Annotated in this window: 49 protein-coding genes, 1 tRNA gene, 2 pseudogenes, 2 riboswitches and 1 other annotated feature; of the genes and pseudogenes, 39 read left to right on the forward strand and 13 right to left on the reverse strand. The window is 31.6% G+C overall.

The genetic code is table 11. The annotated features are described in order from the left end of the window. The first annotated feature begins 93 nt into the window (after nt 1–93). The 3 genes from HMPREF2715_RS11180 to menC all read left to right on the forward strand — a co-directional run bounded on the left by HMPREF2715_RS11180 (nt 94) and on the right by menC (nt 3,375). A tRNA-Ser gene (locus HMPREF2715_RS11180) sits at nt 94–183 on the forward strand. 788 nt (nt 184–971) lie between these two features. Next, on the forward strand, nt 972–2,366 hold the full coding sequence (gene menE, locus HMPREF2715_RS11185) for an o-succinylbenzoate--CoA ligase (protein ID WP_053025188.1): 1,395 nt from the start codon (nt 972–974) through the stop codon (nt 2,364–2,366). A 1-nt stretch (nt 2,367) separates the two neighbouring features. Continuing rightward, nucleotides 2,368–3,375, forward strand: coding sequence for an o-succinylbenzoate synthase (menC, locus tag HMPREF2715_RS11190; RefSeq protein ID WP_070840131.1), 1,008 nt, complete (start codon nt 2,368–2,370; stop codon nt 3,373–3,375). On the opposite strand, the gene yidD is transcribed toward menC, so the two are convergent. Next, nucleotides 3,372–3,608, reverse strand: a complete 237-nt coding sequence (gene yidD / locus HMPREF2715_RS11195) for a membrane protein insertion efficiency factor YidD (protein ID WP_016931379.1) — start codon at nt 3,606–3,608, stop codon at nt 3,372–3,374. The two genes, menC and yidD, sit on opposite strands and share 4 nt — an antisense overlap. A gap of 66 nt (nt 3,609–3,674) precedes the next feature. Here yidD and ytkD point away from each other — a divergent pair, with 66 nt between their 5' ends. Both ytkD and HMPREF2715_RS11205 read left to right on the forward strand, forming a co-directional pair. Then, on the forward strand, nt 3,675–4,148 hold the full coding sequence (gene ytkD, locus HMPREF2715_RS11200; RefSeq protein ID WP_053025186.1) for an RNA deprotection pyrophosphohydrolase: 474 nt from the start codon (nt 3,675–3,677) through the stop codon (nt 4,146–4,148). After that, complete coding sequence (locus HMPREF2715_RS11205) at nt 4,129–4,899, forward strand: alpha/beta hydrolase family protein (protein ID WP_070581337.1); 771 nt, start codon at nt 4,129–4,131, stop codon at nt 4,897–4,899. Before ytkD ends, HMPREF2715_RS11205 begins: the two co-directional genes overlap by 20 nt. 64 nt (nt 4,900–4,963) lie before the next feature. On the opposite strand, the gene pckA is transcribed toward HMPREF2715_RS11205, so the two are convergent. Next, nucleotides 4,964–6,556, reverse strand: coding sequence for a phosphoenolpyruvate carboxykinase (ATP) (pckA, locus tag HMPREF2715_RS11210; protein WP_037558865.1), 1,593 nt, complete (start codon nt 6,554–6,556; stop codon nt 4,964–4,966). Between the two features lie 164 nt (nt 6,557–6,720). Beyond that, nucleotides 6,721–6,831: riboswitch (SAM riboswitch) on the forward strand. 115 nt (nt 6,832–6,946) lie between these two features. On the opposite strand from pckA, the gene metK reads away from it, so the two are divergent. From metK to HMPREF2715_RS11225, 3 genes are all read left to right on the forward strand, one after another. Further along, nucleotides 6,947–8,143: a methionine adenosyltransferase gene (gene metK, locus HMPREF2715_RS11215; protein ID WP_011275440.1), complete on the forward strand. Its 1,197-nt coding sequence runs from the start codon at nt 6,947–6,949 to the stop codon at nt 8,141–8,143. Between the two features lie 93 nt (nt 8,144–8,236). Continuing rightward, complete coding sequence (locus tag HMPREF2715_RS11220; RefSeq protein ID WP_016931383.1) at nt 8,237–9,145, forward strand: hypothetical protein; 909 nt, start codon at nt 8,237–8,239, stop codon at nt 9,143–9,145. 277 nt (nt 9,146–9,422) lie between these two features. After that, the gene (locus tag HMPREF2715_RS11225; RefSeq protein WP_070581338.1) at nt 9,423–10,259 is read left to right on the forward strand and encodes an aldo/keto reductase; all 837 of its coding nucleotides are present in this window, start codon (nt 9,423–9,425) and stop codon (nt 10,257–10,259) included. Nucleotides 10,260–10,323: 64 nt separating this feature from the next. On the opposite strand, the gene HMPREF2715_RS11230 is transcribed toward HMPREF2715_RS11225, so the two are convergent. From HMPREF2715_RS11230 to HMPREF2715_RS11240, 3 genes are all read right to left on the reverse strand, one after another. Beyond that, a complete protein-coding gene (locus tag HMPREF2715_RS11230) occupies nt 10,324–10,677 on the reverse strand; it encodes a fluoride efflux transporter FluC (RefSeq protein WP_053025183.1) in 354 nt (117 codons plus the stop codon). After that, nucleotides 10,674–11,039 carry a fluoride efflux transporter CrcB gene (gene crcB, locus HMPREF2715_RS11235; RefSeq protein ID WP_053025182.1) on the reverse strand — a complete coding sequence of 122 codons (366 nt, stop codon included), beginning with the start codon at nt 11,037–11,039 and terminating at the stop codon, nt 10,674–10,676. The genes HMPREF2715_RS11230 and crcB overlap by 4 nt, the downstream gene beginning before the upstream one ends. A gap of 91 nt (nt 11,040–11,130) precedes the next feature. Further along, nucleotides 11,131–11,436 carry a hypothetical protein gene (locus tag HMPREF2715_RS11240; protein ID WP_053025181.1) on the reverse strand — a complete coding sequence of 102 codons (306 nt, stop codon included), beginning with the start codon at nt 11,434–11,436 and terminating at the stop codon, nt 11,131–11,133. Nucleotides 11,437–11,699: 263 nt separating this feature from the next. On the opposite strand from HMPREF2715_RS11240, the gene HMPREF2715_RS11245 reads away from it, so the two are divergent. Together HMPREF2715_RS11245 and HMPREF2715_RS11250 are read left to right on the forward strand one after the other, a co-directional pair. Further along, nucleotides 11,700–12,413: a transaldolase gene (locus HMPREF2715_RS11245; protein WP_070840133.1), complete on the forward strand. Its 714-nt coding sequence runs from the start codon at nt 11,700–11,702 to the stop codon at nt 12,411–12,413. A 217-nt stretch (nt 12,414–12,630) separates the two neighbouring features. Then, entirely contained in the window at nt 12,631–13,101 is a 471-nt protein-coding gene (locus tag HMPREF2715_RS11250; protein ID WP_070679044.1) for a hypothetical protein, read from the forward strand. Here HMPREF2715_RS11250 and HMPREF2715_RS11255 read toward each other — a convergent pair. Both HMPREF2715_RS11255 and HMPREF2715_RS11260 read right to left on the reverse strand, forming a co-directional pair. Continuing rightward, entirely contained in the window at nt 13,085–13,531 is a 447-nt protein-coding gene (locus tag HMPREF2715_RS11255) for a competence protein ComK (protein ID WP_037552261.1), read from the reverse strand. The genes HMPREF2715_RS11250 and HMPREF2715_RS11255 overlap by 17 nt on opposite strands. A gap of 1 nt (nt 13,532) precedes the next feature. Then, nucleotides 13,533–14,009, reverse strand: coding sequence for a sigma-70 family RNA polymerase sigma factor (locus HMPREF2715_RS11260; protein WP_070581341.1), 477 nt, complete (start codon nt 14,007–14,009; stop codon nt 13,533–13,535). Nucleotides 14,010–14,265: 256 nt separating this feature from the next. Between HMPREF2715_RS11260 and HMPREF2715_RS11265 the strand changes: the two genes are divergently transcribed. The 7 genes from HMPREF2715_RS11265 to ribE all read left to right on the forward strand — a co-directional run bounded on the left by HMPREF2715_RS11265 (nt 14,266) and on the right by ribE (nt 21,125). Then, nucleotides 14,266–14,487: a hypothetical protein gene (locus HMPREF2715_RS11265; protein ID WP_011275450.1), complete on the forward strand. Its 222-nt coding sequence runs from the start codon at nt 14,266–14,268 to the stop codon at nt 14,485–14,487. 207 nt (nt 14,488–14,694) lie between these two features. After that, entirely contained in the window at nt 14,695–15,546 is an 852-nt protein-coding gene (locus HMPREF2715_RS11270) for a peptidoglycan release complex glucosaminidase SagB (RefSeq protein ID WP_037552266.1), read from the forward strand. Between the two features lie 336 nt (nt 15,547–15,882). Then, nucleotides 15,883–17,373, forward strand: coding sequence for an FAD/NAD(P)-binding protein (locus HMPREF2715_RS11275; protein ID WP_070581342.1), 1,491 nt, complete (start codon nt 15,883–15,885; stop codon nt 17,371–17,373). A gap of 120 nt (nt 17,374–17,493) precedes the next feature. After that, a riboswitch (FMN riboswitch) is annotated at nt 17,494–17,635 on the forward strand. Between the two features lie 140 nt (nt 17,636–17,775). Beyond that, nucleotides 17,776–18,819, forward strand: a complete 1,044-nt coding sequence (ribD, locus tag HMPREF2715_RS11280) for a bifunctional diaminohydroxyphosphoribosylaminopyrimidine deaminase/5-amino-6-(5-phosphoribosylamino)uracil reductase RibD (RefSeq protein WP_053025174.1) — start codon at nt 17,776–17,778, stop codon at nt 18,817–18,819. A gap of 6 nt (nt 18,820–18,825) precedes the next feature. Beyond that, nucleotides 18,826–19,458, forward strand: a complete 633-nt coding sequence (locus tag HMPREF2715_RS11285) for a riboflavin synthase (protein ID WP_070840135.1) — start codon at nt 18,826–18,828, stop codon at nt 19,456–19,458. Between the two features lie 15 nt (nt 19,459–19,473). Continuing rightward, nucleotides 19,474–20,655 (forward strand): bifunctional 3,4-dihydroxy-2-butanone-4-phosphate synthase/GTP cyclohydrolase II, encoded by a 1,182-nt coding sequence (locus HMPREF2715_RS11290; protein ID WP_053025172.1) that lies wholly within the window; start codon nt 19,474–19,476, stop codon nt 20,653–20,655. An 11-nt stretch (nt 20,656–20,666) separates the two neighbouring features. After that, on the forward strand, nt 20,667–21,125 hold the full coding sequence (gene ribE, locus HMPREF2715_RS11295) for a 6,7-dimethyl-8-ribityllumazine synthase (protein WP_053025171.1): 459 nt from the start codon (nt 20,667–20,669) through the stop codon (nt 21,123–21,125). Between the two features lie 52 nt (nt 21,126–21,177). Here ribE and HMPREF2715_RS11300 read toward each other — a convergent pair whose 3' ends face one another. Beyond that, a complete protein-coding gene (locus tag HMPREF2715_RS11300; RefSeq protein ID WP_070581345.1) occupies nt 21,178–22,179 on the reverse strand; it encodes a proline dehydrogenase family protein in 1,002 nt (333 codons plus the stop codon). Nucleotides 22,180–22,403: 224 nt separating this feature from the next. Here HMPREF2715_RS11300 and HMPREF2715_RS11305 point away from each other — a divergent pair, with 224 nt between their 5' ends. Both HMPREF2715_RS11305 and HMPREF2715_RS11310 read left to right on the forward strand, forming a co-directional pair. Next, the gene (locus HMPREF2715_RS11305; protein ID WP_070840137.1) at nt 22,404–23,231 is read left to right on the forward strand and encodes an alpha/beta fold hydrolase; all 828 of its coding nucleotides are present in this window, start codon (nt 22,404–22,406) and stop codon (nt 23,229–23,231) included. A gap of 468 nt (nt 23,232–23,699) precedes the next feature. After that, nucleotides 23,700–24,101 carry a transcriptional regulator, SarA/Rot family gene (locus tag HMPREF2715_RS11310; RefSeq protein WP_070581347.1) on the forward strand — a complete coding sequence of 134 codons (402 nt, stop codon included), beginning with the start codon at nt 23,700–23,702 and terminating at the stop codon, nt 24,099–24,101. Nucleotides 24,102–24,243: 142 nt separating this feature from the next. Here HMPREF2715_RS11310 and HMPREF2715_RS11315 read toward each other — a convergent pair whose 3' ends face one another. Beyond that, nucleotides 24,244–24,804 carry a tRNA 5-(aminomethyl)-2-thiouridylate-methyltransferase MnmM gene (locus HMPREF2715_RS11315; protein WP_053025167.1) on the reverse strand — a complete coding sequence of 187 codons (561 nt, stop codon included), beginning with the start codon at nt 24,802–24,804 and terminating at the stop codon, nt 24,244–24,246. Further along, a complete protein-coding gene (locus HMPREF2715_RS11320; RefSeq protein ID WP_037552288.1) occupies nt 24,801–25,760 on the reverse strand; it encodes a tRNA modification radical SAM protein MnmL/YtqA in 960 nt (319 codons plus the stop codon). Before HMPREF2715_RS11320 ends, HMPREF2715_RS11315 begins: the two co-directional genes overlap by 4 nt. Before the next feature lie 109 nt (nt 25,761–25,869). Between HMPREF2715_RS11320 and HMPREF2715_RS11325 the strand changes: the two genes are divergently transcribed. The 3 genes from HMPREF2715_RS11325 (at nt 25,870) to HMPREF2715_RS11335 (ending at nt 30,105) form a co-directional block, all read left to right on the forward strand. Next, nucleotides 25,870–27,057 carry an MDR family MFS transporter gene (locus tag HMPREF2715_RS11325; RefSeq protein WP_070840139.1) on the forward strand — a complete coding sequence of 396 codons (1,188 nt, stop codon included), beginning with the start codon at nt 25,870–25,872 and terminating at the stop codon, nt 27,055–27,057. Nucleotides 27,058–27,125: 68 nt separating this feature from the next. Next, nucleotides 27,126–27,311: a binding site (T-box leader), on the forward strand. 47 nt (nt 27,312–27,358) lie between these two features. Continuing rightward, complete coding sequence (gene leuS, locus HMPREF2715_RS11330; protein ID WP_053025164.1) at nt 27,359–29,773, forward strand: leucine--tRNA ligase; 2,415 nt, start codon at nt 27,359–27,361, stop codon at nt 29,771–29,773. A 20-nt stretch (nt 29,774–29,793) separates the two neighbouring features. Further along, a complete protein-coding gene (locus tag HMPREF2715_RS11335) occupies nt 29,794–30,105 on the forward strand; it encodes a rhodanese-like domain-containing protein (RefSeq protein WP_037552296.1) in 312 nt (103 codons plus the stop codon). Between the two features lie 95 nt (nt 30,106–30,200). Here HMPREF2715_RS11335 and HMPREF2715_RS11785 read toward each other — a convergent pair. Next, nucleotides 30,201–31,750, reverse strand: a pseudogene (locus tag HMPREF2715_RS11785) (IS3 family transposase); the annotation flags it as partial. A gap of 227 nt (nt 31,751–31,977) precedes the next feature. Between HMPREF2715_RS11785 and HMPREF2715_RS11350 the strand changes: the two are divergent. Beyond that, on the forward strand, nt 31,978–35,253 hold the full coding sequence (locus HMPREF2715_RS11350; protein WP_070840141.1) for a SasC/FmtB family protein: 3,276 nt from the start codon (nt 31,978–31,980) through the stop codon (nt 35,251–35,253). Between the two features lie 93 nt (nt 35,254–35,346). Here HMPREF2715_RS11350 and HMPREF2715_RS11355 read toward each other — a convergent pair whose 3' ends face one another. Then, nucleotides 35,347–36,606: a BaiN/RdsA family NAD(P)/FAD-dependent oxidoreductase gene (locus HMPREF2715_RS11355; protein ID WP_070840143.1), complete on the reverse strand. Its 1,260-nt coding sequence runs from the start codon at nt 36,604–36,606 to the stop codon at nt 35,347–35,349. Between the two features lie 273 nt (nt 36,607–36,879). On the opposite strand from HMPREF2715_RS11355, the gene HMPREF2715_RS11360 reads away from it, so the two are divergent. The 8 genes from HMPREF2715_RS11360 (at nt 36,880) to HMPREF2715_RS11395 (ending at nt 45,184) form a co-directional block, all read left to right on the forward strand. Next, the gene (locus HMPREF2715_RS11360) at nt 36,880–38,517 is read left to right on the forward strand and encodes a putative polysaccharide biosynthesis protein (protein ID WP_053025160.1); all 1,638 of its coding nucleotides are present in this window, start codon (nt 36,880–36,882) and stop codon (nt 38,515–38,517) included. Further along, a complete protein-coding gene (locus tag HMPREF2715_RS11365) occupies nt 38,514–39,206 on the forward strand; it encodes a pseudouridine synthase (protein WP_053025159.1) in 693 nt (230 codons plus the stop codon). The genes HMPREF2715_RS11360 and HMPREF2715_RS11365 overlap by 4 nt, the downstream gene beginning before the upstream one ends. Nucleotides 39,207–39,226: 20 nt before the next feature. Next, the gene (locus HMPREF2715_RS11370) at nt 39,227–39,652 is read left to right on the forward strand and encodes a YtxH domain-containing protein (RefSeq protein ID WP_037551086.1); all 426 of its coding nucleotides are present in this window, start codon (nt 39,227–39,229) and stop codon (nt 39,650–39,652) included. Between the two features lie 290 nt (nt 39,653–39,942). Further along, nucleotides 39,943–41,352, forward strand: coding sequence for a Cys-Gly-3M3SH dipeptidase (pepV, locus tag HMPREF2715_RS11375; protein WP_070840144.1), 1,410 nt, complete (start codon nt 39,943–39,945; stop codon nt 41,350–41,352). A gap of 3 nt (nt 41,353–41,355) precedes the next feature. Then, nucleotides 41,356–42,204 (forward strand): D-amino-acid transaminase, encoded by an 849-nt coding sequence (gene dat / locus HMPREF2715_RS11380; protein ID WP_053025157.1) that lies wholly within the window; start codon nt 41,356–41,358, stop codon nt 42,202–42,204. 455 nt (nt 42,205–42,659) lie between these two features. Then, entirely contained in the window at nt 42,660–43,451 is a 792-nt protein-coding gene (locus tag HMPREF2715_RS11385) for a phosphotransferase family protein (protein ID WP_053025156.1), read from the forward strand. 14 nt (nt 43,452–43,465) lie between these two features. Continuing rightward, nucleotides 43,466–44,116 (forward strand): tRNA (guanosine(46)-N7)-methyltransferase TrmB, encoded by a 651-nt coding sequence (gene trmB, locus HMPREF2715_RS11390; RefSeq protein ID WP_037551081.1) that lies wholly within the window; start codon nt 43,466–43,468, stop codon nt 44,114–44,116. A gap of 246 nt (nt 44,117–44,362) precedes the next feature. Further along, nucleotides 44,363–45,184, forward strand: coding sequence for a YtnP family quorum-quenching lactonase (locus tag HMPREF2715_RS11395; protein WP_070840146.1), 822 nt, complete (start codon nt 44,363–44,365; stop codon nt 45,182–45,184). 120 nt (nt 45,185–45,304) lie between these two features. Here HMPREF2715_RS11395 and HMPREF2715_RS11400 read toward each other — a convergent pair whose 3' ends face one another. Further along, entirely contained in the window at nt 45,305–45,622 is a 318-nt protein-coding gene (locus HMPREF2715_RS11400) for a hypothetical protein (RefSeq protein WP_053025155.1), read from the reverse strand. Nucleotides 45,623–45,708: 86 nt separating this feature from the next. On the opposite strand from HMPREF2715_RS11400, the gene HMPREF2715_RS11405 reads away from it, so the two are divergent. The 8 genes and pseudogenes from HMPREF2715_RS11405 to HMPREF2715_RS11440 form a co-directional block, all read left to right on the forward strand. Further along, nucleotides 45,709–46,788, forward strand: a complete 1,080-nt coding sequence (locus HMPREF2715_RS11405; RefSeq protein WP_070581860.1) for a M42 family metallopeptidase — start codon at nt 45,709–45,711, stop codon at nt 46,786–46,788. 5 nt (nt 46,789–46,793) lie between these two features. After that, nucleotides 46,794–47,105: a thioredoxin family protein gene (locus tag HMPREF2715_RS11410; RefSeq protein WP_070440099.1), complete on the forward strand. Its 312-nt coding sequence runs from the start codon at nt 46,794–46,796 to the stop codon at nt 47,103–47,105. 111 nt (nt 47,106–47,216) lie between these two features. Continuing rightward, the gene (locus tag HMPREF2715_RS11415; protein WP_070581862.1) at nt 47,217–48,074 is read left to right on the forward strand and encodes a DUF1444 domain-containing protein; all 858 of its coding nucleotides are present in this window, start codon (nt 47,217–47,219) and stop codon (nt 48,072–48,074) included. Between the two features lie 21 nt (nt 48,075–48,095). Next, nucleotides 48,096–48,692 (forward strand): YtpR family tRNA-binding protein, encoded by a 597-nt coding sequence (gene ytpR, locus HMPREF2715_RS11420; RefSeq protein ID WP_070581863.1) that lies wholly within the window; start codon nt 48,096–48,098, stop codon nt 48,690–48,692. Nucleotides 48,693–48,712: 20 nt separating this feature from the next. Next, complete coding sequence (locus tag HMPREF2715_RS11425; protein ID WP_070840149.1) at nt 48,713–52,603, forward strand: DNA translocase FtsK; 3,891 nt, start codon at nt 48,713–48,715, stop codon at nt 52,601–52,603. Nucleotides 52,604–52,623: 20 nt separating this feature from the next. Beyond that, nucleotides 52,624–53,937 (forward strand): UDP-N-acetylmuramate--L-alanine ligase, encoded by a 1,314-nt coding sequence (gene murC / locus HMPREF2715_RS11430; protein ID WP_070440104.1) that lies wholly within the window; start codon nt 52,624–52,626, stop codon nt 53,935–53,937. A gap of 81 nt (nt 53,938–54,018) precedes the next feature. After that, the gene (locus tag HMPREF2715_RS11435) at nt 54,019–54,525 is read left to right on the forward strand and encodes a DUF948 domain-containing protein (protein WP_053025148.1); all 507 of its coding nucleotides are present in this window, start codon (nt 54,019–54,021) and stop codon (nt 54,523–54,525) included. A gap of 71 nt (nt 54,526–54,596) precedes the next feature. Continuing rightward, a pseudogene (locus tag HMPREF2715_RS11440) lies at nt 54,597–55,218 on the forward strand (YtxH domain-containing protein); the annotation flags it as partial.

Raw genomic sequence — 55,218 nt, forward strand, 5'->3', positions numbered from 1 at the left:
GGCGGTAACACGGGTTCGAGTCCCGTAGGAGTCATACAAACAGAAGTGAAATATCGCTTCTGTTTTTTTATGTAATTTAGTTATTAATATTGAGGAGAACTGTCCGAGTCTGGCCGAAGGAGCACGCCTGGAAAGTGTGTAAGCGCTATATGCGCTTCAAGGGTTCGAATCCCTTGTTCTCCATAATAAAAGCTTATCACAATATGTTGTAGAGTGGGCAAGTGTCAAAGAAGTGCCTAGAAAGTAAAATTTCTGGCACGTTGATCTTGCTTTTTTATTATTGAAATTGTGATGAAAAGCAACTTTTTAATGAAGTGCGTGGGTAAAACTAAATTTTAGAATTAATAATAAAAAATATCTTTTAATATTATATTAAACTCAACATAATGCGTTGAGTTTATAAACGAAATACATTGAATTTCGAGGGTTTAAAATGAAAATTTCAAAACAAGCAGAAAAAGGAGCTAGAGTAGTGGATACGCTAGCTCTTTTGTCATATCATATTAATATTTAAGAGTATTAAAAACATAGATAAATGGAATAAACAAGTTCAGTTTTTAATCATGTTGGTGATATTCAACTATTAGATTATGGATCGAGATAAGAAAATTTAAGAATAATTAGATTTTAATATTTAAATTAATATATAAATATATTATGATATTTATATATCAACGACAATGCGTGGAACTTATAAAACGAAATACATTGAAATCAGTAGCCAGCCTGCTATGAGGCTAGGCAATAATTGAATATCATAGCTTATTTGAGTTTAAAGTGGTAATCATCACTTTAAACTCTTTTTTAATTTTAAAAATAAAGCTAATTCATTGTTTAATGATTGAAATTTTCCAAAATGTCAATTTGTAATAAGCTAATATAAATGAAATATGCGGCTTCTTAAACACAACCAATGCTAACTAACTAAATTATCGTTATAATTATAATGTATTTATATGGAGGAATGAACAGTGGATTTTTGGTTAAAAGAGCAAAGTATTAAAAATAGAGATAAGATAGCAGTTACAGATGGAAATCATTCTATAACTTTTAAGGAATTGTATGATAAAGCATTTTCAATATCAGAACAAATTCTTTCTTTAAATAATAATAGAGTAGGATTGTATATTAAAAACGATATTGCGTCTATCACACTGATTAACGCTTGTTGGTTAGCTAATGTTGAAATAGCAATGCTAAACACGCGATTAACAGAAACTGAAATGATAAATCAAATGAATTCCATCAATGTATCAACAATATTAACGACGCAACCATTTCACTTGTCGGATTTTAATGTAATACATATATCTGAAATAGAACAATATTCAAAACGTATCAATAATCAAACATGTAATTATGATCGAATTGCTTCAATTATGTTTACATCTGGAACGACAGGTCCTCAAAAAGCAGTACCACAAACCTTTAAAAATCATTATGCAAGTGCAATTGGGTGTAAAGAAAGTTTAGGATATGATGAAACCACTAAATGGTTATCTGTTTTACCGATATATCATATTTCAGGTCTTAGTGTTTTATTACGTTCTATAATTGAGGGCTTTACGGTACGTATATTGGAAAAATATAATACACAAACGATGTTATCGATCATTAAGGAAGAAGGACCTACCCATATATCACTAGTCCCACAAACGCTTAAATGGCTTATGGATGCAGGATTAAACCAACCGTTCTCAATTGAGAAAATATTACTTGGAGGTGCCAAATTATCAACTACATTAATTGATGAAGCCCTAAATTATCAGTTACCGATATACAATTCATTTGGAATGACAGAAACGTGTTCTCAATTTCTAACTGCTACACCCGAGATGCTTGCACAACGGTATGATACTGTCGGTAAACCAAGTGAAAACGTTAATGTACGTATTAAACATCCAAATAGTGAAGGTCATGGCGAACTTCTCATAAAAGGGAATAATGTAATGAACGGTTATTTATATCCAGCAGGGTTGAGCGATACTTTTGAGGATGGATACTTTAAGACTGGTGATATAGCAGAAATTGATGAGGAAGGATTTGTGATGGTTTATGATCGTCGCAAAGATTTGATCATAAGTGGTGGGGAAAATATTTATCCATATGAGATTGAATCAATTGCTAAAACACATTCAGATATTAATGACGCTGTATGTGTAGCGCAAGAGGATGAGACATGGGGTCAAATACCAGTACTATATTATGTTTCAGATGATACAATTCCAGAAATAGAATTAACTAAATATTTGAAAACGTATTTGGCAAAATATAAAGTACCCAAAGCCTTTCATCAGGTTGAAAGTTTACCGTACACTTCTACAGGTAAATTACAACGCAACAAAATGATTAATAAAGGACAATAATATGAGGATTAAAGCAGTAAATTTTTATCTTTACAATCATGAATTTAGAGATCCAATTGTAACTCCCAAAGTTAAATTGACATACCGAAAAGCACTTATTGTTGAAATTTTAAGTGAAGAGGATCAATCTTTTTTTGGAGAGTGCAATGCATTTGAAACAAATTGGTACAACGAAGAAACGATTGAAACTGTACAAGAAATACTTTCACAATGGTCAGAAAGGATTGTTAAAAAGTCTGTTCATAAATATGAAGATTGGAAACCATATTTAGATATACTTGACAATTATCCCACAGCGAGAAGTACTGTAGTTATGGCGATTTATCAGATGTATCATGATTTACCGAAGTTTAAAGTAGAGTATGGTGCAACGATAAGTGGCATAAGTGCACAACAACTTGATTATTTAAAACAAACTCAACCCAAACGTATAAAGTTGAAATGGACAGGTCAACTGAATGATGACATCTCACTTTTAGATGACATATTGCCTTATGATTTTGAATTAGCATTAGATGCTAATGAGTCACTAGATGTTTCTGATTTTCAAAAATTAGAATCTATAAATGACCAAAATATACTTTATATAGAAGAACCATTTAAATCGCTTTCTTCAACTTTACACATTGATCATACACAATACCCTGCAATTGCACTCGATGAAAAAGCTACTGATATCAATAGTATTATTTCAATTGTTAACCAATTCCCGGTTAAAGTAGTGATTGTTAAACCATTTAGAATGGGTGGTCTTGATAGAGTACAATCATTGATTCGTGAATTGAAATCAATTGATATTAAAGTGGTTATAGGTGGAATGTACGAATATGGACTAAGTCGTTACTTTACTGCATTATTAGCTCGAGAAGGTGATTATCCTGGGGATGTAACTCCAGATGGTTATTATTTTACTGACGATTTCACGCAAGGTGTCGGTAAATTAAAAGAGGGGATGATTTCATTTCACCCCCCTCAAATCGATAAATCAAAATTACTTAAATTAAATTAGTGTCTATGTTTATCCTTTTTTAAAGGAACTGGATCAAATCCACCTTTATGTAGTGGATGACATTTAAGAATGCGACGTATTCCCATGTAGCCGCCTTTGAGTGGGCCGTAAACTTCAATCGCTTCTCGTGTATATTCTGAACACGTAGGATAAAATCGGCATGTGGGTGGTGTCATAGGTGAAATATAGCGTTGATATATATGGATTATTCCAAGAAATAATTTTTTTAACATTATAGGCCTCCAACAAGTAATACGATTATAAATAAGTTTAACATATTGAAGGGAGTAGTATGGAACATGGAGTTTCTAGATAAAGATAATAGACGTGTCACAATGTGTTACAAAACGAACAACGACCATCCAGATGGTAATCATGTTTTAGCTATTCCGTTATATCAGAGTCAGTTACTATTTACCCATCATAAATTACGTGGCATCGAGTTCCCGGGTGGTAAGGTTGAAAAAGGAGAAGAAAGCTTACAAGCTATCAAGAGAGAGCTTTTTGAAGAAACAGGAGGCATACCTGAAACGATAGATTATATTGCTCAATATCAGGTTCATACATTCGATAACTCAATTTTCAAAAAAGATGTATATATCGTGAAGGTTAAATCATTTAAAGAGAAAAGTGATTATTTAGAAACGAGAGGGCCATTATTATTTGATAATATTAATTCTATTCCATTAGATAAACAAAGTTATTTAATACAAGATAATGCAATTCTTAAATGTGTTGAGAGGATGATAGAACTTGGATATTATCGCGACTAAGAAAATGCCTATAGCATCAAGAACACACCAATTCGATGAAATTACTTATAAAGTTGATGGCTTAAAAGTAAAAGCATTACAGATGTGTCCTTTGACGAAGACAGTAAAAAGAATCGTAGTATATTTGAGAGGAGGTAAGGGACAAGTCGGACGTGTACGTGCAGCAAGACTAATGCAGTTTGCAAATGATAATACCTTAGTTGTAGGTCCTTATTATAGAGGAAGTAATGGAAGTGAAGGTAGAGATGAGTTTGCTAACGCTGATTTAAAGGATGTTACCTATCTCATAAAGATACTTAAACAACGATTTCCTAATGCATATTTACACATGATTGGTTTTTCAAGAGGTGGAATACAAGGACTACTTACATATCAAGATTACCCAGTCGATAGTTACATCATCTGGGGTGGTGTATCAAGTATGCACTTGATGTATGAAGAACGTACTGATTTAAGAGGGATGTTGCGTCGAATGGTAGGACATCCTTCCAAAAATAAGGAATCTTATGACCAAAGAGATGCGATAAAACTTATTGATTCTAATAGTCCACCAATTTTAATCGTTCATGGTGGCAAGGATAAACAAGTAGGTATTCATCATGCCAATTACTTGGAAGAACAATTGAAATTAAAAGGTGTTGTTCATGATACATTTTATCAACTTGATGAAGGGCATGTACCTAGACCACAAGCAATGAAATTAGCGCTCGATTATGTGCATCAATGGATGACGAAATGTGAAGAAATATAATAAGACAACGTATAAGGGTTCAGTACAGTATGCCTTATACATTGTCTTTTTAATAAATATTTATTTATTTGTTAAAGCCACCAGTGTTAGCAATTTCTTCAACTTCTGGACCGAATTTCTTGAAGTTTTCTTCAAAACGTTTAATTAAGTCATCCGCTTGAGCGCGATATTTATCAGAATCACTCCAAGCATTAATTGGATTCAGTATTGTTTTTGGAACATCTTCCATTTCAGTAGGAATACTTAAACCAAATTTCTCATCTTTTGTGAACTCTGCATTTTTCAATTTACCTTTAATTGCTTGATCTACCATATAACGAGTGTAATGTAGACTAATACGTCTACCTACGCCGTATTTACCACCAGTCCAGCCAGTGTTAACTAAATATACATCAACCTCATGTTTATCTATTAGCTCACCTAATAAATCTGCATATTTAATAGGATTAAGTGGTAAGAAAGGTGCACCAAAACAAGTTGAGAATGATGGTTCTGGTTCAGTAACGCCACGCTCAGTTCCAGCTAATTTAGAAGTGAAACCACTTAAGAAATGGTACATCGCTTGAGATTTAGTTAATTTAGCAATAGGTGGAAGTACACCAAATGCGTCAGCAGTTAAGAAAATTATTGTATTAGGATGTGCTGCTTTAGATGGTAATACAATATTATCAATGTGATGAATTGGATAAGCAGCACGTGTATTTTCAGTATATGAATTATCATCGAAATCAACAACACCACGCTCGTTAACCACAGTATTCTCTAATATAGTACCGTATTGAATCGCGTTATAAATTTGAGGTTCTTTTTCTTTAGAAAGGTTGATTGCTTTTGCGTAACAACCACCTTCAATATTGAAAATACCGTTTTTATTCCAACCGTGTTCATCATCACCAATCAATTTTCTATCAGGTGCTGCTGATAAAGTTGTTTTACCTGTACCTGATAATCCGAAGAATAAGGCTACGTCTCCTTTATCTCCAACATTCGCAGAACAATGCATACTCATAATATCTTGCATTGGAAGCAAATAGTTCATTACTGAGAAGATACCTTTTTTCATCTCACCAGCATACTCTGTACCACCAATTAAAATGGTTTTATGTTTGAATGAAATGATAACAAAAGTTTCAGATTTAGTTCCATCAACTTCAGGATCAGCTTTAAAGTGAGGTGCTGAAACAATTGTGAAGTTAGGTTTTATATTACTAGCTTCTTCTTTAGAATCTGGGCGGATAAACATGTTTTGAGCAAAAAGGTTGTGCCATGCAAGTTCATTGATAACTGTAAGTTTCAATTGTGTGTCTTTGTCACTACCTGCATAACCATTAAAAACGTAAAGTTCGTCTTTTTTATCAAGATAGTCTAAAACTTTAGAGTAGAGATTTAAGAAAGTTTCTTCATCGATAGGTTGGTTGATATCTCCCCAATGAATATTATCTTTATAAGAAGGTTCTGTAACAATGAATTTATCTTTAGGTGAACGTCCAGTGTATTTACCTGTGCTCGCATTGATAGCACCAAGTTCAGTTAATTCTCCTTCATTATTATCCATAATTTTGTAATAAAGTTGAGTTGTTGAAAGCTGAAAAAGAGAGCTTTCTTTTTCCAATAATTTTTTAATTTTAGGTGTTTCGCCGTATGTATCTACTGACATACCCAATCCCTCCAGCGTGTGTTATAGAAATTCAATATTGTAAGCCTTTACATGAAAATAGTATAACATAATGCCGTAATTATTCCACCTGGAAAAAACAAAAACCATTTAAAAACAAAATTGACATTAATAAATGAATTAGGTAGTATAGTTCTTAACGGATTCTCTTATCCTGAGTGGTGGAGGGACATGGACCCAATGAAACCCAGCAACCTCTTTTTTAAAAGAAAGGTGCCAAACCGTTTGCAGACATATATTCGTCTGAACGATAAGAGCGAATGGACGTTTAAGAGCCTTCTCTCTGTCTTGAATAGTGAAGAAGGCTCTTTTATTTTTGAGCTCACATTTAAAAGAGAATTTTCGTAAATATAGTTATAAAAGGAGCAAATCATGACTTACAATAAACGTTTATTTACTTCAGAATCAGTGACAGAAGGACATCCAGATAAGATTGCTGACCAAGTATCTGATGCCATTTTAGATGAAATCTTAAAAGATGACCCCAATGCACGTGTTGCTTGTGAAACTACTGTAACAACAGGAATGGCTCTAATTTCAGGTGAAATATCTACATCAACCTATGTAGATATCCCTAAAGTTGTAAGAGAAACAATTAAAGGTATTGGCTATACTCGTGCTAAATATGGCTATGATTACCAAACTATGGCAGTTTTAACTGCAATCGATGAGCAGTCACCTGATATTGCACAAGGTGTTGACAAAGCACTTGAATACAGAAATGATATTTCAGAAGAAGAGATTGAAGCTACTGGTGCCGGTGACCAAGGTTTAATGTTCGGATATGCTACAAATGAAACAGAAACATATATGCCTTTACCTATCTTTTTATCTCATCAATTAGCTAAACGTTTATCTGATGTACGTAAAGATGGAATTTTAAACTATTTAAGACCGGATGGTAAAGTTCAAGTAACAGTTGAATACGACGAATCAGATAAACCTAAGCGTATTGACACGATTGTAGTATCATCTCAACATGCGGATGACATTGAATTAGAACAAATTCAAAGTGACATTAAAGAACATGTCATATACCCAACAGTTCCTGAAGGATTAATTGATAATGAAACGAAATTCTTTATCAATCCTACTGGAAGATTTGTTATCGGTGGACCTCAAGGTGATGCTGGATTAACAGGACGTAAAATCATTGTTGATACTTATGGTGGTTATGCACGTCATGGAGGAGGTTGCTTTAGTGGTAAAGACCCAACTAAAGTAGACCGATCAGCAGCTTATGCGGCAAGATATGTAGCTAAAAATATTGTTGCTGCAGGACTAGCAGACCAATGTGAAGTACAACTTGCTTATGCTATTGGCGTGGCTGAACCAGTTTCAATTTCAATTGATACATTTAAAACGGGCAAAGTTTCTGAAGCTCAACTTGTTGAAGCTGTTAGAGCTAACTTTGATTTACGTCCAGCAGGTATCATTAAAATGTTAGATTTAAAGCATCCTATATACAAACAAACTGCTGCTTATGGTCACTTTGGTAGAACAGATGTATTGTTACCATGGGAGAAATTAGATAAAGTCAATGTATTAAAAGATGCTGTTCAAGCTTAATAAACGCTTTAAATAATATAAAGAAATTGTCGAAATTATAGATAGTTTCCATTATAATTAGATTTACTGATAGATTAAAGGAGCGTTGATTTAATGAATTCATTTGGACCAATCGAAATTGGTTTAATCGTAGCAATTGTAGTTGCAATTATCTGTTTAATATTATTCTTAGTTACACTTAAAAGTAAAAACAATATTAAACAGAAAACAAAAGAAGAATACGACTTAAAAGAAAAGCAAATGAAAGCGTCACATGACGAAGCCCTAGAGAAAGAACGCATACAAAATAAAAAGCAAGTTACTAAACAAAAAGAAGATTTTGATGCAACTGTAAGCGGTAAAGATCGTGAAATTGATGCATTGAAACTATTCTCAAAAAACAAAAGTGAATATGTTACGGATATGCGCTTAATTGGAATTAGAGATCGTTTAGTGAAAGAAAAACGTATTAGACCTGAAGATATGCATATTATGGCAAACATCTTTTTACCAAGTAATGAATTCAATGATATTGAACGCATTAGTCACCTTGTACTTACGCGTACAGGCCTATATATTATAGATTCTCAACTATTAAAAGGGCATGTTTATCAAGGTATAAGTGGTAAGCAATTTAACGAATTGCCTATGATGGAACAAGTATTTAGTACTTTGGATTTAGATGTTAAGTCACCTCAAACACTAGTACTCGATCAAAATGAAGATAAATCTTCATTGTCATTTGTTAATTACTCAGAACAACTTACTTCAATTGAAAAGTTAGCGTCAGACTTGCAAACACAATTAGGGGCTAAATATACGCCAACTGCGATTTTATATTTTAATCCTAAACACGATGGAGACGTAACGATTTCAAATTATGCACAAAGTTCAAGTGTTAAAGTTCTAGTGGGACCTGATCAATTAGATGAGTTCTTTAATAAATTTGTATTCCATGGACGTATTCAATATAACGTAGATGAATTACAAAATGTTATGGATAAAATTGAATCATTTAATTAGTATTAGAGCCTGGGACATAAATAATATGATGATGCTATTTTGCAAATTCGCAGTAGCTGACTGAACTGAAAATGCGCTTAAATCAAGCTTTTTTCAGTTCTAGTCATCCTTGCGGGGGTGGGACGACGAATTTAAAAAGAATTCTGTCCCACTCCCTTTTTAATTTTGAGGAGAAGCTTATTAAAATAATAAACTAAACTAATATTAAAGTTTTCAATAATGACAATTATGGGAATAGAGTAGTAATTATTAAAATATAAAGAAAGAGGTTTCTTTTATGGAAGCAATTGAATTTTATAATGGTCACACAATGCCTAAAGTTGGAATTGGTACCTTTAGAGTAGAAAATAACGATGAATGTAAGGAGGCAGTTAAACATGCAATTGTCTCAGGTTATCGTAGTATTGATACAGCAAAAGTATATGGTAATGAAGAACAAGTTGGTTTAGGAATTAAAGAAGGTCTAGAAGCTACTGGGTTAGAACGTAAAGATTTATTCATTACATCAAAACTATATTTTGAAGATTTTGGGCGCGAAAATGTTGCAAATGCTTATGAAACAAGTATCAATAAATTAGGACTAGATTATTTAGATTTATATCTTGTTCATTGGCCTGGTACTAATGAAGCAATAATGATTGATACATGGAAAGGTATGGAAGATTTATATAAAGATGATAAGGTTAAAAATATTGGTGTAAGTAACTTCAATGCAGAACACTTTGAAGCATTATTAGCTCAAGTTTCTATTAAGCCAGTCATCAACCAAGTAGAATTTCACCCATATTTTACTCAAAATAAACTACGTAAATATTTAGAAGTACAAAATATCCATATGGAGTCATGGTCACCATTTATGAATGCCCAAATCTTAGGTGATGAAACACTTAATCAAATTGGCAAAGAAGTTAATAAATCGGCAGCACAAGTCGTCATTCGTTGGAACATGCAACATGGTGTCATCGTTATTCCTAAATCAGTTACACCTCAAAGAATAGAGGAAAATATTAATGTTTTTGATTTCGAACTAACAGATGAACAAATGGAACAAATTGATTCTCTAAACAAAGATCGACGCATTGGTCCTGATCCAGCAACATTTGAGGGACATTAATAAAAATATAAAAATACACTTCATAGTTGCAAGATTTAATCTTAAAACTATGAAGTGTATTTATTTATATCGAATAACCAATAAAGCAAGAGATAAACCCTATTACAAATTGTAAAATAGAATAACTAAAAAATTGAACAGGTTTAAAACTTGGCGAAATAAATTGGACGATTTCATAAGACAGAGTTGAAAAGGTTGTTAATCCTCCAAGAACGCCAGTTATAAAAAACAGTGAAAATAATTGATAATCTTGAGCTATCCCATACACGAAGCCAATTAAGAAACTACCAACGAGATTGACTATTAAAGTTGCAATCGGTATAGGTGACGTTATTTTACTTTTAAAGACATCTGTTAACCAAGCTCTGATAACAGCACCAATGCCACCACCTACCATAATAAGTAGTATATGTATCATGTAGGTTGCCCCCCTAATTTAACACCTAACCAGCAGAAAAGAATGCCTCCTATATAACTGGTTAAGCCATAGATAAAGAGCAAAGCGATACTATTATTTTGTGACATTGTAACTAACTCAAATTGGAAGGTTGAAAAGGTGGTTAAAGCACCTAGTAGTCCCGTTGTGACACCTTTTTTAATTAGTGGGTTGTTTTTAAAAAATTGAATGGATAACGAAGAAAAATATCCCATTGAAAATGCACCCACAATATTCGCAATTAATGTACCGAGTGGTAATCCAGAATCGGCATTAAGAGTTGATAAGACATATCTTAGTAATGCTCCAAATAAGCCCCCAATAAACACAAATAAATATTGCATTTTGTCACACCTATTCATTATTTTTATTACGTTAAACAGTAATCGTTAATTATTTTTAAATTAAAAAGTTAGTTCTGGCATTTAAAAAAGTTTACGACAATATACCAAATGTCTTAATTGAGGCATAGATATGGAATACAATCACCAATAAAATGATTATTGGCAAAATTTTACTCGCAATTCTTATCCATCCTTGTTTATCACCTAAATGTTTAATCGCTTTATCTGAGAATATAATAGAAGCAATTAATATAATCACATTAATGATACTGCACGCAATAAGTAAATATTTAACAGAAGTAATTTGCTGACTTAATAGTGGGTTGAATGTATTAAAATAAAAACTTATGATGAGTAAAATTATTGAGATATAGAAGTATTTTTTTGGCTTAGACATAATGTTCCTCCTACCTAATATCATCTAATCATATTACCATATTTTAATTAACATTTAATAGTGACTAGTGAATTTGATAATTAATTTTGTTAAAAAGCAAAACATTCGCCAAGTGTTTCTAAGAATGATATAAATAATTTATAAATATTTTATTGATGCGGAATAGTCTGATCATCATATGAAAAGAAGTATATACATATAAGAAATCTATTGTGATGTAATTTAACTATCATCGTAATCGTAAATAAAGGAGGAAGAATGTAATGGCAAAATTAAATGTCGAAGTATTTGCAGATGGCGCAGATATTGAACAAATGAAAGCAGCATATAAAAATAAAGAGGTAGACGGTTTCACTACTAATCCTAGTTTAATGGCTAAAGCGGGTGTAACAGACTATAAATCATTCGCTGAAGAAGCGGTTAAAGAAATTCCAGATGCATCTATTTCATTTGAAGTATTCGCTGATGATTTAGAAACTATGGAAAAAGAAGCTGAAATATTAAAACAATATGGTGATAATGTTTTTGTCAAAATTCCAGTTGTGAATATTAAAGGTGAATCAACAATTCCGTTAATTAAAAAATTATCAGCGGACAATGTGCGTTTAAATGTTACTGCAGTGTACACTATTGAGCAAGTAAAAGAAATTACTGAAGCGGTAACTGAAGGAGTACCTACATATATTTCAGTATTTGCGGGTAGAATAGCTGATACTGGTGTTGATCCATTACCTTTGATGAAAGAATCAGTAGATGTGGCGCATAGTAAAGAAGGCGTTAAATTATTGTGGGCAAGTTGTCGTGAATTATTTAATGTTATTCAGGCAAATGAAATTGGTGCCGACATTATTACATGTCCAGCAGATGTAGTTAAGAAAGTAAATACTAATTTAGGTCGAGATATTAATGAATTATCAGTTGATACTGTAAAAGGTTTCGCTAAGGATATTCAAAGCTCAGGTTTATCTATCCTTTAAAATTTAAAAATTAAAAATAACTCCGTAATATAAGATATTGATTAGAACTTCTACATACAATTAACATTTTCATGTCTGTGTATAGATTCTCTAAATCAATCTCTTTCAGAAACGGAGTATTTTTATATAGTAAAGCTTATGTTTTTTAACTTGTAAGTAATTAAGAACTTCGCTAAAATTTAAAAGAAATCATATTAGAAGGAGATAACCACATAGTATGAAATATACAGAATTTGAAGAGAAAGTTAAAAAACAATTGTGGTTTTTAAATAAAAAGGAAAAAAAGCTATTACAAAATAATTTAACGCATTACCATAATGAGGTTGAGGGTAATGAAGGGGATATTCAGTCAAAGAAATATCGCAAACCAATTCAGTACGCAAATCAATTTTTAAAAAATAACATATTTAAACAAAAAGAAGTGGCAAGCTCCACATTGTTATTTTTACTAATTGGAATTGTACTCATTTATGCTTTCTTGCTAGGGTTATTTTTAACAGGGTTTATTACAAGTCTTACTGCAGTGAATTATTTTATAAATCCACAAGTTTCAATGCCAGTTATAAATGTGATCTTAATTTTAATAGGTGCAATACTTCTTGCAATCGTAAGTTTATTACTCATTAAATCAGTTACTGCATTTTTTACAAAAAAATTATTAGAATATAAATTTAATAAATCTGCATAGTTTTTTGTACTAAATGATACAATAATGTACTTTCTTGCCATTTTTTATAAATTAACGAATAGGGTTCATCAACTTGTAATTGGATATTGTTTTCAAAAGTAATGATGACGCCATTTGTAGTAGAAGTTAATCCTATAATTGTTAATGCGTTGATGTAAGTTTGTAAAGGTGCACGTTGATGTTTAATAGGGAAGAGGACAACTTTGTCAGATATATATAAAGGTACTAATTTATTAATTGCTAATAATCGTTTTGCCAACTTTAGCCTTTGCAAATACGATTGATTATGCTGTTCGAAATAATAAATTAGTACCTTTTTAATTGGAAAAGGTAGCACCATGTCATAAGTCGAAAAGCAGCATTTAGTTTTATGTTCACTATGTTGCAATGTTTGAATATAAAGCAAATGGTAAGAATTGTGTGGAATCATATTATTCACCTTTAAAATAATAATCGGTGAGCTTTTTTATAGAAGAGGATTTATACTTTTTAATACTCGATAAAGAGACATGCATTAAGTCGGCAATTTCGAATTGTTTATAGCCTTGAATAAAATAGTTATACCATGCGAGTTCTTGTGCATTTAAAATTTTGGAAATGTCATTATAGTCGAAGAAAGTTATCTCTGTATTAATAGAAGTAATTTGAAGAGTTTGTAAATTATCGACTTCAACTATTTCTGGTTTTAAATTTTCTTTTCTAAATAAGTCAATTAAGTAAAAATTGAGCCGTTGATAGAGATAAGAGGATAAACAAATATTTGAATTCTTATTGTAATTCTTAGATAATTGCCACAGTTTAATTAGCAATAACTGATAAAATTCATCATAATTATACTTGACGTAATAACGTTTTAACAAATAATGAATAATTCTATGATATTTATGATATATGTAATCAAAATTCATTGTACTTGGAATTCGCTCCTAGTTTAAGTACTTAAACAAAATTTCCGGATATCTAAAATTTAAACTAACTTATTTAAATTATCATTTGCGTAATTTGAAAAAAGGGTGTTAAATAGTAAACATAGAATAATGAAAGTATGCAAAATAATGGTTTAAGACATAAGTAACTCAGTAATGCGACAATTAATTATGAACATACCTAACATTCATAAATATATTTAAGTTCTAGTCAATTTGTAACGTGGGAGGTATAAATTTGGATTACGCACATTTAAATCTAGAGCATTTTTTTGCGAGAAATGATGATTTAGACATAATTAGGGATCGTTCTGAATTTGTAATGATTAACAATTTCACAAATGAAATGATGTATCGAGATGGTGAAATAGAAGGAACAGTTGATTTAAATCAATATTATTACAAGAATAGATCTCAAGCAGCTAGTTTTATAATGATGGATTATCGCAAAGATAATTAACAATAAATAGTTATGCTTTATAGAATCAAGTAATGAAATTCTATATGTTTCATTACTTTTTATTTTGCAAAGTTTCATTTTGATTACTTTTATTTTATGAATATGTAACATCGCAAGTATAAAATTGTTTATAAGAATTAATAATGTTAAACTTTATTATCATAAAGATTTTAAAGAAAAAACAACATTGACCTAAGAGGTGTGAATATGACGAAGCACAAAAAAGGCTCAATTATTAGCCTAGTGGGGTTATTGATTGTTTTAGTCGCAGCAGGTTTTATTTTCTTTACTATGATTTCAGATCAAATATTCTTTAAAAAAGTAAATGAAGAAGAAAAAGTAGAGCATTTAAACGTTACACTAAATAAAGCTGCCGATAAACAAATTGATAATTACACAAGTCAACAAGTCTCTAACAAGAATAATACTGCTTGGAGAGATGCTTCAGATAATGAAATAAAAGCTGCAATGGACAGTAGTAAGTTCATTGATGATGACAAACAAAAGTATCAATTTTTAGATTTATCTAAATATCAAGGTATTGATGAAAACCGTATTAAGCGTATGTTATTCGATCGACCTATGTTATTAAAGCATACTGATGCATTTATTAGTGCTGCTAAAGAGAAACATGTGAATGAAGTTTATTTAATTTCTCATGCTTTATTAGAAACTGGTTCAGTTAAAAGTGAATTAGCCAAGGGTGTAGAAATTGATGGTAAAAAATATTATAACTTCTATGGTGTAGGTGCTCTCGATAGTGATCCTATTAAAACTGGTTCAGAATACGCAAAAAAACACGGTTGGGATACTCCAGAGAAAGCCATCAAAGGTGGTGCTGATTTTATTCACCAACACTTCCTATCACATGATGATCAAAATACGCTATACAGTATGAGATGGAATCCTAAAAATCCAGGTGAACATCAATATGCTACTGATATTAAATGGGCAGAAAGTAATGCTCAAATTATCGCAGATTTCTATAAAGAGATGAAAACAGAAGGTAAATATTTTAAATTATACGTATACAAAGATGATAATAAACATCAAAAATAAATAATTGTAAGTAAACTAAAGCCAACGATCACACTGATTCAAGCAAGTGATGACGTTGGCTTTTTCTTTAATATATTTTATGTTCACAAACATTTATTCGGCTTTATTTTTTCGAGTTATCCAACTAAATGCTATAACAAATACTACGAAAACTTTTAAGAGAAATTTCATTTTAGTTCACCTCATTAACTCAATATTAACATATCAATATAGGATAAAGAAAAATGGAGAATGTTAAGTGTATATAAGTATAAATTATTTTAAGCAATTTATGATATTGATATAATTAAATTATTAAAAATTCTTGTTAGAGAAAATTAAAAGGATGATGAATATATGCGTGTAGCAATTATAGGGATGGGCACAGCTGGTGTTAGTGTACTAAGGCAATTAGTCAAAAATGAAGCGTTTAAAAATCTTGAGGTTGATGTATATGATCATGATAAGAATATGGGGCAGGGTGTACCTTTTCAAAATGACAGCAGCCAATTATTAATTAATTTGCCAACTAAGCAAATGAGTTTGAATTTGGATGATGAAGAAGAGTTCTGGAAATGGTATCAAGAGCAATCAGAATTTAAATTCGATAATCCTAAATATCTTCCTAGGTTTGTATTTGGTCATTATATGAAGTCATACCTATCTAACTACGACTTGTTATTTGATAATTTAACCATTATTAAGCATCCAGTTCGCGAAATTTTTACAAATTCAGAAATTGATGAGACTACATTAACATACTATGTATGTACTTCAGAAGATATGAGTGAATGGAAAGAGTATGATTATATATTCTTAACGACTGGCACATTCGCATATCATGATCCATATAAACTAAAAGGGAATAAAGGTTATATTCAAACACCTTATCCTACATATAATACATTAGATGAAGTGTCTCAATCAGACGATATTGCAATTATAGGCACTGGATTAGCCAGTTTAGATGTAGTTAGATACGTGACTACACATCATCCTAAATTACCAATAACTATGACTAGTCGCTCAGCACATTTACCTAGTGTTAGAGGAAATATGATAGATGTTGAGTTTAAACATTTAACAAAGCAAAAGTTTAATGAATTGAAGTCGCAATATTATGGAAATGTACCTTTAGAATTAGCTTTTGAATTATTCCAATTAGAATGTAAAGATCATAAATTTGATTTAGAGAAACTAGTATATCGTCGCACAGGAAATACAATTCAAGATTTACAGTATGATCTTGATAGACCTGATGAAATTGGTGTGTTTCAAAGTTTAATTGAAAATATTAAAGAAAATCTAAACTGGATATGGAATAGCTTTAGTCGAGAAGATCAGCAAGACTTTGATAAACGTTTCTCAAAAATTATTCAATTAAATTCTAACCCTATGCCACCTCGTACTGCAGAGTTAATTATAGACTTAATAAATAATCAATCATTAATTGTTAAAAGCGGATTAGAAGATATTACTTATAAAGACAACCATTATTTATTGGAATTTAACAATGATGATTATTATTATCAATATGATGTCATTATTAATTCGACTGGATCAAAAACACATTTATCAGATTTAGATGAGGAAGATCAGCTTATTCTTAACCTACAAAACAGACAAATTGTTCAACCACATCCAATGGGAGGTATACAAATTATTCCAGAAACCAATCAAGTCATAAGTCCAAGATATGGAACTCTCAACAATATGATAGCTATTGGGCAAGTAACTAATGGCGTTAATAAATTGCGTAATGGAGTGAAGATGATCGTTGATCAAGCGGTCAATTCTGTAAATTATTTATATGAAAACCAAAGTAAATTTGACCATTTTAGTTCATAATGTAGACATTTACACTTAAATAATATGCAGCGTTGACGGTTTGTAATTTTTAAACAATAAGCGTATGATTAATGTTGTAGTTATTAAACTACGTTAACTCAAACAATCACAATTTCATATGAATTCTTTCGGGGCGGGGTGCAATTCCCAACCGGCAGTAATATAAGCCTGCGACCTGTCAAAGTAAAAGGTAATAACTTTGATGGCTGATCTAGTGAGATTCTAGAGCCGACAGTGAAAGTCTGGATGGGAGAAAGAATGAGTCGTCATTATTTGATAATTATGATGGTTATTTAGCATACACATTTACTAATGTTGTAAGCTTATTTGAATATATATTTGGTCTCCCTATGCCTTTAAGCACTTTATTGGTATAGGGAGTTTTGATTATGAGGTGATTTATTGAGTAATTTTATGAAATACGCTATACAACTCGCACAAATGGTTAAAGGACAAACAGGTATCAATCCTCCAGTTGGTGCGGTCGTTGTTAATAACGGCCGAATAGTTGGACTCGGTGCTCATCTAAAACAAGGTGAGAAGCACGCGGAAGTACAAGCACTTGATATGGCTGGAAAGGAAGCAAATGGTGGAACAATCTATATTTCGTTAGAACCATGTACCCACTTTGGCTCAACACCACCATGTGTGAACAAAATTATTGAATTTGGACTAAGCAAAGTTAGTTACGCTGTTAAAGATACGACATTACCTTCTGAAGGGGACGCTATTTTAGAACAAGCTGGGATTGATGTAGAACATCAATACTCTGAAGAAGCAGCTGCCTTATATAAAGACTTTTTTAAAGCTAAGTCAGAGCAAATCCCTGAAATTACGATGAAAGTGTCTGTATCATTAGACGGTAAACAAGCAACAGATTTAGGTCAGAGTAAATGGATTACTAATTCAGAAGTCAAACAAGATGTCTACCATTTAAGACATACGCATGATGCTGTGTTGACAGGAAATGGCACAATTAATGCTGATAACCCACTTTACACGACTCGTATTCCAAATGGTAAAAATCCAATCCGAATAGTGCTGTCTAAAAGTGGCAATGTTGACTTTACGAAACAACTTTTTCAAGATTCGTCGAGTGAAGTGTGGATTTACACTGAAAATCAAACGCTTGAAAGTCCAAATCGAAACATAAAGGTTATCTGTATAGATAAATGCGATTTAAAAGATATTCTTAAAGATATTTATAAGCGTGGTATTGGTTCATTATTAATTGAAGCTGGTCCTCGTATAACTTCCAAATTTCTCCAAACTGATTTTATTAATCAACTTATTATTTATTACGCCCCGAAAATAATAGGTGGTTCTGGAAAAAATCAATTCTTTCAAACTGCGGATATTATTGATTTAAATGAAACCACTCAATTTGAAATTTCTTCTACTGAGTTAATTAATCAAAATTTAAAAATGATTTTGCGAAAGAAGTGACAACTTATGTTTACAGGTATTGTTGAAGAAATAGGTACTGTCAAAAATATTCGTACTCATCAATCGGTTAGAACATTGGATATAGCTTGTCAAACTATCACAGAAGACATGAACATCGGTGACTCTATTAGTGTGAATGGAGCTTGCTTAACAGTGATTGACTTCACAAGTAATTATTTTTCTGTTCAAGTTATAAAAGGTACTGAAGATAAAACATATCTATCTCAAATCAATAAAAATGATGAAGTCAACTTAGAAAGAGCAATGTCAGGAAATGGACGTTTTGGAGGTCATTTTGTTTTAGGTCATGTTGATGACAAAGGTGTTATAACACAAGTTAAGGAAACTCCTAATTCAAGGATAGTTTCGATTAAAGCATCTACAAATATCATTAATCAAATGGTCAAACAGGGTTCAATCACTGTGGATGGTGTGAGTTTAACAATTTTCGATTTACGATATGATAGTTTTGATATTCATTTAATACCTGAAACAAGACGTTCAACGATTTTATCTTCTAAACAAAATGGCGACCAAGTTCATTTAGAAACGGATGTTCTTTTTAAATATGTTGAACGAATGATAAGTAGAAATGAGTCAAAGCTTACATTAGATAAGTTAAGAGCATTTGGCTTTTAGGAGGCGTAATTATAGATGGAATTTGACGATATTATGGATGCATTAAATGCTTTAAAACGTGGTGAAAGTATTATTGTTGTGGATGACGAGGATCGTGAAAATGAAGGAGATCTTGTAGCTATAACGCAATGGATGAATGATAATACTATTAATTTTATGGCTAAAGAAGGTAGAGGGCTAATTTGTGCACCAATTAGTAAAGACTTGGCACTCAAACTTAAACTAATGCCTATGGTAGAACATAATACGGATGGTTTTGGAACTAATTTCACAGTAAGTATCGATCACGTTACAACATCAACCGGTATAAGTGCATTTGATAGAATGGCAACGGCACGTGCTTTAATTAATCCAGAATCTGGGCCTGAAGATTTCCATAAACCTGGACATCTTTTTCCACTAATAGCTAAAGAAAACGGTGTGTTGGAACGTACTGGTCATACAGAAGCAGCTGTAGATTTAGCGAAACTAACGAAAGCAGTTCCAGCAGGTGTTATATGTGAGATCATGAATGAAGATGGGACAATGGCTAAAGGTGAACAACTAGAAGCGTTTAAACATCAACATGGTCTTAAAATGATTACTATTGAAAGTTTAGTTAATTATCAAAAAGACAAAGACACTAGTGTTGAGTTAAAAGCAAAAGTTAATATGCCGACAGATCATGGAACTTTTGAAATGTATGGATTCGAATCACCATTAACTAAAGAAGAAATTGTTGTACTTGCTAAAGGAGAACCACGTGCCACAGAAAATGTGCGTATTCATTCTGCATGTTTAACAGGTGATATTTTCCATAGTCAAAGATGTGATTGTGGTGCACAACTAGAATCAGCGATGAAATATATTAATGAGCATGGTGGCATGATTATTTATTTGCCTCAAGAAGGAAGAGGCATAGGGTTAATCAATAAATTAAGAGCATACGAATTAATTGAACAAGGTCATGATACAGTAACTGCCAACCTAGCTTTAGGTTTTGACGAAGATTTGAGGGATTATCATATAGCAGCTCAAATTTTAAATTATTTCAATGTACAACAAGTGAATTTGTTAAGTAATAATCCTAAAAAATTTGAGGGATTATCTGAGTATGGTATTAAAGTTGCGGACCGCACACCAATTATTGTAGCTGAAACAGAACATAATCATGATTATATGAATACTAAAAAAATAAAAATGGGACATTTAATTTAGGAGGAATAAAGATGAATTTTGAAGGTAAATTGGTAGGAATAGATCTAAAAGTAGCTATTGTTGTAAGTCGATTTAATGATTTTATAACGAACCGTTTATTAGATGGTGCAAAAGATACACTTGTTCGTCACGGTGTGGAAGATAGTAATATAGATGTTGCTTATGTACCTGGTGCATTTGAAATTCCTTTAGTTTCTAAAAAACTAGCTCAGAAGGGTGAATATGACGCAGTCATCACTTTAGGTTGTGTAATTAGAGGTGCAACATCTCATTATGATTATGTATGTAATGAAGTTGCTAAAGGAGTATCAAAGGCGAATGATGTAAGCGATATTCCAGTTATATTTGGCGTATTAACCACTGAAAGTATTGAACAAGCGGTTGAAAGAGCTGGAACTAAAGCGGGTAATAAAGGTGCTGAAGCAGCAGTAAGTGCTATTGAAATGGCAAATTTATTAAAACAATTTTAATTAAAAAAATAAATCCTCGACAAAGCAATAGCAGTGTCGAGGATTTATTTTTTTATCTTTTTAATAATCTTGTAAAACCAGAAATAATAAATGCAACTCCAAGGCCTAGGCTAGTGAAAAGACCAATTTTCTTCAATGTTTTAGTTGAAACAAATTCTTGATATGCAAGAGCAAGGTTTTGGGGGCGTTCAGCTAATCTACGCATGAAGTAACCGAACCAATCATTGCCATAAGGAACATAAATTGTGAAATGGTATCCTTGTCGAGAAATATCCTCAGCTAATTCACTACGGAATCCGTATAACATTTGGAATTCAAATTGATCTCTATCAATATTATGTGATTTAACAAATTGTTTAACGTGGTTAATTATTTGATCGTCGTGTGTAGCGATTGATGTATAGTTTTTCGCATTTAAAAGACGTTTCTCAATGATTTTTATGTAATTTGCATCAATCTCTTCTTTAGTTTGATATGCAATTTGTTCATCTTCTTTATATGCACCTTTAACTAATCTTAAGCGCAAATTAGGATATTTTTCAATTAAGTCAATTGCATCATAAAGGTAAGCTTGTATTACTGTTCCAACGTTTCTGAATTCCCCTTTAAGTCTATCTAACACTTCAACAATTTGCTGTAAACTGTCATATTTTTCAGTGTCGATATTAATATGCATATTATCAAATTCGTTGGCTTTAAGTAGAATCTCTCTTAAATTATTATAAGCTAGCTCAGTATCAAATTCACCACCAAGAGAACTTAATTTTACAGACATATGAGCATCGACATTATAATCTTTAATAGCTTGCATAACTTCTAAAATTTCATTCTTAGCTTGAGTAGCTTCTTCAACCGTTCCTACAAACTCGCCAAGATTATCAACTGTAACTGCTATATTTTTATCGTTGAGTCTCTCAATTGTGTCAATTAATTGCTCGATAGTATTACCAGCCACAACTTTATTTGCACCCATTTTAGGACCTACTTTTTTTGCTGTTTCATTTAAATAAGTGCTATTTGATAATGCAATAAAAAAATTCTTAAAAAGTGACATATCCCATTCCTCCATATTACATAAAACTTATAATTTAATAATAGTTTAGCATGAATAAGTGATTGTAGAAAGCGTTTTCAATTATCTGAATACTATAAAAAAGGTATAATTACAATATCGAACTAAAATTTGTAATCACTTTGTCTTTAAGATTTACACCAGTCCAAACCAATAATCTGATATAATACATTTATTGAAATATAAGTTAGAGAGGAATTATACATATGTGGAAATGGGAAACTGAACACGATGCTAAAGGTGTCGTAGTTATAGTGCATAACATTTTAGAACACACTGGCAGATATGCATACGTCATTACAATGTTAAGACGTAATGGCTATCACGTTATAATGGGTGATTTACCTGGTCAAGGTCAAACTTCTAGAGCAAACAAGGGACAAATTGAGCATTTTGATATCTATCATGAAACACTAATAGAATGGGTTAGAATTGCTAATGAATACAAGATTCCTACTTTTGTCATGGGTGTTGGACTAGGTGGATTAATATTATTAAATGTACTTGAAAAAACAGAATTACCTATCGAGGGTATGTTACTCCTTTCTCCATTGTTAGAATTTAAAAGAAATAATAAGACACGTAAAAATATGTTAATTTCAAATGTAGGTAAAGGTTCTAAGGACGCACGATTCAAATTAGGTATTGAAACTAAAGATTTAACGCGAAATGATGAAGTTATTGAAGAAACAAAACAAGATGGATTAATGTTAAGAAAAGTAACCTACAAGTGGTATAACATTGTGTTGGAAACAATGAAAGATACAATTCAACATTTCAAAGATATACAATCTATGCCAACGTTACTAATGTATGGAACGGAAGATAAATTATTGGAATTACGCTCATTCAATGAACTTAAAAATAATTTAAACACTAATGAATTTTATTTTAAAGTATGGGAAGGCTTCTATCATGAAATTCATAATGAACCTGAACGTGATCAAGTGATGCGTTACGTGTTGACGTTTTTAAATAATAGTGTGAATACAATGGGTTTTATAGTAAATGAAGAAGAAATCGAAGAAGTTTAAAAATCAGAGTGTGTGATGAAGTAATATTTCATGACTACAAAGCAAATTCGTCGTAATTGATCAAATTGAGAAACAATTTATAATACTTCTTCATTTCTAGTTATCTTTGAGGAGCTGGGACTAAGAATTCGATGAGAATTCTGTTCTGGCTCCTTTTTGATAAACAATTATATGTAATGCAATTGATTAATGCACAAAGGTAATTCAATATTTAGAAGTTAACATCTTTTAAATTAAAGTAAAAATATAACATAATGTAAATAGTATATGTTTTTAATTTTAATTATATTTAATTGAATTACCAATAAAAATTTAAAGTAATTTAACATAAGCTTTAATGTAAGTTAAATTTTTGGAGTTATTATAAATTGTTTAATTACAATGAGAATAATTGGGTAAATATATAATGATAGTTAATTCTATAATTATTTAATCGGGATGTGTACAATTATTTAGGGAGGGAGCAACATGAATAATCAAGCAGCCGAGAATGTTTCTATGATTTTGCAGCTTGAAGAAGTGTGTAAAGAAATCAATTCGATTTTTAAAGTAATTTATGAAACTTATGATTTGACCAAAGAAGAGGTTCTCATTTTACTAACTTTATGGGACAAAGGGTCCATGACGTTAAAAGAAATGGATAGTTATGTTAATATTAAATCGTATAAACGTACACGTACACATAACAAACTTGTTCAATCTGAATGGATATTTAAAGAGAGACCATTAGATGATGAACGAACTGTAATTATTCATTTTAATAAAGAGAAGCAAGAACTTAAAGATGAACTACTAAATTTCATTACTTCTACTATTAAGAAACGATATGAAATACTTGAAAATAGTCTAAACTCATTAATGCGTATTTGATCGATTTGATGTTTTTGTTTATATTGTTTTGAATATAATTTAGAGAGATTTTTCGACAAAACAATCCACTCCATAATTAAACTATGGAGTGGATTTTATATATTATTTAAAATTATGTCAGAGATGATGTATGACGTTAGGTTTAGCGTTTCTCAATCGCACATATAAATGGCGCATGATTCACTTGGTTCATAAATTGATATTTAAGAATATGAGCTTTCTCTTGATCAAAATGTTCTAAGAAATCTAATAAAGCATCTCGTTCAATTTGTCCTTCAGCATGCCCATGGTATATAACTAATACAATAATACCTTCAACACTTAAATAATCAAAAATGTTATTAATTGCTTTTATTGTAGTTTCAGGTCTCGTAACAATTGATTTATCACCCTTAGGTAAGTAGCCAAGGTTAAATATCGCTGCATCTATTTGACCTTTAAATTTAATGTCAATGTGATTCTTAATGTTTTCATGACCATCACGAATTAATGTTACATTATGATATTCTTTCACTTTTTCGAAAGTTAACTGAATTGCTGAGTCTTGTATATCTAAACCAAAAACATGACCATTTGGAACCTGTTGTGCAAGAAACAACGTGTCATTACCATTCCCACAAGTAGCATCAATGACAATACTATCTTGTTTAATATGATCTTTTATTAACGTTTTTGAAAAGGGGAGAATACGTTCTAATTTCATGAGTTAACCTTTACCTCAGATGTATAATGTTTACCCTGATAGGAGTTGCGTCGTGCTAATTCATCATCAATTTCATTTAAAACTTCCCATTTATTAACACTCCACATAGGACCAATCATTAAATCAATTGGACCATCTCCAGTAATTCGATGAATAATCATTTCAGGTGGTAAAATTTCTAATTGATCGCATACTAGATTGGTATAGTCTTCTTGAGACATAAACTCAAGCATTCCTTTTTCATATTGTTTAACCATTGGTGTCCCTTTTAATAAATGAAGTAAATGAATTTTAATGCCTTGAACATCCATTTGAGCTACTTCACGTGCAGTTTCCATCATCATTTGATAGTCTTCACCAGGTAAGCCATTAATAATATGAGTACACACATTAATGTTTTGTTTTCTTAATTTAGCAACGCCTTCATAATAAGTTTGCATATCATGAGCACGGTTAATTAAGTCTGAAGTTTCTTGATGTACAGTTTGTAAACCTAATTCTACCCATAAATAAGTACGTTCATTTAACTCGGCTAAGTATTCTACTACATCATCAGGTAAACAATCTGGTCTGGTTGCTATAGATAAACCTACAACACCTTCTTCTTTTAAGACAGGCTCATACTTTTCTTTTAATACTTCTACTGGTGCATGCGTATTCGTGAAAGCTTGGAAATAGGCAATATATTTACCCTCACTCCATTTTTCATGCATTCTATCTTTAATTTGTTGAAATTGAACTTCAATTGGATCAGCTCTGTTACCAGCAAAGTCACCGCTACCTGCGGCTGAACAGAATGTGCATCCACCATGTGCAACTGTGCCATCTCGGTTAGGACAGTCAAATCCACCATCAAGTGCTACTTTGAAAATCTTTTGACCAAATTTATTTTTTAAATGGTAATTCCATGTATGATATCGTTTATTTTCAAAGGCATACGGGAAATAGTTACCCATAACACATTTTCCTTTCTATCTAACTTAGTTCTAAGTAAAGATTTTAACATACTTTAATGTTATAGTGTTTAATGTAGTTCAACAAAAATATAAAGAGGGGACTAAAAATATGAATATACCTAGATCAGTATGGTGGCTAGTTATAGGCATGGCGCTAAATATAACTGGCTCTAGCTTTTTATGGCCTTTAAACACAATTTATATGAAAGAAGAGCTTGGTAAGAGCCTGACTATTGCTGCGATTGTTCTAATGGTTAATTCATTCGGAATGGTAGTCGGAAATTTACTAGGAGGTTCATTATTTGATAAATTAGGTGGTTATCGAACAATTATGATCGGTACCGTTACATGTTTAATCAGTACTACGCTTTTAAACTTCTTCCATGGATGGCCATGGTATGCTGTTTGGTTAGTATTGTTAGGTTTTGGTGGCGGAATGATAGTTCCCGCGATATATGCAATGGCTGGTGCAGTTTGGCCTAACGGGGGGAGAACGACTTTCAATGCAATATACTTAGCTCAAAATATTGGTGTAGCAACCGGTGCAGCTATGGGTGGTTTCGTTGCGGAATTAAGCTTTAATTATATTTTCTTAGCAAACTTGATTATGTACGTCTTGTTTGGAATTATAGCGATAACTCAATTTAATCTTGAATATCATGCTAAAATCAGAACACCTGATAGTCTAGATATCCATAGCAAAGAGAATAAAAAACGTTTCATTGCACTCTTACTACTGTGTGTAATGTTTGCTATTTGTTGGATTGCTTACATTCAATGGGAAACTACAATTGCATCATTCACTCAAGAATTAAATATTTCTATGTCGCAATACAGTATATTATGGACAGTGAATGGTATTATGATTTTAGTTGCTCAACCGTTAATAAGACCAGCAATTATTTTATTAAAAGGTAATTTAAAATATCAAATGTTAGTTGGTATTTTAATTTTTATGCTTTCATTCTTTGTAACTAGTTTTGCCGAACAATTTACTGTATTTTTAATAGGAATGATTATATTAACTTTTGGTGAAATGTTTGTTTGGCCAGCAGTACCAACTATAGTTAATTATTTAGCACCAGAAGGAAAACAAGGTCAATATCAAGGTGTCGTAAATTCAGCTTCAACTGTTGGTAAAGCATTTGGGCCATTAATAGGTGGGGTATTAGTTGATACCTTTAATATGAGTGCGATGTTCATTGGCATCATGTTCTTATTAATTGTAGGGATTATTTTCCTTTCAATCTTTGATAAAGGGCTGCCAAAAGGAAAACAATCGCGACAATCAAGATAGAAGTTTTATTTATACATGAGTTTAAACAAAATAGTAACTACCACTTGCAATTAGTGCTTGAATCTCATAATATTAAAATGTATTGGAGTAGTAACTTAAGTACTTTTCATCAGAGAGCTAGTGGTGGTGAGAACTAGTGTTAAGAATTAAGTGAACTTACCGTTATTCGATTAAATTATAAACATCTCTTACTATTATAAAGTGCACAATTTTTGTGAATTAGGGTGGTACCGCGGCTAAAAGTCGTCCCTTTAATAAATAATAGTTTGAGGTGTTTTTTTATTTATAGGAGGAAAAAGATTTGGGATATAATCACAAGGAAATTGAGAAAAGATGGCAAAATTATTGGGCAGACAACAAAACGTTTAAAACGAGTGATAATCTAGGACAAAAGAAATTTTATGCATTAGATATGTTCCCTTATCCATCTGGAGCAGGTTTACACGTAGGGCATCCAGAAGGTTACACAGCTACTGATATTGTGTCTAGATATAAACGTATGCAAGGTTATAATGTACTTCATCCAATGGGATGGGATGCTTTTGGATTACCTGCTGAACAATATGCATTAGATACTGGTAATGATCCTAGGGGATTTACAAAGCAAAATATTCAAACTTTTAAACGTCAAATACAAGAATTAGGTTTCAGTTATGATTGGGATAGAGAGGTAAATACTACTGACCCTGAATATTACAAATGGACACAATGGATTTTTATCCAACTGTATAATAAAGGTTTAGCCTATGTAGATGAAGTTGCTGTCAACTGGTGTCCAGCGTTAGGAACTGTTCTATCTAATGAAGAAGTTGTTGATGGAGTTTCTGAACGTGGAGGACATCCAGTATATAGACGACCTATGAAGCAATGGGTATTAAAAATTACAGAATATGCTGACCGATTATTAGAAGATTTAGATGAACTTGACTGGCCAGAATCTATTAAAGACATGCAACGTAATTGGATTGGACGTTCAGAAGGTGCGCGTGTTTCTTTTAAAATTGAAAATGAAGATGCTAGTATTGATGTGTTTACAACGAGACCAGATACAATTTACGGTACAACTTTCTTAGTATTAAGTCCGGAACATGATCTCGTAAATGTTATTACTTCTGAAGATAAATTAGAAGAAGTAAAAAAATATCAAGAAGACGCATCTAAAAAATCTGACCTTGAACGAACAGATTTAGCCAAAGATAAATCAGGTGTCTTCACAGGTGCTTATGCTATAAATCCACTATCAGGTGAGCAATTACCAATTTGGATTGCGGATTATGTACTTTCTAGCTATGGTACAGGCGCAGTCATGGCTGTGCCCGCGCATGATGAACGTGATCACGAGTTTGCAACTAAATTTGATTTACCTATTATCGAAGTCATTGAAGGCGGCAATGTGCAAAAAGAGGCATATACTGGTAAAGGTCAACATGTTAACTCAGGAGAACTTAATGGTTTAGATAATGAAGCGGCTATTGCTAAAGCAATTGAATTACTAGAAACGAATGGTGCTGGAGAGAAAAAAGTAAATTATAAATTAAGAGATTGGCTATTCAGCAGACAACGTTATTGGGGTGAACCAATACCAGTTATTCATTGGGAAGATGGTACTATGACTACAGTTCCAGAAGAAGAGTTACCACTTTTACTACCAGAAACTGATGAGATTAAACCTTCTGGTACAGGTGAATCTCCATTAGCTAATATCGATGAGTTTGTGAATGTTGTTGATGAAAAGACAGGCATGAAGGGTCGTCGTGAAACTAATACTATGCCACAATGGGCAGGAAGTTGCTGGTATTACTTAAGATATATCGATCCTCATAATAGTAATATGTTAGCTGACCCAGAAAAATTAAAACACTGGTTACCAGTAGATTTATACATTGGTGGGGTAGAACATGCTGTACTTCACTTACTGTATGCTAGATTCTGGCACAAAGTTCTTTACGATTTAGGAGTAGTACCTACTAAAGAGCCGTTCCAAAAATTATTTAATCAAGGTATGATACTTGGTGAAGGTAACGAGAAAATGAGTAAGTCTAAAGGCAACGTAGTTAATCCAGATGATATTGTAGATTCACACGGTGCTGATACATTGCGATTATATGAAATGTTTATGGGACCATTAGATGCAGCTATTGCCTGGAGTGAAAATGGTCTTGATGGTTCAAGACGTTTCTTAGACCGTGTTTGGAGACTATTCATCAATGAAGACGGTTCATTATCAAATAAAATAGTTGAAAATAAGGATAATGGATTAGATAAAGTTTATAATCAAACTGTTAAAAAAGTTACAGAAGACTTCAACACATTAAACTTTAATACTGCGATAAGTCAATTAATGGTATTTATTAATGATTGCTATAAAGCAGAAACGATTTATCAACCATATGCTGAAGGCTTTGTAAAAATGCTGGCTCCAATTGCGCCACATATTGGTGAGGAATTATGGAACCGTTTAGGTAATGAAGACACTATTACTTATCAACCATGGCCAACATATGATGAATCATTACTTGTAGATTCAGAGGTTGAAATTGTAGTACAAGTGAACGGCAAAGTAAGAGCAAAATTAAATATTCCTAAAGATACTTCTAAAGATGAAATGGAAACATTAGCATTACAAGATGAAAATGTTAAACTATCGATTGAGGGTAAAGACATTAAAAAAGTAATTGCAGTCCCTCAAAAACTTGTTAACATCGTTGCAAAATAATAATATAAGGAGTTTTAATAATGGAATCTATTACAGTAGATCAATTAAAAGAAAAAGTATTAGAATCTAATCCAGTGAATATTGTGGACGTTCGTACAGATGAAGAAACTGCAATGGGAGTCATTCCTGGAGCTAAAACAATTCCTATGGATCAAATTCCTGACAACTTAAATCATTTTAATAAAAGTGAAACATATTATATTATTTGTGCCGCAGGAATGCGTAGTGCAAAAGTTGTAAAATATTTAGAAGATCAAGGTGTACATGCTATTAATGTTGAAGGTGGCATGAATGAGTGGGGTACTGAAGGTACAGTTATTGATAGCATCTAATTAACATTAAGAGGCTGTGAACTGCACCCAGTCAAGTAGACAATTAAATAATTAAAATGAATGGTTGATTTTGTTTTTAGACAAAATCGGCCATTTTTTAATGTAATTCTTTCTGTATTAAAGAAATGAATGTATTTTTCTATTTGTTGCTTTGCCTCTTCAACATTATTAAAAATAAATCGTTTGTTGCCTTTGAAAATCTCACTTTTAATCGTCCCCCAAACCCATACCATAGGACCATTATCTATACATCTACTAACACGAGACATACTATGAAACATACCGTTTTGTTCTAACTTATATTTAAATAACTTGGAAGTATACTGAAAACCACAGTCACTATGAAACAACATACCTTTGGTATTTTGAACTTGTTGGACTGCTTTCTCCAATGTGCTGAAAACTAACATATTATTATTAGATAAGTCTAGTTCATAGCTAACAATTCGCTTAGTCCCTAGATCATAAATAGCACTTAGATAAATTTTACGACCATCTTTGATTTTAAATTCTGTGACATCTGTTAACCAAGTTGTATTCGGTGATGCAACTTCAAATTGGCGATTGAGTATATTGACTGCTGTAATTTGTGGTGTTGAACGACGGTAAGGTTTGCGCTTAAATCGTATTACTGCAGCTAATTTGAGTGTTTTCATCAAACGGTAAACACGTTTGTAATTTACTTTTTTATTTAAATATTTTCTAATATAGATATAAACACGGCGATATCCATATATGCCCTTATATTTATGATAAATGGTTTCAATGTTTTGTTTAAGTTGTTCATTGTCCATTTCTCGTTTAGTAGGTTTACGATGGCACCACTTATAATAACTTGACCTAGAAATACCTAATACATGACATAATTGTCGAATCGGATATTGATTCTTTAACGTTTCGCTTGTTTTGTACGACGTGATTTGTTGTCTTTACGAATCATCTCCCTTTCTAATTAGTTGTACTTTTTTAAAACATTATTTTCCATTTCTAGTAATCGATTACGTTCTTTTAATACTCTGATTTCTGCTTCTTTTTGCTCTTCTGATGTCAATATAGATTGCGGTTTGCCTTTGCCACGGCCATCTACTAATCCATCACTTCCATTAGCTTGATATTTTTGGACCCACTGATAAATTTGGCCGTATGTGATATTAAAGTGTTCTGCAACTTCTCTATAAGATTGTTTGTGATTTAAGTAATATTCAACAATTGCGACACGTTCTTCGAATGTGGTTTGTCTTGCTTTCATGATATACACCTCAGATTTAGGAGATTGTTTTTTAATCTCTTTTCCTTCAGTATCTATTTTTATCCAACTTTTAACTTGTGTCGAACTACGAATATTGTGTTTTATGGCGAGATCTTGAGCGGATTGATTTGAATTAAAACATTCATTTACAATTTTTAATTTCAAATCCTTGGGATAATGATTGTACTGAGCTTTTGGAAGTAGTGTTTCAATCCCATGAGTTTTATAATACTTGTATTTTGGATATAAAGTATTGATATTAATATCTATTTTTAATGTATCGATTAAATACTGGAATGAAACACCTTTTTCATATTCTTGAAACATATATAGTAGTAAGTCTACATCTACTTTAGGATGGCTTGGCATAAAAAAGCTCCCTTCAAAGTTTTTCATTTTTTCAATGTCTACTTTGAAGGGAGCATATCACTGACTAATATGTCAGTCTCTTTTTTTGCGATCATATTTTATAATATTTTTAAAAGAATAATTAAATATACACTAGCGTACAATAATCAATAGTGATAGAATAATTTCGTAAGTGGTCAAATAGTGTACAGACTATATTTTGACTAATTCATTAAATCAAAGACATCAAGATTAGACTACAAGGAGGATATTTAATGAATCTATTTAAAAAACAAAAATTCAGTATACGTAAATTTACAGTTGGGACGTTCTCAACAGTGATTGCTACTCTAGTATTTATCACTCACACAGGACATGCAGCTGGATTAGATGAGCATAGTCAATTAGCTCAACCAAAAATTACTGAATCAAAAAATACGGAAAACTTAAATCAACATCAACCAGATGCTATTAAAGATTCATCTAAAAGTGAATCTAAGACAGATGATAATACTACTTTAAATAGAGAGGCTGTTAGTGAGACTACTGAAGTTCCAAATAAAACTCAAACTACAAATAGCGCAGAAAATATAAATAGCACTGAAATATCTGACAAAGATAAAGATAATAATGTTGATACAAATCAACCAATTCTAGAGAATAATAAATCCAATAAGGATAGTAAAGCGACAACAGTTCACAAACGAGCGAAACGTGATGCTAATGATGTAACTTCAAATACTCAAACACAACAAGACCCAATGGCTATTAATGAAACAAACTCAGGTCAAGTCGTTAACGGTAACTTTACTGATACATCTAACGGAGCTGAAATTCCAACAGCAAATACAGAATCTGCAATGGATGAAGCAAGTAAGATTCCTGGATGGAAAGTAGTCAATAGCCAACAAACACAAATACCATTAGTATGGGGACCAAAAGTCTTACCATCATACACTTATATCACATTCGATAAGACTAATAATAAAATTGGTGCTGTATTATCTAAGTATAGCGATAATTTATCTTACGGAAGACCAGATAATAGTGTAGGACCGATATATCAAGATATCGATGTTACACCTGGTTCTGAATTACAATTTCATTACTTAGGTTCCTCAATAGGTAATATTTCTGGGTTTAATAGTGCACGCATGTATATATATGATGCTAATAATCCATCAACATTATTGTATAAAGGTACGCCTAAAACAAGTAACCAAGCTTTCGGTATTTTTAAAGGTGTTTTTAATGTACCTGAAAACATTTCAAGAATCAGATTACAATTTGAGTCTTTAGTGAATGTCAGTCATGACACTTATAATGGACATCGTTTACTTAAAGGTCCTAATAACTTTGGTGGTGGTGTAGTTGCGGATGTTTCTGTTAATACTGGTGCTTATTTAACAGTGAGTGCAGTTCAAACTGAATACCAAGCTAACTCTACATCTGATAGTTCACCTGTTGTAAATGCTAAATTAAATGTTTCTATTGAGAACAAAGGTCACTCTAGTTCTAACAAAACACAATATAAAGTTGTATTACCTGAAGGGGTGACTTTTGTCTCAGCTGAGAATGCAACTGGTACATTTAATGAAGGTACTAGAGAACTTACGCTTAATATTAATCCAATAGATACTGGTACTACTCGAAATATTTCTTATACTGTATCAATACCTACTACAGTTCCAATTAAAAAGGATTTTAATGCGAATCTAATTTATCAAACTGAAGGTATTAACATGAACCGTAAAAATGGTTCAAGAGACTTTTCTGTGCAAACACCTGGTGACAACAACTACTTAAGATATGGTGGTAATAATGAATTTATTATTACTGAGAGTGATCAAAGACAAGGTAGTACAATAGCTCCAACGCAATCTGTAACTGTCAATATGTATAAAGATGCCATTAATAGTAAAATAAGTGAAATTGAAACTGAACTTGGTCAGGTTAATCAAAGTAATTATTCTACAGAAGCATGGAACAATCTACAAACAGCACTCACAAGTGCAAAGGCTGTAAAAAATGAAACAGATGCTACACCATTAACCGATAGAAAGAACCAAGCAGAAATCAATAACTTATTATTAAACTTAGAGAAAGCAAAAGCTAAATTTGATATAGATAAAGCAGCTAAAGCTAGAGAAAGTGTTATCAATAGTAATACTGAAGCTACAACTGAAGAAAAACAAGCTGCTTTAACCAAATTACAAAATAAATATAACGAGAATAAAGCTGAAATTGATAAATTAACTATTAGTAATGATATCGCTCCACTAAAAGAAAGCAGTATCTCTCAAATCAATTCAATTAATGTAACCGCTACTAAAAAAGCTGAAGCTAAACAAGCAATTGAAGCGGCTTTAACCCAACGTAAAGTATACATTGACGGTCATTATGATGCGACACAAGAAGAAAAAGAGGTAGCAATGAATAAAGCTACTGAAGAAGCAAATAAAGCGAAAGCGGCGATAGACCAAGCGACAAATAACGCTAGCGTAGATAATGCAAAATCAAATGGCGTAGAAGCAATCAATCACGTCCAACCGACGGTTGTTAAAAAAGATGAAGCAAAAACAGCGATTGATAATGTAGCACAAGCGAAGAAAGCGGAAATTGATCAAACACCAAATGCGACAGATGAGGAGAAAGCAGAGGCAAAAGCGAAAGTTGATGAAGCAGCAAATAATGCGAAAGCGTCAATAGACCAAGCGAGAAATAACAATGATGTAGATACTGCAAAAACAAATGGCGTAGAAGCAATTAATCACGTCCAACCAACGGTTGTTAAGAAAGACGAAGCAAAAACAGCGATTGATAATGCAGCACAAGCGAAGAAAGCAGAAATCGATCAAACGCCAAATGCGACAGAAGAAGAAAAAGCAGCAGCGAAAGCGAAAGTCGATGAAGCAGTTAAAATTGCGAAAGAAAATATTGATAAATCTTTAAACAATAACGAAGTCGACGAGTCTTTAAATAAAGGTGAATTGAAAATTAAAAATGTTCAAACTACAGTTATTGCGAAAGAAAAAGCGATCAAACATCTTATGGATTTTGCAACAAAACAAAAAGCAAAAATTGATTCAAATCAATTTGCAACTGATGAAGAGAAATCGACTGCGAAACATAAGATTGATCAAATTATAAATAAAGCTTACGCAGCAATCAAAAAAGCAAAAAGTAATAGTGAAGTAAATAATATTGATGATAAATATAGTAAGTTAATTTCAGAAACAAATACTATAGCTAAAGCTAAACATGATACTCTATTAAAGCAAATTGTTGAAGAAAAAGAGGTTAAACTTAATAATATTAAATTTAATATTGTAAAAAGTACTGAAAAAGTGAATGAAATACAAAAAGAAGAATCTAAAAATAAAAAAGAAAAAGTAAATTATAAATTAGAAGTAACTAAGTTTAATGGAAGCTCACAATTGCCTAATACAGGTGTGAATATGACATCTAACGTCGTACCATTAACTCAACTATCCTTAATAAGTGGATTATTCTTGCTATTAATATCAAAACGAAGAAAAAATGCTAAATAAGATTGAATTGCACTATTTTTGACAATCAAATTAAAGATTAATAGAACTTCCTTCAAACATTTTGAATACCAATATGTTTGAAGGAAGTTCTTTTTATTCTATTTGAAATATGGCTGCTTCATTTCCCGCTACATGGCCGGTAACTAAAGCACTTGTGATATTATATCCTCCAGTATAACCGTGAATATCTAAGACTTCACCACATAAAAATAGTCCTGGTTGAATTTTAGACATCATTGTTTTAGGCAAAATTTCTTTTAAACTTACACCACCACCAGTTACAAACGCTTTATCAATTGGTAGTGTCCCATTAACTTCAAAAGTAAACGCTTTAAAGCATTCAACTAATTGTTTAAGTTGCTGATTTGATAAATGATGAAAAGTAGTATTTTCATCAATTTGAGCTTGTTTTAGCATAAATAGAAGATACCTTTCTTCTATTAACCCTCTCAAACTATTTTTTATATATTTGTCAGGTTCTTCACTTAAGATGGATGTTATCTTCTCTTCTAGTAGATGATTTTTAAATTCTGGAAACACATCTAATTGCATTTTAATCTCTTTTTTCTTTTGGTTTTTTTGTTCTTTATAAACAAATTGACTACATCTTAGCGCTGCAGGACCACTTATACCAAAGTGAGTGAATATCATATCCATTTTATGACTTATTCTTTTTTTACCATTTTTCTTAAGTACAGATAATTCTATGTCTTTTAGGCTTAAACCTTTAAGTTCTTTAGATTTAATAAAGGACTCTGCTGAAGTTATAGGGACTTCAGTAGGGAAGAGTTCAGTGATACTATGTCCTAATTTTTTAGCAAACTTATAGCCATCACCCGTTGAACCTGTTTGAGGGACACTAGTTCCACCAGTTGCAATAATGACACTTTTACTTAAAAAAATACCTTTATCAGTTATAACGTTAAAAGTCCCGTTATCTTCTACGTTAATATCATTGACGATAGTTTCCTCTTTTATGTCAACTTTATTTTGTTTTATGGTATTTACAAGTGTATCAACTACATCTTGAGATTTATTTGTGACAGGGAACATACGGCCATGGTCTTCTTCTTTTAATTTGACGCCTCTGGATTCAAAGAAGTTGATTATCGATTCATTATCAAATACTGAAAAGGGGCTATATAAAAATTTTCCATTACCAGGGATATTTTTTATTATTTCTGCGTAAGGTAAACGATTTGTAACATTGCATCTACCACCACCTGAAATTTTAAGTTTTCTACCCAGACCTTTTTTCTTCTCTAATAAGAGTACATTTTGACTTTGTTCTGATGCAGCAACCGCTGCCATAAGCCCACTAGGTCCACCACCTATAATAATCGTTTGATACATAGAGTAACCTCCATTTGTTAATCATAGTTCTCTTATTATAAATTAAAATACGTTTGAATTCTCAATAAATTTAGTTATAATTTAAGATTGGTTCATCATTAATTAATTATATATCTTGATTTATTATGCGTTTAAACTTAAATTTAGTAAAACTATTAAAGTAATTAGTAAACAATTAGTATTTTGTGATATATTTTATAGTAATGCAAGCCCTTAAAAATTACAGGTTTTAAATTAAATAATTTGATTATTAAAAAGGCAGGAAGATTAAATATGAGTGAAAATAAGGAAATGGTAAGAGGTACCTTTCTTATTACATTAAGTATTCTTATTACTAAAATTTTAGGTGTACTTTTTGTAATTCCTTTTTATGCCATTATGGGTGCAAATGCGGAAGAAAAGTTAGCACCATTCAACTATGCTTATGTTCCATATAATATTGCAATTGCTGTAGCAACCGCAGGCATACCGTTAGCTGCTTCAAAATTTGTAGCTAAATATAATGCCTTAGGTGCGTATAAAGTCGGACAAAAATTGTATAAATCGAGTTTTATAGTGATGTCCATTTCTGGAATAATTGGATTTTTAATATTATTCTTCTTAGCACCAGACATTGCTGCTTTAACGTTAGGACGTAAAGAAGGCAAAGGCGGTTGGACAATCGATGATATCACATGGATTATCCGAGTTATTAGTATGGTAGTTATGTTTATACCATTACTTGCTACTTGGCGTGGAGTATTTCAAGGTTATGAATCTATGGGTCCTACAGCAGTTTCAGAAGTAACAGAACAAATTGCTAGAATAGTTTTTATTCTTATAGGTAGTTTTTTAGTATTAAATGTTTTTCATGGTTCTTATCTACAAGCAAATGGTATAGCAACATTTGCAGCTGCTATAGGTGCAATTGCTGGTTTGTTAACGCTTTGGTATTACTGGCGTAGACGTAAACCTCATATTCAAAAAATGGTTGCTTCTGATCATACCGGTTTGGACGTGCCATACACAAAAATGTATAAGGAAATTATTTCATATAGTATTCCATTTGTTATTGTGAGTTTGAATTTTCCTTTATTTAATTTAGTGGATCAATTTACACATAATAATGCATTAGATGCAGCAGGGTTTCATGCGAATAAGGACTATTTCTTTACAATTTTAAACTTTACAACAAATAAAATTGTTATGATCCCAACATCTTTAGCTGCTGGATTTGCTGTTAGTTTAATACCATTTATTACCAAAACTTTTGCAGAGGGTCGCTTAAATGAAATGCATCGCCAAATTAAAACTTCAATTGGTGTATTGATGTATATAACAGTTCCGGCAAGTCTAGGTATAATGGCATTGTCTTCACCGTTATATACAGTATTTTATCAATACAATCCAGATGGTAATAAAATATTATTTTATTATGCGCCTGTTGCAATATTAATTTCTTTATTGAGTGTTACTGCCTCAATGTTACAAGGAATAAACAAACAAAAATTAACAGTTTTTGTAATTTTAGGCTCAGTATTTGTTAAATTAATCTTAAATATTCCTTTAATTATGATATTCCATACATCAGGAGCTGTTTTAAGTACTGCAATCGCATTAACGGTTGCCAATGTTGCAAACTTAATGATTTTAAAAGTTTATGCCAAGTTCCACTTTACTGATACATTGGTTCAAGTTGCTAAAATTTTCATTTATAGTTTAATCATGATGATAAGTGTTGAAGTAGTCTACTTCTTACTAAGCTTATTTATTTCTGTAGATCGAAAATCTGGTGCATTTATAATACTAATTATAGGGGTTATAGTTGGTGGACTGATTTATGGAACAATTACAATCAAGAACAGATTAGCTGATGAGTTTTTAGGGGATTTACCTGGTAAGATTCGTCGTAAAGTTGGATTCCTAAAATGAGATTAGATAAATTTTTAGCAAACATGGGTGTTGGAACGCGTACTGAAGTTAAACAACTTTTAAAAAAAGGAAAGGTCACAGTTAATACTTCAGTCGAGAAGTCACCTAAATCTTATATTAACCCCACAGAAGATATGGTTTGTGTAAATGAAAAGCAAGTTGAGTTCGTTAATAATGTTTATATTATGCTAAATAAGCCAAAAGGTTATATTTCAGCCACACACGATGAATCAAATCGAACAGTAATTGATTTAATTCCGGAATACCAACATCTAAATATCTTTCCAGTTGGAAGGCTAGACAAGGATACTGAAGGTTTACTACTCATTACAAATGATGGTCAATTTAGTCATGATTTAATGAGTCCCTCTAAACATGTTTCTAAGACATATGAAGTGACATCGCAAAATCCCGTTACTAAAGCTGATATTGACGCATTTAAGAGAGGTATCATCCTTTCTGACGGTCCAGTCAAACCAGCACAATTAACTAGAATAAATGAAACTACATCACAGGTTACAATTTATGAAGGTAAATATCATCAAGTTAAAAGGATGTTTCACGCCATTGAAAATGAGGTATTAGAATTAAAACGTCTTAAAATCGCTAAGTTGGCGTTAGATGAAAATCTCAAATCTGGAGAGTATAAGTTACTTTCAGATAAAGAATTAAAACTTTTACAGCATTAACAAAGGAGAAGGTGTTTAATATGGCTAAAACTACAGGTTTATTTAGAATAATTGCTGGTGTTGGCGCTGCAGCTGCAGCAGTAGTATTATCTCGAAAAGAAAGTAGAGATAAATTAAAAGAACAATATAATAAATATAAAGAAGATCCAGAGGGATACAAAGAAAGCGCAAGAGGCTTAGCAAGTCAATTAAGTTCTAAAGCTAATGAAACAATTCAAGAAGTTAAAAATAATCCTCAAGACTATGCTAATCGTTTAAAAAATGATCCAAAATCATTTTTAGAAGAAGAAAAATCAAAATTTACTAATTTAGATGCTAATAAAGAAGATTCATTAGAAGAAGGTAAATTTGATGATGAAGGTGGCGCAACTGTTAATAACAATTTAAGAGTTGTCACTGAAGAAGACTTAAAGAAAAATAATAATGCATTAGAAGATAAAGATTAATCTTGATTTTATCTAAGATGTTTTTGAACCTGAACATTGAAAAATGTATTAGGTTCTTTTTTATTTAATAAGAAGATACATTTGAAAACAAGTAACTATAATTATTACTAAACATGCTAACGTACAATCTTGTTAAATATAACTCCATATAAGGGTGTCAAATGTATAAATTTAATATAGTTAATAATATTTTTTATAAAATCTATAAATATTCTGACATCTTACTGTAATTTATCTCCATAGTTATGTAAAATAAAATGTATATCTATTGAAAAGGAAGTTGATCTCGAATGTGGAAAGAAAAAGTTCAAGAATATGAAGGTCAAATTATCGATGATTTGAAAGGTCTACTTTCAATTGAGAGTGTCAGAGATGATTCAAAAGCATCTGATGAAACTCCAGTTGGTCCTGGACCACGACAAGCACTCGATTATATGTACGAAATTGCACAAAGAGATGGTTTTTCTACCCATGATGTAGATCACATTGCAGGCAGAATTGAAGCGGGCAAGGGTGACGATGTATTAGGCGTTTTATGCCACGTTGACGTTGTACCCGCCGGAGATGGTTGGGATTCAGACCCATTTAACCCAGTTGTAACTGATGATGCAATTATTGCTAGAGGTACGTTAGATGATAAAGGTCCTACAATAGCTGCTTATTATGCAGTTAAAATTTTAAATGATATGAAAGTTGATTGGAAGAAACGCATTCATATCATTATAGGTACGGATGAAGAATCCGATTGGAGATGTACTGAAAGATATTTCCAAACTGAAGAAATGCCTACATTAGGATTTGCACCAGATGCAGAATTTCCAGCTATTCATGGTGAAAAAGGTATAACAACTTTCGATTTAGTCCAAAATAGCACTTCTGAAGACCAAGATGAACCAGATTATGAATTAATATCGTTTGAATCTGGACAACGTTATAATATGGTGCCAGATCATGCACAAGCTAGAGTATTTGTAAAAGAAAATATGACAGACGTTGTACAACATTTTGAACACTACTTAGACCAAAATAAATTACAGGGTGAGAGTGTTGTTGATAGTGGTGAGTTAATTTTAACGCTAGAAGGTAAAGCTGTTCATGGTATGGACCCTTCATTAGGAGTTAATGCCGGTTTATATTTATTAGATTTCTTATCAACATTAAATTTAAATCAAACGGCAAGAGAGTTTGTATACTTTAGTAATCGTTATCTTCATGAATCACACTTTGGTGAGAAAATGGGTATGAAATTCCATACAGACGTCATGGGTGATGTAACAACAAATGTTGGTATAATTTCTTACGACAATAAACAAGGTGGACGTTTTGGCATAAACTTACGCTATCCTCAAAAATTTGAGTTTGAAGAAGCAATACAACGATTTACAAAAGAAATTAAAGCATATGGATTTGACCTTGAATTAGGAAAAGTTCAACAACCTCATTTTGTAGACAAAAATGATCCATTTGTACAAAAATTAGTTAAAGCTTATAGAAATCAAACTGGTGATATGTCTGAACCATATACAATAGGTGGAGGAACATATGCTAGAAATCTTGATAAAGGTGTAGCGTTTGGGGCTATGTTTGAAGATTCAGAGGATTTAATGCATCAAAAGAATGAGTATATTACTAAAAAGCAATTGTTCAACGCGACAAGTATCTATTTAGAAGCAATTTATTCGCTATGTGTGGAGGGATAATCTATGACAAAAGTTTTTATTAACGGCGAATTTATCGACCAAAATGAAGCTAAAGTATCTTATGAAGACCGTGGTTATTTATTTGGTGATGGGATTTATGAATACATTAGAGCATATGATGGGAAATTATTTACAGTAACAGAACACTTTGAACGATTTATTAGAAGTGCAAGTGAAATTCAATTAGATTTAGGCTATACTGTCGAAGAATTAATAAATGTAGTTAGAGAATTATTAAAAGTAAATAATATTCAAAATGGTGGTATCTATATTCAAGCTACGCGTGGTGTAGCACCAAGAAATCACTCGTTCCCAACTCCAGAAGTAAAGCCGGTTATTATGGCATTTGCTAAAAGTTATGATCGTCCATATGATGATTTAAAAAATGGTATTAATGCAGCTACTGTTGAAGATATTAGATGGTTACGTTGTGATATTAAAAGTTTAAACCTTCTAGGAAATGTGCTTGCAAAGGAATATGCGGTTAAATACAATGCTGGTGAAGCAATTCAACATAGAGGGGAAACTGTTACAGAAGGCGCTTCTAGTAATGTATATGCGATTAAAGATGGTGCCATTTATACGCATCCTGTTAATAATTACATTTTAAATGGTATTACTCGTAAGGTTATTAAATGGATTTCTGAAGATGAAGATATTCCTTTTAAAGAAGAAACATTTACTGTTGAATTCTTAAAAAATGCTGATGAAGTCATTGTTTCTAGTACATCTGCTGAAGTGACACCAGTTGTTAAGATTGATGGTGAACAAGTTGGTGACGGTAAGGTAGGTCCTGTTACTCGTCAATTACAAGAAGGCTTTAATAAATATATTGAATCTAGAAGTAGTTAATTCATTAAAATAATTAAATTGAAGAGCGTACTAATTCTTAAAAGATAGAATTATAGTACGTTCTTTTTTATTTTTCAGTGTGAATAAATTAAATGAATTAAATTAAAAATACTCAGTTTAAAGATATGAAAATGTGTTATAATGAAACCTAAAGATTGAATCGAATTTTAGCTAGTATCGACTAGTAAAATGTATCTTTTTGTTTCTCATTTTCAGTTGAAAAAGAAGGCTAAAAATTATAAAATCAACATTGAGTGATAAAAGAGACGTATTTATTTAAATAAGTGTTAGGGGACAATAACATATTATTTAAAATTATGACTTATATGTAAAAACATAACTATTTTGAAATATATAATCTTTTTTCCAACAAATGATTATAATAAATTAGAATATATGGCTCTTGAAAACTATATTTCTCGAGCCATTTTCTAATTGAAAGTGAGGTGAACGAGTTGGAGCAGTTTTATCAATTAGGGTGGACACTTGATTCTGCAGGTGGCGCTTCAGGTGAAGCATACATGGCTGAACAAGATGGACAAAAGCTATTTTTAAAGCGTAATTCTAATCCATTTATAGCAGCGCTCTCAGCTGAGGGGATTGTACCTAAATTGGTTTGGACTAAACGTATTGAAACAGGTGAAGTAGTTACAGCGCAACATTGGAAAAATGGCAGAGAACTAGAAACTGATGAAATGTATCAATCACGAGTTGCTGCATTATTAAAAAAGATTCATGGTTCAAAACCTTTACTCAATATGCTTAAACGAATGGAAATGGAACCAATCACACCTAATATTATGTTAAAAAAGATTAATGCTTCATTATCAAGAGAAGTATTAACACATCATATTATTCGCAAATCATTAACATATTTAGAAGAACACATACCTAACCTAGATTCTCGCTTTTTTACTGTTGTACACGGAGATGTGAATCATAATAATTGGTTATTATCTGATCGGGATGAGTTGTTCTTAGTAGATTGGGAAGGTGCAATGATTGCTGATCCTGCAATTGATATTGGAATGCTGCTTTATAACTACGTTCCCGAAAAAAACTGGTCAGACTGGTTTAAAACATACGGTGTAGAAGAGAGCATTGAATTAAACAAGCGTATGAAATGGTATACGGTAATTCAATCAATCGGAATGGTTCAGTGGTATGAAGAACAGAAAAGATTTAAAGATATGAATAATTGGTTAAAATTCTTAAATGAGGTTATGAATAGTAATTTATTTATCTAAGGGAGATTTCGTGTATGAGAGTTCGCTATAAACCATGGGCGGAAGATTATTTGAAAGAACATCCTAATTTAGTTGATATGGATGGGGTGCATGCTGGAAAAATGTCAGAGTGGTTTGATAAAGAGCAACCGATTTATATAGAAATTGGATCTGGTATGGGGCAATTTATAACAACACTAGCTTCTAAATTCCCAGAAATAAACTTTGTTTCTATGGAACGTGAAAAAAGTGTAATGTATAAAGTGTTGGATAAAGTGAAGGAACTAAACCTGACAAATTTAAAAATGATATGTAATGACGCTATAGAGTTAAATGAGTATTTTAATGATGGTGAAGTCTCTCGAATCTATTTAAATTTCTCAGATCCTTGGCCAAAAAAAAGGCACGCTAAACGTCGATTGACATATCATACTTTTTTAGCTTTATATCAACAAATTTTAAAAGAAGATGGAGAAATTCATTTTAAAACGGATAATAGAGGTTTATTCGCTTTCAGTTTAGAAAGTATGTCGCAATATGGGATGTACTTTACGAAGTTAAATCTAAATCTACATGACGAAGATGATGAAGATAATATTTTGACAGAATATGAAAAGAAATTTTCTGAAAAAGGTTCTAGAATTTATCGTATGGAAGCGAAATTTCATAAATCTATTAAACATTAGTTAGTAAAATTTCAATAATAAGTACTATTGAAATAATATATTACAAATATTAAATTAGTGATAGAATAGTGAAATTAACAACAATAAAATATACTCAGTTCTAATCACCCTACTGGAGTGGTACAATGATTCATTATGAATGATGTACCACTCCTGTTTATTTATTTTTAAAGTGGTTATTGTATTGTAAGTTAGATTGATATCTGAACACTTGATAGATAAAAAGACAAATGGAAGGTGTTTAATATGAAGTTAGGCGCATTTAACATCAATTATTTAAATGGTGGTATGACGCAAATGGATGGTGGGGCCATATTTGGAGTAGTTCCTAAACCATTATGGACTAAACGATATGCTGTTAATGAGAAAAACCAAGTTCCAAATTTAACTTACCCAATTTTAATTCAAACAGGGGATAAAAATATTTTGATTGATGCTGGAATTGGTAATCATAAATTAACTGATAAACAACTTAAAAATTATGGTGTCATGTATGAAAGTCAAATACAAGATGAACTAGAAAAATTAAATTTAAATGTTGAAGATATAGATATGGTACTTATGTCCCATATGCATTTTGATCATGCCACAGGTCTAACAGATGTTGACGGCAACTCAATTTTTTCGAAAGCTACTCATTTTGTGCAACAAGACGAGTGGCATGAATTTATAAGCCCTAACATACGTAGTAAGGCAACTTATTGGGAAATCAATAGAGGTACTTATGAAAATAAATTAATACTTTTTGATAAAGAGGTTGAAGTTTATCCAGGCATTCATATGAAGCATGTGGGTGGTCATAGTTATGGACAATCAATTATTACGATTGAAAGTGAAGGAGAGAGAGCTGTCCATATGTCTGATATTATGCCTACGAATGCACATATTAATCCATTATGGGTTATGGCATATGACGATTATCCAATGCAATCCATTCGAGAAAAAGAAAGATTAATTCCCTATTACATTTATCAAGATTATTGGTTCTTGTATTATCATGATAATGTATTCTTCGCGGCTCAGTATGAACTTGATGGCAAAACAATCAAGCAGTCAATTAAGCGTTAATGATTGACTAGTGAAATGTTGGATTTAGGCTTGCTTTAATAATTGAAATTACATGTAAAGTAAAAAATGGTAAGGGGAGTGGGCATACTTTAATTCCAACTCCTCTTACCATTTACTTTATTATAATTCTATAATATTAATGATTTCTCCTGATTTAGCATCCGCATAAAATATATATTCAACTTGCTGATTATTCTTACTTTGAGTTATGCCACCTTGAAAGATTAATCTGTTTGGATATAAATTGTCATCTACATACGGCTCATGAAGAATAAATGAACCTTTAATATTCATAAAGTAAGATTTGGCTTCTTTCAGAACATTACTAGGATTTTGGATTTTATTATTTTCTCTAAGAAAATAGATAAATATAATAGTAGCAACACTTGTAAGTAAAGCAACTGAAATTGAGATGTATTTATAAGTTTGACGTGTCATAATCTTTACCTCTCTATTAATAGTTCTTATCATTAGTGTACCATATTCAAAATGATATAATACATTTAAGGAGTGTGTTAGTTAAGATGGACAAGAAAAAAACATTAGAGCGAATTAAAGCTTTAAGTGAATTACATGGTGCGCCAGGTTTTGAAGAAGACGTACGAAATTATATGAAAAAAGAAATGGCACCATATGTTGATGAATTTATTGTAAATCATATGGGTGGTTTCTATGGAGTCAAAAAATCTAAAAAAGCTAATGCCAAGAGGGTAATGATAGCTGCACATATGGATGAGATTGGATTTATGATTACAAATATAACAACAAATGGTATGTTACAGTTTACCAATCTTGGAGGAGTAGCAAATGATATATGGCAGGGTCAACGCCTTCAAGTTAAAACCAGAAATGGAGACATTATTGTAGGGATTGTTTCTAATATACCTAAACACTTTAGAACTGGAAATGAAGCGGTACCTGAAATCAAAGATTTGTTGTTAGATATAGGTGCAAGTTCTGATAAAGAAGTAAGGGAATTAGGTATTCAAATAGGAGATACAATAGTTCCAAATACTGAATTGACGCAGTTATCTGAATATCGATATAGTGCAAAAGCATGGGATAATCGATATGGTTGTGTCATTGCAATTGAAATACTAGAATTGTTGAGTGATGTAGAATTGGATGTCGATTTATATGTTGGTGCTAACGTTCAAGAAGAAGTAGGATTACGTGGTGCTAAGCCAGCTGCTGAATTAATTCAGCCTGATGTTGCTTTGGTTGTAGATTGTTCACCTGCGAATGATATTAAAGGTGTAAACCAATTATCAGGTGAATTAGGAGGTGGAACATTAATCCGTATTAAAGACGGCACTATGATTCTACAACCAGAATTTAGAGATTATCTAATTAAGTTAGCTGAAGACAATCATATAAAATATCAATACTACATATCTCCGGGCGGTACAGATGGTGGAGAAATACACAAAGCTAATATTGGTATTCCAACTGCAGTAATTGGTGTTTGTGCTAGATATATTCATAGTACGAATGCAGTTTTTGATATTAGAGATTACTATTCTGCAAGACAGCTACTTGAACAAGTTATATTAAATTTAAATATAGAACAAATTAACAAATTACAATTCCAAGATAAGGAGTAGATTAAATGATAAAATTAGAATCTGAATCTCAATTTAATTCACTTAAGAAAGAAAACACAGTATTTGAATTTACAGCAGGTTGGTGCCCTGACTGTCGTATTATTGAACCTGATTTACCTCGATTAGAAGAGAAGTATAAACATTTTAATTTTGTTTCAGTTGATAGAGATGAATTTATAGATTTAGCTATTGAAAATGATATTATGGGTATCCCAAGCTTTTTAGTGTATAAAAATGATGAATTAGTAGGTAGTTATATTGGAAAAGAACGAAAATCTATTGAACAAATTGATGAATTCTTGAGTAAATATGTTTAATTAAAAAGTAATTTAAAAAATAGAAGAATTTAAACTCTAACTTATTTTTTCTGTAATTGACTACAAATTTATTGTAAAATAGCATTAGGTGTGAATATAGGAGTGTTAAACATGAATGTTTTTCAAATAAGAGATAAATTAAAACAACGTTTAGCGCATCTAAATGTTGATTTTAAATTTGATCGCGAAGAGGAAACATTACGTATATATAGACAAGACAATTATAAAGGTGTAACAATCAATTTAAACGCTATTGTCGCTAAATATGAAGTCCAAAAAGAGAAAATAATAGATGAAATTGTTTATTATGTCGAAGAAGCAATCGCTCAAATGGATGATGAAAGCATTGAAAAAATGACTAACATCCAGATTATGCCTGTCATACGTGCTACAAGCTTTGATAAAAAAACAAAAGAAGGTCATCGTTTTATCATTGAAAAGCATACAGCTGAAACCAATATTTATTACGCACTTGATTTAGGTAAATCTTACCGACTAATTGATGAAAGTATGTTGGAGTCACTTGGTTTAACTGAACAACAAGTTAAAGAAATGTCATTATTCAACATACGTAAACTCAAAAATGAATATAAAACAGATGAAGTTAAAGGAAACATTTTCTATTTTGTAAATTCAAATGATGGGTACGATGCTAGTCGTATCTTGAATACGAAATTTTTAGATGATATCTATCAACAGTGTCAAGGTGAAATGTTAGTAGCTGTTCCACATCAAGATGTCTTAATTATTGCTGATATACGTAATAAAACTGGTTATGATGTGATGGCTCATTTGACAATGGAATTCTTCACTAAGGGATTAGTTCCAATCACATCATTATCATTTGGTTATGAAAAAGGACATTTTGAACCTATATTCATTTTGGGTAAAAATAATAAACAAAAGCGAGATCCAAATGTTATTCAACGATTAGAAGCAAATCGTAAAAGATTTAACAATAAAAAATAATTGATATAGAGGAGATTTCAAATGAATTTATTTTACAATAAAGATGGAGTAGGGGATGTAGCTTTTCTACAAATAGAACCTACTGATGGACCGTTTGAATTTAAAAAACAAGGCGATATTGTTGAAATTAGTAAAGAAGGAACAATAGTCGGTTTCAATATATTTGAATTTTCAAGGTATAACAAAATAAGTGGAAACGGACATATTAAATTAACTTCTGAACTAGTGGATGCGCTTCAGAAAGCCATAAATAAATCAGGATTAGACTATCAATTAAATGCAGATCTATCTCCTAAGTTTGTAGTTGGATATGTTGAAACTAAAGAAAAACACCCAGATGCTGATAAATTAAGTGTTTTAAAAGTAAATGTTGGTAATGAGCATTTACAAATCGTATGTGGTGCACCAAATGTTGAGGCAGGCCAAAAGGTGGTTGTCGCAAAAGTAGGAGCAGTAATGCCAAGTGGTATGGTTATTAAAGATGCTGAATTACGTGGTGTAGCTTCTAGTGGAATGATTTGTTCCATGAAAGAATTAAATTTACCAAATGCACCTCAAGAAAAAGGTATAATGGTATTAGGTAATGACTATGAAATTGGTCAAGCATTTTTCGATTAATATAGGAAGGAAGTGAATTTATGAGTTGGTTTGATGATTTATTTAGTAATAAAGAGAATTCTGATGAAGAATTGCTCAGACGCAAAAGTAAACGTCGCAATGGTGATCTAACTCAAAATAAAGATGATTCATTACTTCCTGAAAACAACGATATATATGATCGTCCAAGAGGTAAGTTTCGTTTCCCTATCGATGTGGGTCAAGACGAGAATTATGAAGAAGCAATTTATCGTGACAGTAATGATGGTATAGATAGTTATAGCCAACATTCTACTAATGACCATAGTTCATATGATTCATTTGATTACGATGGTCATACAAATCAATCTAATAATTATGCTAAGTATGATAGTTCAGAAGATTCAAGAAGACGACGTAGAAGAAATCATATAAATCAAGATGATACTGGTATACCTTCTATTAAATCAAGAAGTCCTAAGTCATTAAATAAATATACTGATACACGTGATACACAACGCTTTAACAAACATCAAAACAATTACTCTAGTACCAATGTTTCAAATTATTCAAAACCTAATTCTAATCACCAATCTAGAGTTAAGTTACAATCAGAAAGATTTAAATCAAACTATCATTTAAGTTCTGAACCTACATATCACCGTTCAAGTTTTAAAACATCGGAAGTACCATCTGCTATTTTTGGAACTAAAAAGCGTAGACCCATCGAAAACGGTGTAATACCACCTGTTAAAGATGATGAAGATTCAAAAGAGTCTATAACAAAATATAGTTCAAGCACAGTTGAACATGTTTCCCATGAAAGTAATCATGGTATAGCTGACAATTCAAATAGGGAAGATACTAAACGTTCCTCACAAATAGATTCATTAATTAACAATGAAAATGAATCAACAATAGAATCAAGTTCTAATACCTCTAATAATAATGAGCGTACTCCAAATTATTCAAAACGTGATAACACGGTGAATATTGAAAATATTTATGCATCTCAGATTGTAGAGGAAATTAGAAAAGAAAGAGAGCGTAAAGTTCAACAAAAGCGTAAATTTAAAGAAGCCTTACAAAATAAACGACAACAAACTGATGAAGAAGATAGTATACAAAGAGCAATCGATGAAATGTATGCTAAGCAAGCAGAACAATATACTGGTGAAAGTTCACTTAATCAAGGTGACAATGTAAGCAATAAATCGAATGAAGATGAAATCGATGAAAGCAAGCATAGTTATTATAGTAAGAACAAATCATTAGCAGATGAGCACAATGGGCTAGTTCAAAATCAAACTGATGAACAAACTAATAGTGGTAATGTTGATAATCAAACAGAAATTTCAAATGAATCTCATGAACCCTACAATTATGAAGAAATTGATTTAAATCAAGTTTCTAGCGTTCAACAAGTTAGTCAGGATGATGTACAAGTTAAAGATGTATTAGAAGAACAATCATTAAAAATTAACAATAATAAAGTGGAAAGTTATTCAAATGAAAAATTTGATGAATACTTAGAGGACACCAATAGTCATGAAGAAATGCTTCATGATGATTTACATGATCAAGTCATGGATGATGGAGAAAATGAAGGTATTAGTAATAAATCAACTGCTGAAAACAATGACGAAAAAATAGACGATGCTAATTATAGAGAGATTAATGAATCAGAATCACTTATGCAAAATAAAACGAATGATTTATCATTTAATGATGAAGTGAATAACTCTGAAGATCAACAAAATCCATCTGAAAATAATATCAATAATGCTGTTCGAAATGCTGTTTCTTCAGATATAGAATACGCAACTAATGAAGACGAAGAAAATGATGAAAGATTGACACAAGATACGAATAAAGAAAATCAAAAGTTATCACAAACAGAAGATATACAAAATGAGTCTTTTAATAACGAAGATGTATTATTAACGTCTAATACAACAGATGATTCAGAATATCTTGAAAAAGATAGTTTAAGTGAAGATAAAAAACCTGAACCATCATCTAATAAAACTAATAAAATACCTCAAAAAATGTCAATCAAGCCTGGTAGTAAACCATTTAATGTTGTAATGACACCTTCTGATAAGAAGCGTATAATGGATGCTAAAAAAAATTCAGTTTCAAGAAACAAAGTTAATGTGCCTGAATTAAAACCTGAAACAAAAAAAGAAGCACAAGATGAGAAAATGAATGCAGAATTAGACAATCATTTAAATGAGTCACAATTAAATTCTGACGAATCATCTGATTTTAATTTGGCATCTCTTGAATACAATGAAAGTTCCGAACATTCAGTTGAAAAAGACAATTTTATTAATGACGAAAACACAAGAGAAAATGAACATCAAGATGTTGATAATAGTCAAAACAATGATATACCTAAAGGAAATCAATTTGGAAAAGTTCAAAATTCAAATAATCAAAATGATAATAAACAAGATATTAATGAGTTTGTTTCTAAAGAGGATTATTCCGATGATACTTCAAAAAAGAATTATAAAGATGGAAATGACGCTAATCATAAGGCTCCTATAAGAAGAGGACCTAATATTAAGTTGCCAAGCTTTGATCTATTAGAAGATGATGAAGAACATGAAATAGATGAATCATGGATTGAAGAGAAAAAACAAGAATTAAATGACGCTTTTTATTATTTTAATGTACCTGCTGAAGTTCAAAATGTTACAGAAGGACCAAGTGTAACTCGTTTTGAATTGGCGGTAGAAAAGGGTGTCAAAGTTTCAAGAATTACAGCTTTACAAGATGATATTAAAATGGCTCTAGCTGCTAAAGATATTCGAATTGAAGCACCAATTCCTGGAACAAGTTTAGTTGGTATTGAAGTACCGAATTTAAATCCTACGAAAGTCAATTTAAAATCTATTTTAGAGAGTCCAAAATTTAAAAATGCCGAGTCTAAATTAACAGTAGCAATGGGTAATCGAATCAATAATGAACCATTATTGATGGACATAGCTAAAACACCTCACGCATTAATTGCAGGGGCGACTGGTTCAGGTAAATCTGTGTGTATCAATAGTATTTTAATGTCATTACTTTATAAAAATCATCCTGAAGAATTAAGATTATTACTTATTGACCCTAAGATGGTAGAACTTGCACCATATAACGATTTACCACATCTAGTTTCACCAGTTATTACTGATGTAAAGGCAGCTACACAAAGTTTAAAATGGGCAGTAGATGAAATGGAAAAACGTTACAAATTATTTGCGCAATTCCACGTAAGAAATATTACTGCTTTCAATAAAAAAGCACCATATGAGCAAAGAATGCCAAAAATTGTTATTGTTATTGATGAGTTAGCTGATTTAATGATGATGGCACCTCAAGAAGTAGAACAATCAATTGCTCGAATAGCTCAAAAGGCTCGTGCATGCGGTATACACATGTTAGTTGCAACACAACGACCTTCTGTGAATGTCATCACTGGTTTAATAAAAGCTAACATACCTACACGTATTGCATTTATGGTATCTTCAAGCGTTGACTCAAGAACGATTTTAGATAGTGGCGGTGCAGAACGCTTGTTAGGATATGGGGATATGCTTTATTTAGGTAGCGGAATGAATAAACCAATTCGTGTCCAAGGTACTTTTGTTTCGGATGATGAGATTGATGATGTAGTTGATTTCATTAAAGATCAAAGAGAACCTGACTATTTATTCGAAGAGAAGGAATTACTTAAAAAGAATCAAACACAAGCTCAAGATGAATTATTTGATGATGTGTGTGAATTTATGGTTAAAGAAGGACATATATCTACTTCATTAATTCAAAGACATTTCCAAATTGGTTATAACCGTGCAGCTCGAATTGTAGATCAACTTGAACAATTAGATTATATTTCAGGTGCAAATGGTTCTAAACCTAGAGATGTATTTATTACTGAAGCAGACTTAAAGAAAGATTAATTTAAAGGAGTTTTATGTATATGACGCATTATCATTTTGTTGGTATTAAAGGCGCTGGAATGAGTTCGTTAGCACAGATCATGCATGATCTTGGTCATGAGGTGCAAGGGTCTGATATTGAAAAATATGTATTTACAGAAGTAGCATTGAAAAATAAAGGAATTAAAATACTACCATTCAATGCAGATAATATTGAAAAAGGGATGGTAGTAATACAAGGTAATGCGTTTCCAGATACTCATGAAGAAATTGTTAAAGCGCATGATTTAAAATTAGATGTTATTCGCTATCATGACTTCTTAGGTCACGTAATTGATCAATATACATCTGTTGCAGTTACTGGTGCTCACGGAAAAACATCAACAACTGGTTTATTATCACATGTTATGAATGGTGATAAAAAAACATCATTCTTGATTGGTGATGGAACTGGTATGGGATTACCTGCGAGCGATTATTTTGCATTTGAAGCATGTGAATATCGTCGACATTTCCTAAGTTATCATCCAGATTATGCAATTATGACAAATATTGACTTTGATCATCCTGATTACTTCAAAGATATTGATGATGTAGCAAGTGCTTTCCAAAGCATGGCGCACAATGTCAAAAAAGCAATTATTGCTTGGGGTGACGATGATCATCTAAGACAACTTAAAGCCGATGTTCCAATTTATTACTATGGATTAAATAAAAATGATGATATTTACGCAGATAACATTCAAATCACGGATAAAGGCACTCAATTTGATGTTTATGTTAATGGTGAATATTATGATCAATTTTTATCACCTCAGTACGGTGATCATAATATCCAAAATGCATTAGCTGTTATCGCAATTAGTTACCTAGAAAAGATGGACGTTAACAACATTAAAGAGGCATTAGAAACATTTGGTGGTGTAAAACGTCGTTTTAATGAAACAAATGTTTCTAATCAAGTATTAGTAGACGATTATGCTCACCATCCAAGAGAAATTAGTGCTACAATTGAAACAGCACGTAAAAAATATCCAAATAAAGATATTGTGGCAGTTTTCCAACCACATACTTTCTCAAGAACACAAGCCTTCTTAGATGAATTTGCAACATCATTAAGTAAAGCGGACCATGTTTATTTATGTGAAATATTTGGTTCCATTCGTGAAAATACTGGCGATTTAACGATTCAAGATTTGATAAATCGTATTGACGGATCTGCGCTTATCGAAGAAAATAATATTGACGTATTAGATCAATTTGATAATGCAGTCATCTTATTCATGGGTGCAGGTGACATTCAAAAGTTACAACGTGCATATGAAGAACATGTCGGCATGACAAATGAATTTTAATATGTTTATATATAATTATGTTGGGTATTTATAATTAATGGCTTTTATTTAAAAGTAAATGGTAATTAGGAGGCGTTTTTAATGGATTGGATTTTACCAATTGCTGGAATTATCGCTGCGATTGCATTCTTAGTATTATGTATTGGAATCGTTGTTGTTTTAATTTCAGTTAAAAAGAATTTAGATCACGTTGCTAAAACACTTGATGGTGTTGAAGGCCAAGTTCAAGGTATTACTCGTGAAACAACTGATTTACTTCACAAAGCTAATCGCTTAACTGAAGATATTCAAGGAAAAGTTGAACGTTTAAACTCTGTTGTCGATGGTGTTAAAGGCATCGGTGATTCAGTTCAAAACTTAAATGGTTCAGTTGATCGTGTAACTAACTCAATTACACATAATATTTCTCAAAATGAAGATAAAATTTCTCAAGTAGTTCAATGGTCAAATGTTGCAATGGAAATTGCTGACAAATGGCAAAATAGACACTACCGTAGAGGAAGTGCAAACTACAGAAACACATCTGTAGGTAATGATGTAAATCATTCTAACGAAAATTACACTACTAACGTTGAGAAAAACTTTTAATATGATTCAATCAAATGCACTTAAATGAGGTTTTTACTTATTTAAGTGCTTTTCTTATAGGAGGAGTTAATATGAGCAAGAAATATAATCGTGACGCATTTGAAGTTACAAATTCTGGTAATGATTTACACGGAAAAGGTGCTAATCAACAAAATAGTGCTACACAGTCAAATGCGACAAAACATTACAACAGAGATGAATTTGAAAAAAATAATTTTGGTCATGATTTACATGATAATGGACCAAACCAAAAAAATGGTAAATCTAGACAAGGTTCAAATACAGAACATTATAATAGAGACGAGTTTGTGACTAACAACACTGGTAAAGATTTACACGGAAAAGGTGAAAATCAAAATTCTAATAATTATGATGTATCAAATTCTCAATATAGTCACAACAAGTTCAGTTCTCATCCTTCACGTAAGGACTTTGTAATTAGTTTTATTACAGGTGCTTTAATCGGTTCAGCTGTTGGGTTATTTTATAAAAATAAAGCTGAAGAAAAAATTGATAGTGCGAAGACTAAAGAAAAAGAATTGAGAAATCGTTACCAAAATATTAAGCAACAAACTGAAAGTAATATCGAAAATGTTAAACAAAAAATTGATGACTTTAAAAACAGAGACAATTCAGAAGTTAGCAATGATGAACTTGTAGCACAACAAAATGCAATCAAAGCTGAAACGTCGA

The organism is Staphylococcus sp. HMSC062A01 (assembly GCF_001836805.1).
Taxonomy (GTDB): Bacteria; Bacillota; Bacilli; order Staphylococcales; family Staphylococcaceae; genus Staphylococcus; species Staphylococcus haemolyticus.

What these genes read in the sequence shown, in the direction of transcription:
- menC (WP_070840131.1), top strand. Translation starts at nt 2,368, where the DNA reads ATGAGGATTAAAGCAGTAAATTTTTATCTTTACAATCATGAATTTAGA.
- yidD (WP_016931379.1), bottom strand. Translation starts at nt 3,608, where the DNA reads ATGTTAAAAAAATTATTTCTTGGAATAATCCATATATATCAACGCTAT.
- ytkD (WP_053025186.1), top strand. Translation starts at nt 3,675, where the DNA reads ATGGAGTTTCTAGATAAAGATAATAGACGTGTCACAATGTGTTACAAA.
- pckA (WP_037558865.1), bottom strand. Translation starts at nt 6,556, where the DNA reads ATGTCAGTAGATACATACGGCGAAACACCTAAAATTAAAAAATTATTG.
- metK (WP_011275440.1), top strand. Translation starts at nt 6,947, where the DNA reads ATGACTTACAATAAACGTTTATTTACTTCAGAATCAGTGACAGAAGGA.
- HMPREF2715_RS11220 (WP_016931383.1), top strand. Translation starts at nt 8,237, where the DNA reads ATGAATTCATTTGGACCAATCGAAATTGGTTTAATCGTAGCAATTGTA.
- HMPREF2715_RS11225 (WP_070581338.1), top strand. Translation starts at nt 9,423, where the DNA reads ATGGAAGCAATTGAATTTTATAATGGTCACACAATGCCTAAAGTTGGA.
- HMPREF2715_RS11230 (WP_053025183.1), bottom strand. Translation starts at nt 10,677, where the DNA reads ATGATACATATACTACTTATTATGGTAGGTGGTGGCATTGGTGCTGTT.
- crcB (WP_053025182.1), bottom strand. Translation starts at nt 11,039, where the DNA reads ATGCAATATTTATTTGTGTTTATTGGGGGCTTATTTGGAGCATTACTA.
- HMPREF2715_RS11240 (WP_053025181.1), bottom strand. Translation starts at nt 11,436, where the DNA reads ATGTCTAAGCCAAAAAAATACTTCTATATCTCAATAATTTTACTCATC.
- HMPREF2715_RS11245 (WP_070840133.1), top strand. Translation starts at nt 11,700, where the DNA reads ATGGCAAAATTAAATGTCGAAGTATTTGCAGATGGCGCAGATATTGAA.
- HMPREF2715_RS11250 (WP_070679044.1), top strand. Translation starts at nt 12,631, where the DNA reads ATGAAATATACAGAATTTGAAGAGAAAGTTAAAAAACAATTGTGGTTT.
- HMPREF2715_RS11255 (WP_037552261.1), bottom strand. Translation starts at nt 13,531, where the DNA reads ATGATTCCACACAATTCTTACCATTTGCTTTATATTCAAACATTGCAA.
- HMPREF2715_RS11260 (WP_070581341.1), bottom strand. Translation starts at nt 14,009, where the DNA reads ATGAATTTTGATTACATATATCATAAATATCATAGAATTATTCATTAT.
- HMPREF2715_RS11270 (WP_037552266.1), top strand. Translation starts at nt 14,695, where the DNA reads ATGACGAAGCACAAAAAAGGCTCAATTATTAGCCTAGTGGGGTTATTG.
- HMPREF2715_RS11275 (WP_070581342.1), top strand. Translation starts at nt 15,883, where the DNA reads ATGCGTGTAGCAATTATAGGGATGGGCACAGCTGGTGTTAGTGTACTA.
- HMPREF2715_RS11285 (WP_070840135.1), top strand. Translation starts at nt 18,826, where the DNA reads ATGTTTACAGGTATTGTTGAAGAAATAGGTACTGTCAAAAATATTCGT.
- HMPREF2715_RS11290 (WP_053025172.1), top strand. Translation starts at nt 19,474, where the DNA reads ATGGAATTTGACGATATTATGGATGCATTAAATGCTTTAAAACGTGGT.
- ribE (WP_053025171.1), top strand. Translation starts at nt 20,667, where the DNA reads ATGAATTTTGAAGGTAAATTGGTAGGAATAGATCTAAAAGTAGCTATT.
- HMPREF2715_RS11300 (WP_070581345.1), bottom strand. Translation starts at nt 22,179, where the DNA reads ATGTCACTTTTTAAGAATTTTTTTATTGCATTATCAAATAGCACTTAT.
- HMPREF2715_RS11305 (WP_070840137.1), top strand. Translation starts at nt 22,404, where the DNA reads ATGTGGAAATGGGAAACTGAACACGATGCTAAAGGTGTCGTAGTTATA.
- HMPREF2715_RS11310 (WP_070581347.1), top strand. Translation starts at nt 23,700, where the DNA reads ATGAATAATCAAGCAGCCGAGAATGTTTCTATGATTTTGCAGCTTGAA.
- HMPREF2715_RS11315 (WP_053025167.1), bottom strand. Translation starts at nt 24,804, where the DNA reads ATGAAATTAGAACGTATTCTCCCCTTTTCAAAAACGTTAATAAAAGAT.
- HMPREF2715_RS11320 (WP_037552288.1), bottom strand. Translation starts at nt 25,760, where the DNA reads ATGGGTAACTATTTCCCGTATGCCTTTGAAAATAAACGATATCATACA.
- HMPREF2715_RS11325 (WP_070840139.1), top strand. Translation starts at nt 25,870, where the DNA reads ATGAATATACCTAGATCAGTATGGTGGCTAGTTATAGGCATGGCGCTA.
- HMPREF2715_RS11335 (WP_037552296.1), top strand. Translation starts at nt 29,794, where the DNA reads ATGGAATCTATTACAGTAGATCAATTAAAAGAAAAAGTATTAGAATCT.
- HMPREF2715_RS11350 (WP_070840141.1), top strand. Translation starts at nt 31,978, where the DNA reads ATGAATCTATTTAAAAAACAAAAATTCAGTATACGTAAATTTACAGTT.
- HMPREF2715_RS11355 (WP_070840143.1), bottom strand. Translation starts at nt 36,606, where the DNA reads ATGTATCAAACGATTATTATAGGTGGTGGACCTAGTGGGCTTATGGCA.
- HMPREF2715_RS11360 (WP_053025160.1), top strand. Translation starts at nt 36,880, where the DNA reads ATGAGTGAAAATAAGGAAATGGTAAGAGGTACCTTTCTTATTACATTA.
- HMPREF2715_RS11365 (WP_053025159.1), top strand. Translation starts at nt 38,514, where the DNA reads ATGAGATTAGATAAATTTTTAGCAAACATGGGTGTTGGAACGCGTACT.
- HMPREF2715_RS11370 (WP_037551086.1), top strand. Translation starts at nt 39,227, where the DNA reads ATGGCTAAAACTACAGGTTTATTTAGAATAATTGCTGGTGTTGGCGCT.
- pepV (WP_070840144.1), top strand. Translation starts at nt 39,943, where the DNA reads ATGTGGAAAGAAAAAGTTCAAGAATATGAAGGTCAAATTATCGATGAT.
- dat (WP_053025157.1), top strand. Translation starts at nt 41,356, where the DNA reads ATGACAAAAGTTTTTATTAACGGCGAATTTATCGACCAAAATGAAGCT.
- trmB (WP_037551081.1), top strand. Translation starts at nt 43,466, where the DNA reads ATGAGAGTTCGCTATAAACCATGGGCGGAAGATTATTTGAAAGAACAT.
- HMPREF2715_RS11395 (WP_070840146.1), top strand. Translation starts at nt 44,363, where the DNA reads ATGAAGTTAGGCGCATTTAACATCAATTATTTAAATGGTGGTATGACG.
- HMPREF2715_RS11400 (WP_053025155.1), bottom strand. Translation starts at nt 45,622, where the DNA reads ATGACACGTCAAACTTATAAATACATCTCAATTTCAGTTGCTTTACTT.
- HMPREF2715_RS11405 (WP_070581860.1), top strand. Translation starts at nt 45,709, where the DNA reads ATGGACAAGAAAAAAACATTAGAGCGAATTAAAGCTTTAAGTGAATTA.
- HMPREF2715_RS11410 (WP_070440099.1), top strand. Translation starts at nt 46,794, where the DNA reads ATGATAAAATTAGAATCTGAATCTCAATTTAATTCACTTAAGAAAGAA.
- HMPREF2715_RS11415 (WP_070581862.1), top strand. Translation starts at nt 47,217, where the DNA reads ATGAATGTTTTTCAAATAAGAGATAAATTAAAACAACGTTTAGCGCAT.
- ytpR (WP_070581863.1), top strand. Translation starts at nt 48,096, where the DNA reads ATGAATTTATTTTACAATAAAGATGGAGTAGGGGATGTAGCTTTTCTA.
- HMPREF2715_RS11425 (WP_070840149.1), top strand. Translation starts at nt 48,713, where the DNA reads ATGAGTTGGTTTGATGATTTATTTAGTAATAAAGAGAATTCTGATGAA.
- murC (WP_070440104.1), top strand. Translation starts at nt 52,624, where the DNA reads ATGACGCATTATCATTTTGTTGGTATTAAAGGCGCTGGAATGAGTTCG.
- HMPREF2715_RS11435 (WP_053025148.1), top strand. Translation starts at nt 54,019, where the DNA reads ATGGATTGGATTTTACCAATTGCTGGAATTATCGCTGCGATTGCATTC.